We start from the raw sequence: 57671 nt of genomic DNA, 5'->3' as shown, positions 1-57671 counted from the left end.
CGGCGTCGCGACCAGCTCCCGGTCCACCAGGAGGTCCACGGTCTTTTCGCCGAGCCCCTCGATGTCCAGGGCGCCGCGGCTCCCCCAGTGGACCAGCCGCCGGCGCACCTGCGCCGGGCAGAGGAAGTTCTCGCAGCGCACCGCGGCCTGCTCGGGATCGCGCGTCAGCGGCTCCTTGCAGACGGGGCACCGGCGCGGGACCGGGAAGGGATCGGAGCGCCGCCGTCCCCCCGGCACGACGCGGACCACCTTGGGGATCACCTCGCCCCCCTTCTCGATGACGACGCGGTCCCCCTCCCGGATGTCCTTCCGCTCCAGCTCGTCGAAATTGTGCAGCGTCGCCCGCTTCACGACGGTGCCGAGGAGGGTGACCGGCGCGAGCATCGCGACCGGCGTGACCACGCCGGTCCGCCCCACCTGCAGCTCGATCGTCTCGAGCACCGTCTCCGCCTCGGTCACGCCGAACTTGTAGGCGATCCCCCACCGCGGCGCCTTCGCGGTGGCGCCCAGCCGCTCCTGCTCGCGCAGGGAGTTCACCTTGATCACGAGCCCGTCGGCGCCGTAGGGGAGCGAGGCGTGCCGGACGGTCCATGTCTCGCAGTAGCGCCGGAGCGCCGCGAAGCCGAGGGCCTTGCTGTTGTCGGGATTGGTGCGGAAGCCGAGTGAGGCGAGACGCTCCAGCGCCTCGAGATGCGTCTCACACCCCTGGGCGCGCGCGTCGGTCATCTGGTAGACGAAGACGCGGAGCGGGCGGAGCGCCACCTGCGCGGTGTCGAGCATCTTGAGGCTTCCCGTGGTGGCGTTCCGCGGATTCATGAAGGTCTTCTCGCCCGCTCCCTCGCGGCGGCGGTTCAGCCGGTCGAACTCCTTGGTCTCCATGTAGACCTCGCCGCGCGCCTCCAGCGTGGCCGGAATCCGAGCGCCGCGCAGCCGGAGCGGAATCGATCGAATCGTCCGGAGGTTCGTGGTGATGTCGTCCCCCTTCTCTCCGTCGCCGCGCGTGAGCCCGAGCACGAACCGCCCCTCCTCGTAACGCAGCGCGACGGCGACCCCGTCCACCTTGGGCTCGATGGCATACTCCACCTCGTCGACGCGAAGGAGCTTCCGCACGCGCGCGTCGAACGCCTCCAGCTCCTCGAGGGAGTAGGTGTTGTCCAGGCTGAGCATCGGGACCTTGTGGGGGACGGTGGGAAACCCGGAGAGGAGTCCGCGCGCCACGCGGCGCGTCGGCGAATCGGCAGTCTGGATCTCGGGGTGCTGCGCCTCCAGCTCCGAGAGCTCGCGCAGGAGCGCGTCGTAGACCTGATCGGAGACGACCGGCTCGCCGAGCACGTAGTAGCGGTGGTCGTGCTCTTCGATCTCCTTGCGGAGGCGTTCGGCCCGCTTCGCCGCCGCGCTCACGCCGGACGCCATCGTCCCTCCCGCGGCGTCCCGCCCCGTCCCATCGACGCCCTCCGATTCGAGATCACCAGGTGCTCGCGTAGCGGACGTGAAGCGTCGCCCTCCGGAGCGGCTCTCCCGGCGCCAGGCCCAGCTCCAGTCCCACCAGGCCCGACGCCATCCTCGTCCTGAGCCCGGCACCGTATCCGAACTCCCAGCCCGGGCTCAACACCGTTCGGGCGAGCGACGGAGCGGCACCGCCCGACGCGACCGCGGACGAGAGCGCTGCGGTGCCGGCGGCCAGCCCGCCCGAGAAATCGTGCCGCGCGGCATCGGCGAAGAGATACAGACGCCCCCCCCGCTCGTCGGTGATCCAGCGGTGCTCGAGCGAGAAGGTGGCGATCCGGTTTCCGCCGAACGCGCGGTCGGGATGGCCGCGCAGCCCCTCGGTGCCGCCGACGAACGAAAGCTCTTCGGCGGGGAAATCGCCGCCGGAAAGGAACGAGCCCTCCGCGTGGGCGGAGGCCGCGAGCACCCGCCGCGGCGCGATCGCGAGCGCCCCCTCGGCGGACGCCCTGCCGCGGAAGAGCCCGCGGCTCTCCGAAGGCAGCTCGGGAACGCGGTCGGACCGGCGCCCCGCCTCGGCGGTCAGCGCCGCGCGGAATCCGCGAACCGGATTCAGGAGCGGCCGAAGCCGATCCAGGCTGCCGCCGGCTTTCAGCGACCAGGTGGCGCTGGACCCGCGCGCGAGCCCCGAGTACGTGCTCCCGCTTCTCTGGAGCGCGAGCGCGGCCCGCGCGGCGCCCGCGGGCGCGATACCGATCTCGGCCGACCAGCGCGTCTGGGTGAAGAGGGAGTCGGCGACCTGGGCCTCGAGCGCGAGCGAGGCATCGGCGCGGGTCCCGAAGAGCGCGGGCTCCCGATAGTGCGCGGCGTATTCGGAGCGGCCGTTGCCCGGCCCGAACCATCGGAGACCCGCCGACCTTCCGCTCCCCGCGATGTTGCCGAGGGCGAGATCGAGCAGCCCCGTCACGCCTCCCTCGCGCGCGACCCCGAGCGCGCCCTCGAAACGGCTCGAGCGCTCCTCCACGACGGGGATCACGACCCGGGCGCCCCCCGGCAGCGCTCCGGTCACCAGGCGCGGCGTCCCCACCTGCTGGAAGAGGCCCGAGGCGGCCAGGCGCTCGCGCGCGAGGCCGAGAACGGCCGGCGTGAGACGCGCGCCGTGGTCCAGCCCCGCGACGCGCGCCGCCGCCGCGGGACGCGTGGCCGTGGCGCCGGGCAGCTCCATCCCTTCGTACGTCGCGGGCGGTCCCGGCGCCAGCAGGAGATGGGCGAGCGGCGCGCCCAAGCCCAGCTCCAGCGAGTCGAGCGACACCTGAGCGGCGTAGAAGCCCGCTTCGATCAGCACGTCGCGCGCGGCCGAGAGGCCAGCGGCCACGCCGTCGACCGAAGCGGCCCCGCGGCTGGCGGCACGGTAGGCGGCCGCCGCCGAGTCGGCGAGCGCGGGAGCCAACGGGCCGTCGACGCGGATCCTGGGTCCCGCGCCGGCCCCGAGCGCGGCGGGGTTGGCCGCCGCTTCCGGCGCCGCGGCATCCTTGGCGCTCGCGCCGGGACGCGTGATCTCGAGGCGCGCCGCTCCCGGCGCGCTCCCCTCGCCCCGCGTGAGCGCGAGCCGCACCGTGGCCGCGACGTCCCCCTTCCCCGCCAGGAAATCGCGCAGGCGGAGCGCGGCCGATTCCAGATCGGGTCCGCTCCAGCGCCTCGTGGAATCGGAGCCGCCCGCCTCGATCACCGAGCGGAGCGAGTCGGGAAGCCCTTCCGCGCGCAGCCGGTACTCGGCCGAAGGATGCGCGGGCCCCGCGTCCGAGGAGGCTCGCGCCGCCGCCGGGAGCGCCGCGAGCAGCGCGATGCACGCGGCCATATTCCTCGCCCGCCGCATCAGAAGCTGCTCCTCAGCTCGAACCGGCCCGTGTAGGTCGTGGGGCGCCCCTCGACCTGCGAGCCGTTCCATCCGAGCGACAGGGAGATCCGGTCCCCCGCGCGATACTCGCCCAGGAGGTCCACGTCCACGCGCGGCCCGAGCGGCGCGATCAGGTAGCGGCCGGCCGGGGCGTAGGTCCCGTGCTGGTCCAGGCGGCCGTACGAGGCGCTCCCGTCCAACCGGAGACGCGCGCCGGCGCAGCGCGCCGAGGGCCCCACCGACCAGGCATCCTGGTAGCCGCCCCGCGTCATGTCGACGTCGCGGCGGTGGCGGGACACGAGTGACGCGGTCCAGACCGCGCCGATCGCCCGCGCCAGCTCCAGCTCGTATCCGCGGCCGCGCACCAGCGACGCATAGACCCCGGCCCCGTCGTCGCGCGCGACCGCCTGCTCGTTGCGCGAGAGATCGGCGGTGGCCGTGGCGCGGAGCCCCAGGGGGAGGACGCGCTTCACCCGCAACCGGCCGTCCATGCCGCGCCCCCGGCTCTCCAATCCCGTCAGCTCGCCGCTCACGTCGCGGCTCGTCCCCACCTCCAGGCGCGCCTCGAAGCGCGAGCCCTGCGGCACGACCTCGAAGCTCTGGCGCGCGGCGAGGGTTCCGCGCAGCGTGGAGCCGGACGCGAGGTAGTCGGAGGGGCGCGCGATCGTTTCCAGCCGGCCCAGCGGCAGCGAGGAGAGGGTCTCCAGGCGGAAGAAGGTGCTCGCGCCGAAGGGACGGAGCGCGCTCTTCGCGGAGCGCGCGCTCCGCCCGGGATAGGCGTCCAGCCGGAGCTGCACGGTGGCCCGCGAGCGCGTCGCCGGCTCGCCCGCGCCCGACACCAGCTCGTAGCCCCCGCCCTGCTGCGCGTTCCCATAGGCGTCGTACGAGCCCGCTCCCGTACCCACCGCGGTCAGCGACCGCGTCACCGCGGGCTCGCGGAGCTGGGTCACGTCGTAGCGCAGCTCGGAGCTCACGGGCCCGCCGGCGCGGCCGCCGGTCAGGACCAGCTGGGCCAGATCGGCCGCGCTCGGCCCCTTCGATCCCGCCACGCGCCGCCGCGAGAAAGACGCGTCGGCCAGGAACGCGTCTCCCGCGCGCGCCGCCACGCCCCCCTCCCAGGTGCGCGCCTCGGTTCCGTTCGACACGCCGAGAATCCGTGCCTCGTCGCGCCTCCAACCGACCGAGGAGCGAAGGCGGAGTGCGGCGCCCGGGCTCCATCCGAGGCCGGCGCTCCAGAGCCTGCTCGACCTCGCGTCGGCGCTGTCCCCCTCCTGGCCCGCGATCCGCTCGAGGGCCACGGAGAGCCGGGGCTGGAGCGGCCCCGTGACCCGGGCGAAATCGAGCGACCACTTCGACCGCCGGCCGTCGCCCAGCGGCCCGCGATTCCTCGCCTCGTCCCACCGCACCGCGCCCGGAAGGAAGGAGCGCACCTCGAGCACCGCCGCCCGCCGCGTCGCCCGCGACCCTCCGCTCAGCGAGCGGAGCCCCGCCTCGCCGCGAAGGCCGAGGACCGCGACCGGGTCGTACGCGAGCGAGAACTCCTGGCGACGCTCGCCTGCCGTGGAGGGCGCCTGGTTCCAGCGCTCGTTCTCGAACGCGCCCTCGGTGCGGTCGAGCGAGGAGAAGCGCGCGTCGCGCGCGCGCAGGGATGCCGCCGCGCTCACCGATCCGAGTCGGGCGCCGAAGATCCGGATCGCGCGCGGGTCGAGGCGGGCGGCCAGCCTGCCCGCGCCCCCGGTGTTGTCGCCGTCGTCGCGCGAGGAGAGGGAGTTCCGGTCGAAGCCCGAGCGCGCGGCCTCTCCCTCGAGGGCGAGCGCTCCGATCCGCGTGGCGCCCCCCAGGTCCATGAGCGCGTTCTCGCGCGGGACGGCGAGGGCGCGGCCGGGCTCGAAGGTGCCGAGCGTGGGTCCCATGAAGCGGTAGAAGCGCGTCCCGTCGGCGGCCAGCGTGTCGGCGTAGCTTCCGCGCCCGGCGCCGACCGGCGTGAACTCCACGTCGTAGTCCCCTCGGGCCGGGCCCAGCCAGAGCCAGTGCGCGCGGCTGGGATCGGACCCGTCCCACACGTACGTGCCGGCGCCGGCGCCGACGTAGCGCACCCCGCTCGGAAGGGTGGTCGTGGCCGAGTCGCCCATCGCGCCCAGGGCGGTCCGATCCTCCGGCGTGAGCGCCGCGCCCAGCGGGCTCTTCGCGTCGTCCCCCTCGCGCAGGTAGGAGGCGTACCATCCCCCGCGGCCCCATTCCCGGCGCGTCGTCGCGGCGTAGAAGGTGCGGCGATAGCGGCCGTTCGCCCCTTCGAAGTCGACCGCGATCCGGCTCTCGGCGGTGACCGGATGGCGGACGGTGAACGTGAGCGAGGCCGCTCCGTAGTCCATCACGTAGTCGAGGTCGGCGCCGCGGCGCAGCTTCACGCCGTCCAGCCATACCGTTTCCGATCCCGCGACGATTCCGCCCAGGTCGGCGTCCGCGCCCCGCCCGAGGAGGGCGTAGGGGCCCTGCTTCCCGTCCTCGCCGCGGAACTCCAGCGAGCGCCGCTCGCCTTTCGGGCTGGCGGCGGCGACGTCCCAGCGAAGTCCCCCGACCCTGGCCTCCCCCTGCACCCCCTGGAGCGCGCGCGTGACGCTCGCGAACTCGCCCGGAATCCCCTCCAGGCGGAAGTCGCCCAGCGTGGCGCCTCCCTGCGGCGCGCGCAGCGAGATGGAGACGCGATCGAGATCCTCCAGCTCGCGCGTCGAGCCGTCGGGCTCGAACGGGAGCCGCTGGTCGCTCAGCGTCGCGGCCACCTCGAGGTCGCCGGCCACCTTGCCGCGAAGGGTGAGGTCCAGCGTCTGGTGGAGGGACGCGTCGCGATTCCGCCCCATCTCGACGGCGAACGACTTGGCGCCGCTCACGACGAGCGCGTCGGCCTGCCGGTCGGCCGCGTCCTGCGCCCCGGCGCCCGCTCCGCCCGCTCCCCCCGATCCGGAGACGAGCGGGTCGGCGTCCCGCCGCAGCAGGGTGGCGGGCTCGGCGCTCGCAGCCATGGTGGCGAGCGGCGCCACGGCGCGGAGCGAGAGGAGACTCGGCGCCCGGCGCACCGGGAATTCGAGGACGATGCTGTCCTCGGGAGCGCCGTCCCCGCCGGGATGGATGGTGGCGACCGGGTAGGCGAGAACGCGCGGCGCCCACGCGCACGTGACGGCGACGGCGATGGCCAGAGTGGCGCGCGCGCGCGCGATCGCGCACGCGACGACGGACCGGGCGCCCTGTCGCCGTCGCGCGCGCACCTAGGGGGCCCTCGCTCCGGAGGGCCGGCCGGCGCCGCGCTCGAGCGCGAAGATCTGCACCTCGCCCCGCGCCGCGTCGGCGGCGGCGAGACGGTCGCGCCCACCCCAGGTGATGGCCGACGGCCGCCACGCATGCTCCCCGCCCCCCAGCACGCGCTCCATCACGCGCGATCCGTCCTGGTCGAAGACCACGATCCGCTGCCTCGAGGCGTCGGCCGCGTAGACGTAGCCCGAGCCGTCCACGGCGAGCGCCGCGTAGCGCCCCGTCCCCGCCGAGTCGCCCGCCGCGCCGCCCGCGAGGGCGCCGCTCGCGCGGAAACGGCGGAGCGCGCCCGAGGCGGCGTCGGCCATCCACAGGTCTCCGTTCGGGGTCGCGGCCACGGCGCCCGGAGTGCCGACGGAATCGTCGGGCGTCAGGAAGCGTCCCGCGCGTTCGCGCGCGAGCGAAGCGTCCAGCCGGATCAGGTCGCGCTCGCGCGGGGCGAGAAGCCACAGCCTTCCGAAGGAGTCCTGGACGAGGGCCGCACGCGGATCGCGCGCTTCGTCCGCGAGGTCGGAGGCCAGCGGTCGCGCCGCGAGAAGCGCGCCGTTCTTGTCGTACGCGAGGACCGACGCCGAGGCGCGGTCCAGCACCAGCGCCGAGCCGCGCGCGTCCACCACGACGTCGGCGGGCTCCGTCGTGGACGCGGGGTCGTCGCCGCTCAGCGCGACGTCGTGGATCAGGGCGCCGTCCTCCCCCACCTTGACCAGCCGTCTCCTTCCGGCGTCGAGAATGTAGAGCGCTCCGTCGCCGTCGAAGGCGAGCCGCGTGGGGCGCGGAACGCCCCACGATTCGAGCGTGGCGCGGTCGAAGATCCGCTCCGTGCGGAGGACTTCGGGAGGACCGGCGGGGGCCTGGCGGATCGCGGGCGCCGCGGCGGCACGCGCGGGAAGCGACGCCGGTCCCGCCGCGATCAGCGTCGCGGCGGCGATCGCCGCGGCGGTGCCGCGCACGGCGCCGAACGTCAGAACGATCGGGTGAGGTAGAGTCGCCCGCTCCCGTCGGGAGCGGTGTCGGCCAGGAGGAGGAGCGGAATGCCGGGGACCTCGCGCGCCGAATGCCTCTCGCCGGAGCGCCCCCGGACGATCTGGGTGTCGATGGCGCTCAGGAGACGGTTCGCGATGGCGGCCGCGATCGAATACTTCGAGCGGTCGAAGGCGCGGCGGGAGCTCTCGCGCGTCGCCCGGTAGCTCGTCTGCGCGTCCGCGGAGCTCCACGACCACGCGCGATCGCCGCTGGGGAGCCGCTCCGCGACGTACGCGTCCTGAGCCGCCGGATCGGACGGGAAGTTGTCCCGCGCCTCGCGGCGCAGCGCCTCTTCGTAGGCGGTGGGCCCGGTTCCCTGCGAGGTCTGATACTGGCCGAGGAGCTTCCAATAGGTGTCGTCCGCGCTGCTCACGCCGACGCCGGCGTGAAGCTGCGCCTGCTCGATGTAATTGTCCTTTCGAAGATGACCCGCGACCTGAAACCAGACGAAATGGGTCCAGATCGCCCCCTCCGCGATGAAGAACCCCGTCGCGCGGCCCCGTGCGCCGAGCGACATCTCTCCCGCGCCGGGAAGGAGCAGGGAGAGGAGCACCGCCTTCTTGCCCCCCCTCCGCGGCTGCTCGTCGGCGCGGCGGAGCCGCTCCGAGGCCGCGGCCGCTCCCGTCGAGACGGCGGCCGATCCGCCCGCCGCCATCGTGGCGTCGGCGGGGCCGATCGCGGCCTGGGCGAGCACCGGGGAGCCGCTGACAAGCGCGAGCGGAGGCCACGAGGCTCGAGCCACCGACATCCCGCCCGTGAGCAGGAGCGCTGCGGCGGCGAGCGGAATGGCGCGCGCGGCGCTACAGCTGTTTCCGGATCTCAAATCCGACCGCGGTCTGGTCCGAGAAGGGTCTCGTGCGCACCTTGATGCGGATTCGGGTGTTCTCGCCGAGAAGCGCGCTGCTCCGGTGCTTGAGCATCCGGAGCACGTCGACGGCGGAGACGATCCGATTGAGGAAGCTCCCCATCACGGCGTAGCGGGCGTCCTTCAGGAGATTGTTGCTGTCCCCGCGCATCCCCCGGTAGAAGTTCCGGTTTCCGGAGATGTAGGTCGAGCCGTTCAACGCGGCGTCGTCCCATCCGCCCGAATAGGTGCTGAGCTTCCCGATGTCCTCGTAGTAGTGCTGCTTGTTGTTGGCTCGGAAGTACAGGATGAGGCTGTCCTCCGGAGATCCCTGGCAGTTGCAGCTGGAAACCCACTTGCTGTAGCTCCAGTGGTCGTCCGCATAGGCCAGGTACTGGTCCTCTTTCGCCGCGCCGCGACCGTGGTAATAGAAATAGGTTACCCACGCCACGCCTTCCAGCCCCAGGTGGGCATACCCGCGCTTACTGCCGGCGTACAGGTGCCCCGCCCCGGGCAGGAGGAGATTGTAAATGAAGGCCTTCCCGGGGGACTTGTGGACGTCGGGAACGGGAGGGGGAGCCAGTCCCACCGCCTCGGCCCCGCTTGGGGTGACGATCGGGGTGGCCACCGTTTCGGTGTCCGCAATCGCTCGCTGTGCCAGCAGGATCTCTCCGGTGGGAAGCGGGCTGAAGTCGAGCATCGAAGCGCGGCCTACCCCTGTCGTCAAAAGTAGACAGAGCGTGCTGGCAAGGACCGCAAGGGGAGCGCGAGAAGTCAGAAGACGGGTTCCTTGAACCGGCCGAAATGGATGCGAACGCAATGGTTTATTCTACCTCCGGGCCGCATCACCGGACAACTGCGAACTTCTTGAAGGCGATCTCGCTGGCGCCCGCGCGCTTCACCTCCAGGCGCACCAGATATACCCCGCTGGCGAGATCCCGCACCGGGATCCGGGCCACATTCTGGGACGGCAGGACCGGCCCTTCGATCTTCCGGACCTCGTTCCCCAGGGGGTCGAGCACCCGGATTTCGACGGAGCCGACTCCGTCACCCAGCGTATAGGCGATACCCACGTCGGCCCCCCGTGCCGGGTTCGGAAAACAGTACAGCGAACCCCGTGCCAAAGCCGTGGCCGCGGCCGAGATAGGCAAGAGCAGGGCGTCCCCCAGCATCGAGCTGTGGCGCCTGTCCCCCGCATACCCGATCCAGGGGAAGCGCGGCGACACGCCGTCCCGCGTGGCGTAGGCGCTGTCGGCCCGCACGCCGATCTGATAGCCGTTCCAGAGGCCGTCGCCGCCGGGGGCGATCAGGTGCTCCCAGGGGCCGCCGGGGGGATCCGGCGGGGTCAGCGCGTCGTTGAGCGACAGGAGAAGGGGCGAGATCTCGGGACCCGGCTGGCTCGCGACGGGCCATCCCGGGACCGACGTGCCGTTCCCCTCCAGCGCGATCAGAAGGCCGCTCTGGGTCGCGACCAGGAGCTCGGGAGTGCCGTCCCCGTCGACGTCGCCGAGCACCGGCGACCCGGTCCCTCCCACCGCCGAAGCGCCGTAGCGCGCGCCGAGCGAGACCGGCCAGCCCTGGGGCTCGACCCCGTTTCGATTCCAGCGATGCGCGTATCCCTGGTCGTCCACCGCGAAGACCTCGGGGTAGCCGTCCCGGTCCAGGTCCCCGGCGGCGAGAGCGCCCTCGATGCGCCCGACCACGGACACCGGCCAGCCCGGAAGCTCGCCGCCGGCCAGATCGAGCGCGTGCACCTCTCCCTGCGCGCGGTCGAGCACGATCACTTCCGTCTCGCCGTCGCGGTCCAGGTCGGCGCCCATCACGTAGGGACGGAAGTTCGCGCCGCCCACGTTCCAGTGGAGGTCGGTGACGTTCGGATCCTTTCCGACGGGGCTGACGAGGCGCACGACGCCGTTCGCCAGGCCGTAGGCCACCATCCAGCTGCCCGGGGGCCCGCGGAAGCGGCCCACGGCGAGGTTCCCCACGACCGAGGCGGTGACGGGCGTCGGTCCGATCCGGAGCGTGTCGGCGATGGCGTCGACGAACGGCGCGAAGGAGACGCTGTCGGTGCCGGCGATCGAGAAAACGGTGCCGTCGCTCGCGCCCACGAGCACGTCGCCCGCGGGGCCGAGCGAGGGCGCGGTGGTGGCGGCGATCCCGGCCCCAAGGAGGGGCGGCCATCCTGCGAGCGGGATCGCCTGGGTCGAATCGCGATCGTTCGCGCGGAAGGCGTAGACCCGGCCGTCTTCGGCCGTCGCGACGACGGCGGCCCCGTGCGCCGCGAGCGGATTCGAGCGGAAGAGGCTGTCGGCCACCAGCACCGGCGGCACGATCGGCGCGGGAAGCGCCGCGAACTGGCCGTCGGTGTTCGCCGTGGTGTATGGCTCGCCGTTGGACATCCAGGCGTAGATCAGGCTGTCGGAGGACGCCACGACCTGCCGGGTGGCGTCGCGCCGCAGGCTGCCGAAGGTGGGAGGATCGCCGCTTCGCCCGAATTCGGAAACGACCGGCCACCCCTCGGCGCGCCACTCGGAGTTCACGTCCAGGCTCATTTCGTCACCGGCCGGAGACTTCACCGTGATCGCGACGTGGCTCTGCGCTCCGTCGTTGGTCGCGGTCGAAGGGCTCGTGTCGGGAGCGAGGCGCGTGTGATTCCCCACGAAGTACGGATCGAAGGGCCCGCCGAAGAAGTAGCGCGAGTTGGGATCGCCGATGTCGTCGATCCCGTCCGCTTCCATCACCTTCACGCCGCGGCGCTCGGGGTTCGAGTTGATCCCGCCGTCGGGGGGCATGTTCACCCCGAAGATCACCGTGTCGTCGATGTGCCAGACCAGGATCCCCTGCCCCGGCAGCAGGAAGTCGTACTCCTTGTCGCCCAGCGAGTCGGTCGGATCGGCGCTCGACAGCCCCGGCCCCAGGATCACGTTCGTCGTGGAGTCGCGGTCGAGGTAGACCGTGTTGTCCCCGTTCAGGTCGGTCTCGCGGTTTTCGATCAGGTAGTACTCGTCGCCCCCCAGCGGGACGTAGAGCAGGCTGTCTTGAAGCTCGGTCGCGCGGAGCGAGGCCGAGTAGCCGCGCCCCGGATCCACCAGGTCGAGCTTCCCGGGCCAGAGGACGTTCTTGCACCACGGATCGAGGCTGGTCGGAATGACCCCCGTCGCGTCGGAGATCGCTCCCGTCTTCTGGTCCTGGACCGACGTGGTGAGGAGATACCCCGAGTCCATGTTGCTCCAGACGCCGACCGCCGGGAAAAAGGTGTTGATGTCGTAGAGGTCGGGCAGCCCCTGCGTGTGGCCGAACTCGTGCGCCAGGGTTCCGTTCAGCGCGCTGTAGTAGCCGTCCTGGTTCTCCGTCTCGGGCATGACGAGGCCGCCGAAGACCGCGACCGCGCCGCCGTTGACGGCGACCGAGTCCTCCAGCGAGATCTCGAACGTCGGAAAATCCCGCGGGGTGTCGCCGCGAAGGTCGGTCTGGAAGTCGGATCCCGAATGGAAGAGGGCGATCACGTCGAAGTCGCCAAAGGGGATGGAGTCGGTCTGGTCGGCCTTGGTCACCGCGTCCTTGAAGAAGCGCTGCGCCGACGCGAACGACGCCTGGCCCAGCGTCCAGGGTCCGTAGTCTCCGGTGTCCCCCAGGCGGTAGGTCAGCGTGTCGTTCTTCGGGTAGACGTCGTACTCCAGGACGAGATTGCCGTAGGAGGCGAACCGCCAGTAGCGCTGGAGCGCCTGGAAGTGGGAGAGGAAATAGGCGCGATTGTGCGGCGGCGGATCGATCGGGATCCCGAGCGACTTGCCGTCGCGAAGGTCGAACTTCCCGTCGGGGGTCGTGGTCTGCGCTCCCAGCCGGTCGGTCGCGAAGTCGACGCGCAGGCCGAGGACGCGGAGCGTCTCCGGAGCGCCCGCGAAGGCGACCGTCCGCTCCAGCTGCCCCGTCCGCAACGACGGCGCCAAAAGCGGCGGACGTCCCCCGCTCACCCACGGCGCGCGCCGCGCGCCGCCCAGGCGGTGGGGAAAGGCATGCGCCCGCTCGATGCGACGGGCGAGGAGCGCGCCCCTGCCGGGCGCGGCGCCGGCGGGAGGCCTCGACGCCACGAGCCGCGACGAAGGAACGCCGGCCGCAAAGGACAAGGGAGCCAGGCCCGAGGTCAGGGCCTGGCTCCCCACCAGGATTGCGATTCCGAACAGCGCGCCGCGGGCGGTCCGCCGCCCCGTCCGCAGGGTCACGTGGGAAGGGTTCTTAGAAGTGGTATCCGAGCGAGAACCGGTTGACGCGATCCAGGAAGCTCGACTGCGGGATCGAGGCGTAGTCGAAGCGCACGCCCTTATAGTTCAATCCCAGGCCGAACGTGAAGTCCGTGATGTCGCCGATCGGGTCGCTGATGTAGCCCGCGCGGAGCGCGATGAGCCGGTTGAACTCGTACTCGGCGCCGGCGTTCCAGACGTCCACGGCGAGCACGCGGCCGGGGATGAGGAAGCGCGAGGCGTCGGCCGCGATCAGGACGCGGTGCACGTCGTTCTCGATCGGCGTGTAGGCGACCCCGAACCGGATGTTCCGGCCCAGCGGGTCCGACTGATCCTGGTCGATGTAGGCGATATCCGGCCCCAGGTTGGCGAGCGTGGCGCCGATGGCGACCTTGGCCGCCGGCATCTTGATCATGCCGCCGATGTCGGCGGCGAACGTCGTTCCGCGCCCGTTCTTCTGGTCGAGCGTGACCGCCTGCGGGGCCAGGTCGACGCGGATCAGCTTCAAGGCGACGCCGAAGCCGACGTTGTCCGCCAGCTCGGTGCCGTAGGCGATGGAGGGCACCAGCTCGTACGAGGTGAACTCGCCGGTCACGTTGCCGTCCACGTCGGTCGCTTCGCTCTTTCCGTAGCTCAGGTAGCCGACGCTGGCGCCCAGGCCGCCCCACCCCTCGACATGCTGGGCGTAGACGGGATAGGACCAGTTCACGTCGGAGGCGAGATCGGGGACCAGCTGGGAGTAGGTCAGGCTGATGTCGTGGCCGCGGAGGAACGCCAGGCCGCCCGGATTCCACCAGATCGCGTTCGCGTCGTTGGCGACGGCGGTGAAGGCGCGACCCATGCCGTCGGCGCGCGCCCCCGGCGCGAAGAGCGTGGAGATGCCTCCGGCCTCGGACTGGGCCTGGGCGGACGCGGCGAAGCCGGCCAGGAGGACGAGTGCTACGGCAGCCCTCGAGGCGACGGTGAGAATGCGACTCATGTGGAAGACCTCCTTACGGAATGCAGGAAGGGACGCCGAACGCGCCCCCGACGAGACCCTAAGTCTAGAACACGATGGGACATCGTAACAAGCGGTTCCGCCGGGGGATGCTCATTCGGCTCGGAGCGCACGCGCGATGGCCGTCGCGCGATTCCCTCCCGGTACCTCTGCCGTCAGCTTCACGATATAAACCCCGAGGGCCACTTTTTCTCCCTCCGAATCGCGCCCGTCCCAGGGGATGTAGTTCTCCCCCGCCTTGCCGTCGAGCGCGAAATCGCGCACCCGGCGCCCCGACACGGTGAGGATCTGCACCCGAAGCCGCGCCGCCTGGTTCAGCCGCGCGTGCAGGTAGGTCTCGCGCGGAAAAGGATTCGGGTAGTTGAACACCTCCGTCATGACCAGGGCCGACCCGCCGGGGACGGCCGCGGCCACGTCGATCGTGAAGGTGGCGATCCCCACGTTCCGGTACGTATCGGAGGCGTGCACTTCGAGCAGATGGGCGCCGCCGGCCAGCTGCGGCAGCGTCAGCGTCGCCGTGCCGCGCGTGAAGCTGGAGGGCTCGTAGCGGAAGGTCGGCGTCATGTCGATCGGCGTGCCGCGGTCGTCCACGATCGTGAAGATGCTGTGGGCGTCGTCCAGTCGCGTGAGATCGATCCCGCTCGAGTCCTCGATGGCGAACGTCAGGACCGTTCCCGGCGCCACGGTGGAGTCGTTCGCCGCCGGGCCGAGCAGGCGGATGGTCGGGGGCGTCGCGTCGGCGCGCGGGGCGAGCGAGGCCGCGATGCGGAGCGAGTCGGCCGCGAGGCCCACGCCCCGGCCGCCCGCCTGGGAGAGGAGCGCCCGGATCTGGGCGCCCGGGCCGATGATCCGGCCGTCGGTCGGCACGACGAAGCGAAGCGTGAAGGCCCCCCGGCTCAAGGGGGTTTCGCCGCGGTAGAGCACCGGCCCCGGGAGCGCGTAGGGCACCGCGGTCGGCGCCCCGTTCCGGTCGGCGATCTCGATCCGGCGGGATGGCGGGCCGAGCGCCTCGAGCAGGACCGTGCCCGACGAGAGCGTGTCGGGGGATCCGTCCGCGTTCAGCGCGTGCCCCCGGATCGCGGCGACCTCGCCGCGCGGAATGGAGTCGAGCGCGCCCTTTTCGAACACGCCGCGCCCGCGCGGGAGCGGCGGGAGGGCCGCGGGATCGCCCAGGTAGCCGTACTTCCGCACGATCTCGTTCTGATTTCCCGGCGCGTTCTTCGCCATGGCCCACGCGAGCCCCGCCGTGCGCAGGGTGTCCACGCGCGGGGAAGCCGGGAAGAGGGCGTCCACGAACGCGTCGTTCAGCCTCCCGCTCTCGAGCCCGAACACCTCCTGGCTCGCCGCCAGCGAGACGACCGACCCGCCGCCGGGGTAGCGCAGCAGGAGCTCGGCCAGCCCGTCCTGCTGCACGTTGTCGTCGAACTTCCCCACCGTGCAGGAGAAGAAACCGAAGATCGAAGGCCGCGTGGCATTCGTGAGGCGGTTCAGGTCGAGGGAGCGGAACATTTGCTCGTCGGCGAGGAAGTTCTCGTTGCCGTGCCCGGCGAACTCAGCGAGCCAGTTCCCCGCGTTCACCGCGGCCAGGAACGCCTCACGGGCCTTCGGCTTCGACTGCTTCGTGGAATCCGCGAAGGGATAGTCGTTCAGGTAGACCTTCTCCCGGCGCACGGGAAACGGGAGATGGAATCCGTCCTTCCGCTCCATCTGCGTCACGTGGTCGGCGCCGACGGGGTCGCGCTTGGTGTTCGGGACCGACCATTTCCAGGCGTCGTCCGCCGTGAGCAGCGCTCGCACGCGCCACCAATCGAAGTCCTGCGTCCGCTCGTAGACCGCGTTCTTGCCGCGCACGAGGGTGCGCGCCTCTTCGGTCGTGCGCGCGGGCAGCCGACCGATCGCGAGATCGAAGAGCCGGTCGCCCGGCCCGTCGAGGAAGGCATAGAAGTCGTCCGAGATGTACTGGAGCAGGAGGCTCACGTCCCAGTACTCGTTGTAGGTCGGCACGAGATCGGGCGCCGAGATGATCTGATAGTTCTTCGGATCGTCGGAGGCGTCCCCCAAGAGACAGACATAGAGCGGTCCGGCGGCCCAATGGCGCTCGGCAAAGGCGAAGAGGTTCCGGATGGCGACCGGGTCCGACCGTCCGCCGCCCAGCTGGGCGGCGATCGCCTCGGTGGTGGCGATGGCCGCGCGCGGAGCGGCGACTCCGGGGAGCCGCGCCTCGCGGTCGAACGCGAGCGACTCCGCCTGCGCGAGGAAGGCGGCCGGCGCGACGATCAGGTAATCGGCCGCGTTCCCGGAATCGAGGAGGTCCGCCAGCGCGTGCGGACCCGCGGCGGGCGCGTAGCGCAGGAGCGACGGGCTGGGGGCGCCCGACGTGGAGACGAGCGTATAGCGCGGCCGGTAGCCGGCGCCCGCGCTGTCCTCCACGGTGAGCGTGAACGCGGGCGCGGCTCCGGACCAGGTCCCGCCGGCGAGCCGCACAGGCGTTTCGGGATCGGTGCGGTCCAGGAGCCAGGCGGCTGTGGTGTCGCTCACTCCCGCGATCGCATAGCGGTAGCGTCCGGGGGGGACCGAATCGGGCGCGGCGAAGGCGATCGTGTCCGACGAGGCGGTGAGCGCGCGCGGGTAGGAGACCTCGAACCAGGCGAGGTATTCGGGGTCGGTCCGTCCCGCAACCGCGGGCACCTCGGCCTGCACCGTATCGCGCGCGCCGTTGGTGCGCAGTCCCGACGCGGTCAGGTCGCGCGCCGCGAGGAAATTCCAGCTCACGGTGTCCACGATCGCGCCGTCCCACCAGAGCCGCGCGGCGTGCCCGGTCGACGTGCCCTGGCCCCACATCCGGAGCCGCGCCGAGACCTCGCCCCCCGGCACGGCTCCCGGCAGCGTGATCGGGAACGCGAGCCTCGCGCCCTGCGGGAGCACGCTCATGAACCAGCGCTCCCATCGGAGCCCGGGCTGGAAGAGGTCGAAGTTGGGAAAGCGATTGGTCTCGAAGTGGACCCGATGGGTCACCTGTGTCAGGAGCGGCGCTCCGGTGGAGACGGGCGCGGCGTCGCGGGTCGCGATCCGGCGCGGCGGCGTCGGCACCGGGCCCGGTCCCCACGTGAGCCAGAGCGGCTCCAGATCGGTTCGCTGCGTCTCCTGGTACTCGGGCCCGCCCCCGGCGGCCAGGTCGTAACCGAAGCCGCTCTCCCCGGTGCCGTAGAAGTAGATGGCGTCGGCCGCGTCGAACGTGCCGTCCCCTTCGCCCGTGACCGTGATGGCGCATTCGCGGAGCGAATCGGGGCCCGCGTCCACGTCGGTGCTCTCGGGAAGATCGCCCGGCGGGGAGCGGAAGAGCCGGAACGTGGCCGGATCGATGCCGGCCGTGTTGACGCCCGCGCTGAGGAGGGCGGCCGGGGTGATCCGGTAGAGTCCCGGCCGGACCACCCCGACGCGAACCCAGGGTCGCGAGGGGTCGACGCGGAGCGGTCCCGTCACGGCGGCCGCGCGCCCGGCGGTCGCGGCCCGCGCGAAGCGCTGTGCGAACCGGGGTCCGACCGCTCCGTCGACGCCGAGCGGCAGGGCGCCCTCGGACGGCGCCGCGCCGGCAGCGCCCGCGGGCCCCTCGGAGGGCAGGACGCGCGCGGGCGTCTCCCAGGAGACGTCGACGACGATCGCGTCGGCCACCCGCGCCTCGCGCGTCGCGGGGTCCCAGGTCACCGGGCGGAGGGTCACCGCGAGATAGCGCTCGCCGCGGGCGGCCATGAGAGCCGTCCCCGCGATCGCCGCGGCTTCCCCGCCGCCCCCGAGGGCGCGGTAGGGCGCGCCCCGCATCGCCGCGGCGACGGCCTCGGGAGCGGTCCGGTCCCGGACACTTGGCTCGGTCACGAGGTGCGGCACCGGAACGGGCTCGAGCGAGCCCAGCGAGCGGAAGGAAGACCACGCTCCTCGCGCGACCGGCTCGGCGCCCCAGGGAATTCGCAGGAGCACCGTCCGCGTGGGAAGCGAGGGCTGGGCCCACGCCCCGCCGGCCACGCCGCCCGGAATGCGGATCTCGGCCAGGTCGTACCCCGCGATCCGCGCCCGAACGGTCTGGGCGTCTCCGATCGGCACGCGCACGCGGTATCCGGTCGGGGAGGCGTTTTCGACGGTGGGAACCGGCGCCGGGGACGACGCCTCGGAGAACCCGGACGGGACCTGCGCGCCGACCCTGGAAGCGGGCGGCAGGAGAACCAGAAGGGACGCCACGGCCAGGAGCGCCGGGCCGGAGCGCAAGGGTGCGAAGAAGGACGCCGTGCGGCGGTCGGGACGCCTCAAGACTCGGGTATCCGCTCGGCTTCCTCGATCAGCATGACCGGAATGTCGTCCACGATCGGGTACCGGAGACGGCAGCGCGCGCAGACCAGCCGCTCGGCGGCGCGATCGTACACGAGGTCTCCGCGGCATTGGGGACAGACCAGGATCTCCAGCAGCTCGTCGCTCAACGGCATGGCTCAGGCTCCCGAGGCGGCCGCGGTGGCCGCGCTCTCCTCCAGATACACCCCCATCCGCATGTACTTCTCCAGCCGGCGGTCGAGAAGCTCCTGCGCCGGAAGGTCGATCAGCGCCCGGATGTGGCGCAGGACCACGCTCTGGACGCGGCGGGCCGTCTCCTCCGGGTCGCGGTGCGCGCCGCCGACCGGCTCGGGGATCACCTCGTCGATGACCTTGAGCTCGAGCAGATCCTGCGCGGTCAGCTTCAGCGCCTCGGCCGCCTGCTCCGCCTTGGTCGCGTCCTTCCATAGAATGGCCGCGCACCCCTCCGGCGTGATCACCGAGTAGATCGAGTTCTCGAGCATCATCACGACGTCCCCCACCGCGATCGCGAGCGCGCCGCCCGAGCCCCCCTCGCCGATGACCACCGTGACGATCGGCACCGCGAGGTGGGCCATCTCGAGGATGTTCCGGGCCAGCGCCTCGGACTGGCCGCGCTCCTCGGCCCCCAGGCCCGGATAGGCGCCGGGCGTGTCCACGAAGGTCACGATCGGGATCCCGAAGTTCGCGGCGAGGCGCATCAGGCGGAGCGCCTTCCGGTATCCCTCCGGGTGCGCCATGCCGAAGTTGCGGTAGATGTTCTCCTTGGTGTCCCGCCCCTTCTGGTGCCCGATCAGCATGAGCGGCAGGCCGTCCACCACGGCGACGCCGCCCACCATCGCGGGATCGTCGGCGAAGCGGCGGTCGCCGTGCAGCTCCATGAACTCGGGAGCCATGACGGCCAGGTAGTCGAGGGTGTAGGGACGACGCGGGTGGCGGGCCAGCTTCACGCGCTGCCACCGGGTCAGCTTGGAGTAGATCTCCTGCCGGAGGCGGTCCGCCTTCCGCTCCAGCCGCGAGACCTCCTCCTGCGCCGCGGCATCTCCGTCCTGCGCCAGGCCGCGGGCATCCTCGATCCGCCGCTCCAGATCGAGGAGCGGCTTCTCGAAGTCGAGCCAGGTTCCGTTCATGGGTCCCTCCGGATCAGAGAGGAACGGCCTCCGCTCGCCCGCCCGCGCTCGGCGAATCGAGCGCGGGTCCCGTGACGCGCACGGCGTCGGCGCCGAGGCGCTCCCGGAGCTCCTGGAGCAGCTCTGCGCTGGGCGAGACCAGGAGCCGGCGCGCGCGGATCGTGACCGCCTCCGCGCCCTCCGCTCCCGGAACCTTGAAGTATACGGGGCTTTCGCCGGGGTGGCGAACCAGCACCGAGCGGATCTCCTCGGGGGTGATCGAGGGCGGAGCCTTGACGAGATCGATCCGGAGCTCGGTCGGGCCCCCCTCCCCCGGGTGCGGGACGGGGCGGACCGCCGTGAGGACCATCTTGGGATCGGCCTCCTCGCGCACGTTCACCTTCCCGCGGGCCTCGATCACGGTGCCCGGGGTGAGCGCCGCGCGGCTCCGCTCGAAGAGATCGGCGAACAGGGTGGTCTCGACGGTGCCGCGCAGGTCCTCGATCGTGACGAACGCCATCGGCCGCTTGTTCCGGTCCACGTGCGGCTTCATCGCGGCGACCAGTCCGATCAGCACGACCTCCTGCCCCTCGCGGCACTCGCGGAGCCGCGCGGTCGTGTGGGTCGCGCGCGCCTCGATGATGTGCCGGTAGGCGCCGAGCGGATGGTCTGAGAAATAGAAGCCGAGCACCTCCTTCTCCCGCCGGAGCCGCTCTTCCAGGCCCCAGGGCGCGATCAGGGGGAGCGGCGGGTCGGACGGCGCCGCCATCGGATCGGAGCCGAAGAGGCTCTCCTGGTGCTTCGCGACCGAGCGCGCTCGCTCCTGGATCTGCGCGAGCAGATCTCCGACCGCTTCGAGGAGCTGCGCGCGGTCCCCTTCGAGACCGTCGCAGGCGCCCGCCTGGATCAGGGACTCGACGACGCGCCGGTTCAGGGCGGCGGTGTCGACGCGGCGCAGGAAGTCGGAGAGCGTCCGGAAGGGCCCTCCCTCGTCGCGCGCCTTCACGATCGCCTCGACCGAGCCGACGCCGACGTTCTTCACGGCGGAGAGGCCGAAGCGGATGGCGTTCCCCTCCAGCGTGAACGCCGCCTTGCTCCGGTTCACGTCGGGCGCCAGCACCTGGAGCCCGGTGCGGCGCGCCTCGTCCACGAGCGCCACGATGCGGTCGGTGTCGCCGACTTCGCTGGTGAGCGACGCCGCGAGATAGGCGGCGGGGTGATGCGCCTTCAGATAGGCGCACTGGTAGGAGAGGATCGCGTAGGCCGCGCTGTGGGCGCGCACGAAGCCGTACCCCGCGAACTTCTCCATGAGATCGAAGATCTCCTCGGCCGTCTTCTTCGGGACCTCCCGCTCGGCGCAGCCCTCGAGGAACGACTTCTTCATGCGGGCCATCTCCTCCGGCTTCTTCTTCCCCATCGCGCGCCGGAGCAGGTCCGCCTGCGCGAGGGTGAACCCCGCGAGCCGGTTCGCGATCTGCATGACCTGGTCCTGGTAGGCGATGACGCCGTAGGTGTTCTTCAAGATCGGCTCGAGCGCCGGGTGCATGTAGGTGACCTTCTGCTTCCCGTGCTTGCGCTTGACGAAATCGTCGATCATGCCGCTCTGGATGGGGCCGGGACGGAAGAGCGCGTTGATCGCGATGATGTCCTCGAACGTGTCGGGCATGAGCTTCCGGAGCAGGTCGCGCATGCCGGAGGACTCCAGCTGGAACACCCCGACCGACTGCGCCTTCCCCAGCAGGTCGAACGTGGTCTTGTCGTCGAGCGGGATCTCCTTGAGATCGATCGTCCCGCCGGTCGACTCCCTCACGTGCGCCACCGCGTCCTCGAGCACCGTCAGCGTGCGGAGCCCGAGGAAGTCCATCTTCAGGAGGCCGACCTTCTCCAGCGAGTTCATGTCGAACTGGGTCGTGAAGTCCCCCTTCGGGGACTTGTAGACCGGCACGTAGTCCATGAGTGGCCCCGGCGCGATGAGCACGCCCGCCGCGTGGGTCGAGGCGTGACGCGCCAGTCCCTCCAGGGCGAGCGAGCAGCGGATCAGGCGCGCGTAGGTCTCTCCCTGCTGTGGGAGCGCCTTGAGCTCGGGGACGATCTCCAGCGCCTTGGGGAGCGTCATCCCCAGGTCGCCCGGCACCATCTTGGCCACGCGGTCCACCTCGGCGTAGGTCATCCCGATCGCGCGACCGACGTCGCGCACGACGGCGCGCGCGGCCATGGTCCCGAACGTGATGATCTGGCTCACGCTCTCGCGACCGTAGCGGCCGACCACGTAGTCGATCACCTTCTGGCGCGTCTCGTACGAGAAGTCGATGTCGATGTCGGGCATGCTCACGCGCTCCGGATTCAGGAAGCGCTCGAAGAGGAGGTCGAACCGGATCGGATCGAGATCGGTGATCCCGAGACAGTAGGAGACGATGCTCCCCGCGGCCGACCCGCGCCCCGGCCCCACGGCCACGCCGTTGTTGCGGGCGTAGTCGGTGAAGTCGCGCACGATCAGGAAGTAGCGCGCGTAGCCGACCTTGCAGATGACGTCCAGCTCGTACTCCAGGCGCGTGCGATGGACCTCCTGGACGCCTTCGCCGTAGCGGCGCGCCAGGCCCTCTTCGGCGAGGCGCCGGAGATACCCCTCCTCGCTCTCGATGTCGGGCGGGAGCGGGAAGGAAGGAAGCTGAACGCGCTCGGTGTCCAGCGCCAGCTCGCAGCGCTCGGCCGCGACCAGCGTGTTCCGGATCGCCTCCGGCGCGTGCGCGAACAGCGCTTCCATCTCCTCGGGGGTCTTCACGTACAGCTGATCGGTCGCGAAGCGGAAGCGGTCCGGATCGAGCATCGTCTTGCCGGTCTGGATGCAGAGGAGCACCTCGTGCGCCTCGGCGTCCTCGCGCTGCAGATAGTGGCAATCGTTCGTCGCCACGACCGGAATCCCCATCCGCCGGCCCAGCTCGAGCAGCCCCTCCGCCGAGACCCGCTCCTCGGGGATGCCGTGGTCCTGGATCTCGAAGAAGTAGGAATCGGCCCCGTACAGGTCCCGGTACCACCCCGCCGCGGTCCTCGCCCTCTCGAGATCGCCGGCCACGACGCGCTGCGGCACCTCGCCGCGCAGGCAGGCGCTCAGGCAGAGGAGCCCGCCGGCGTGGGCGGCGAGCAGCTCCTTGTCGACGCGCGGCTTGTAGTGGAAGCCTTCGGTGAAGCCGAGGGAGGAGAGCTTCATGAGGTTCCGGTAGCCCTCGCGGTTCTTCGCGAGGAGCACCAGGTGGTCGTAGGCGCCCTTGCCATCGGGGCCGCGCGACTTCTCGCCGCGCGCGCCGTGCGCCACGTAGACCTCGCAGCCGATGATCGGCTTCACGCCGGCGGCCTTGGCCATCCCGTAGAACTCGACCGCGCCGAAGAGATTGCCGTGATCCGTGAGCGCGAGCGCCGGCATGCCGAGCTTCTTCGCGCGATCGATCAGGCGGTCGAGGCGACACGCTCCGTCGAGGAGCGAGTAGTCGCTGTGGTTATGGAGATGGACGAAGGGCGCGCTCATGCGCGCACCGGGGGCGTCGCGGGGAATCCGTCGGGGGAACGTTCCACGACCGCAGTATACGCGACGGCGGACGCGGGCGCGTCATTTTCACGCGCGGCGCGGGACACCGTGGCGCACGCGCGTGCGCGGCGCGGCGCTACGAGGCTTCGGCGCTCAGCGTCCCTGCTGGTCGCCCTCGTCGGAAGGCGGCGGCGGCTGCTGGTCGTCGTCGCCGGGCGGCCCTTCGTCGCCCGGATCGAACGGCTGGTCGCCGTGATCGCGCGGCTCCAGCTCGGTGCCGTGATCGAACGCGCTCGTGGAATCGCTCTCGTCGAAGAGCGCGGGCGCGTGGAACGCGGGACAAACGGTGCGCGGCTCGGTTCCCGCCGCGAACGCCACGCGCATCACGCGCGGACAGTCGGGGCCCGCGCGATAGCCGGTCTGCGCGTCGATCCACACCTCGACGACGCCCGGCGGTGCTACGAAGTCGCGCACCGGAAGATGGCGGTGCGCCTCGTCCATGAAGCGGACCCAGATCGGCACCGCCGCCTGCGTCCCGGTGAGCCCCAGCTTCCGGTTGTGGTCGCAGCCCACCCACACGCCGGTCACCAGCTGCGGCGTGTAGCCCATGAACCAGGCGTCGTTCTCGTCGTCGGTGGTCCCGGTCTTCCCCGCCGCGGGGCGCGTGAAGCCGTACTGCGAGCGGATCCCCGCCGCCGTGCCGTAGATCACCGGGCCCTCGAGCATGATGGTCGCCATGTAGGCCGTCTCGGGCCGGAGCACGCGGCGCATCTCCTTCTTCGGCGACCAGACCTCATCGCCCGCACGGTCCAGCACGGCGCGCACCGCGACGGGGCGGATCCAGACCCCGCCGTTGGCGAGCGCCGCGTAGGCCGTCGTCAGCTCCAGCGGGGTCACCTCGCTCGTGCCCAGGGAGAGCGACGCCACCTCGCGCAACCGGCTCTGGATGCCCAGCACGTGCGCCGTGCGGGCCACGTTGGGGATCCCCACCATCTCCGCCAGGTGGACGGTGGCCGCGTTCAGCGAGCGCGCGAGCGCGCGCGCCGCCGTCACGTGCCCCTCGTAGGAGTTCTCGTAGTTGCGCGGAGCCCAGGGTCCCTGCGGGGTCGCGAAGGTGTCCGGCATGTCCTCCAGCATCGTGGCCGCCGTCAGCGGCGGCCGCCGTCCCTGGTAGGGAGAATCGAGCGCGGCCACGTAGACGAACGGCTTGAACGCGGAGCCGGGCTGCCGGCGGGAGTCCACCGCGCGGTTGTAGGGCGATTCGGCATAGCTCCGCCCCCCGACCATCGCGCGCATGTACCCGTCGGAGGGATCGATCGCCACCAGCGCGGCCTGGGCGGGGTCCTTGTCGGAGCCGCCGCGCCCCGACCGCCAGTCGGCCTCGCGCGCGCCGTCCTTCACGGCGCGCTCGGCGCTCTCCTGCATCTCGGGATCGATCGTCGTGAAGATGGAGTAGCCGCGCGCGCTCAGGTCGAGGGGTGCTATGTCCTTGGAGAGGACCTCGCGCACGTAGTCGACGAAGTAGGGCGCCTTGGTGGTGGGCGGCGGGTTCGCGCCGAAGCGCATCGGCATGCGGCGGTAGCGGCGCATGTCCTCCTTGGAGATCCAGCCGCAATCGACCATGTCGGCGAGCACCTGGTCGCGCCGCGCCAGCGCGGCGCCGCGGTCGCGGTAGGGGGAGAGTCGGTTCGGCGCCGGAATGATCCCGGCGAGCATCGCTCCCTCGGGAAGGGTCAGCTCCTTGGCGTGCTTGTTGAAGTAGAAGAGCGACGCCTCCTCGACCCCGCAGACGCTCCAGCTTCCCCGCTGCCCCAGGTAGATCTGGTTCAGGTAGAGCTCGAGGATCTTCTCCTTCGGATAGCGGATCTCGATCAGGAGCGCGAGCAGCGCCTCGTGGAACTTCCGGAAGATGTTCCGCTCCTGGGAGAGGAAGAGGTTCTTCGCGAGCTGCTGGTTGATCGTGCTTCCCCCCTCCACGACCGATCCGGCCCTCATGTTGCGGAGCGTGGCGCGGAAGACGCCGATCAGATCGAGGCCCCAGTGGCGGAAGAAGCGCCGGTCCTCGCTGGCGACCACGGCCAGCACGACGTGGCGGGGAATGTCTCCGATCGGGACGTAGCTCCGCCGCTCGCGCGAGGCGTTCGAGAATTCGCCGAGGAGCTCGGGGTCGATGCGGAGGATGCCGCGGCCGCGGGGCTCCTGAAATCCCTGGGAGAGCGAAACGAGCCGCCCATTCCGCACGTCCGCCAGGACCTCGGTCCCCGTCTCGGCGAAATCGGGATAGCGGAAGGGGCGCAGCCGGATCTCGAAGAAGGTGCCGCGAATGCGGTACTGCCCATAGTCGGCCGGGCGCGCCCAGACGCGGCGGTAGCGCGCGCGATCGAGCGACGATTGGAGCGTCGGCGTGTCGAGCGGATCGCCGACCCGGTACTCCCTCCAATCGGCGTAGACGCGGGTCGGGAAAGTCCACCCCTTCCCCGAATACTGGGACGAGCCGATCGCCGAGAGCCGGAACCAGTCGTAGGCGACGAAGCCGAAAGCGACGATGAGCAGGAAGATCAGCCAGCGGGCGTGGCCCTTGGGAAGCCAGGACGGGCGCGGAAGCTTGAGCCACGGCGGGCGCGGCGTGGTCCCGCTCGGGACTTTGAGCCAGGCCGGCCGGGACCACTCAGGACGTTTGCGCCACCACGGTTCCACGACCTACGAGCCTACGGGGCGGGCCCGACGGCCGTCAATCGAAGGGGCCGAAGCCGAAGCGGGGACGCTCAGTGCGACTCGGCGACGGCGTCTTCCAGCTGGCGCATGCGGGCGACGGTGCGCGCGTCCGCCCCGCCGGCGGGGGCGTTCAGCACGAAGTCGCGGTAGGCGGCGAGCGCTTCCTTCTGGTCGGAGAACTTCGAGGTGAGCGTCTGGATGGCCCAGAGACAGTCGGCCAGCTCCCGCTTGGCGCGCGAGCGGTCGGGGCCGATGCTGCCCTTCAGGAACGCGCGCCAGGTTTCGCGCAGCTTCCGGAGCGCGACGAGGTCGGCGTTCTGCTCCGCGTTCAGCGTCGCGAGATGCAGCCGGTCGATCGGGCGCTCGACCGCGTCGGGAGCGGAAGGAGCCGGGGACGAAGCCGGCTCCGAGGACGGCGCGGACGCGGAGCCGGACGGCGCGGACGTGGAGCCGCCCGGAGGGGCCGGGCTCGTGTTCGAGGCGGTCGACGGCGAGGTCGGAGTCCCCGAATGCGGCACGACGCGCGGCGGCGTGACGGCCTCTTCCTCGTCTTCCGAATCGAGAACGGGCGCCGCGGGCCAGGGCTTCGAGGGCACGGGCTTAAGCGCCGCCGGCTTCGTCGTCGCCGGAGTCTTGGGAGCGGTCCGCGCCACCGTCTCGCCGGCGTGGGCCGGCTTGCGCGCCGGAGCGGGCGCGGCCGCGTGCGCCTTCTCCGACGAAGGTGCGACCGCGACCGTCTTGGGCGCCGGCGGCACGGGGGCCTCGGCCTGTGGCGGCGCGCTCGCGACGGGGTTCGAATCGGGAACGCTCGTCGAGGGCGTCTTCGTCGCGGGCGTCTCGGTTGGCGCGCCGGACCCTGCCGGGGCTTCGGGATTCGCCACCGCGACGGGATTGGCGCCCGTGGCCGGATCCGCCGGCACGACCGGCGCCGGAGTGGCCGCCGCGTCGTTCCCCGGCGCGGCCGGACCGGTGCCGGCGCGCATCGGATGGCGGCCCTCGGGCAGCGGCTGGCGAACCGTCATCGCGATCCAGATCGAGAGCGCCAGCAGCCCCACACCGACCAGGCCGCCGGCTCCCCACAGGACGATTTTCGGAACGCCCGGTTTCTTCCGGGCTCCGGAGCGGGATAGCGCCTCCTCGGCGAAGAAGAGACTCCCCTGGGGAGGCTTGGCGCCGCCCTTGAGGTCGGCGGGCTCAAAGTCCCACGTGGGCGCGTCCGAAGCGGGGGCCTCGTCGGAGAAGTCGGGGGGGACGTCCCCGGACAGGACCGACAGATCGGGCTCGGGAAGAGGCGCGGCCGCGGCGGCGGCGCGCTCGGCCAGCGCCGACCTCGGATCGTCGTCGTCCGCGAAGACCGATTCGGGCGAGGGGTCAGGCTGCGGCGAAGGCGGGGGCAGGGCCGGGCCCTCACTCGCGGTGCTATCCGCGGCTCCGCCGCCCGCCTGGGCCGCTTCGGCTGCTCCGGCGCCGCGTGCTGCCGCTGCTCCCCCGGGTCCGCCGGCTCCGCCCGCTCCCCCTGCTCCCCCCGCTCCCCCTGCTCCAAAGATCGACTCGAGGGTCCAGCTCCCGTCCGCAGCCTGCGTCGCCCCGGCCGGGCGATCGTCCGCCCCGGAGCCGGATTGCGAGTCCCCGGCGTCGGGCTGGATCGATTCCACGAACGCGCCGGGAGCGACGTTGGGGTCGGGGTCGGCTGGCTGATTGCGGGACGCGCGGGTCAGCTCGCTGTCCAGACGGCACTCGGCGCATGAGGCGAGGTGCTCTTCGAGCGGTCCTTTCCGGTCGTCGGCGATCTCGCCGGCGACGTAGGACTCGATCTGTAACTTGGCCTCGGCGCAATCCATGCGGACGGACTCCAGGTTGGAATACGGCGGTCATCCCGCGGCGCTGGGGCTGCGGGGGCGCGCGGTCCTAGATATCGGTCCGGCGAGGCTGAATCTTGAGACGAATGGAGATGCGGGGATCGAGCGCGGGGCGGCGGATCAGTCGGGAAGAATGGCGCCTTCGACGGGGCAGGCCTCGAGACAGGCGTTGCAGCTCACGCAGTCCTCCGCCACGACGAAGAACCAGGTCGTGCCCTTGCCATTCTCCCCGTCGCCCTTCTTGATGCAGTCCACGGGGCAGACGTCGACGCAGGAGCTTTCGCCTTCGCAGATATCCTTCACGATCACGTATGCCATCGTTCTCCTCCGGGCGGCTCAGGTGACCTGGAGCATGCGGTCGAGAGCGGCCTTCGCCCAGGTGCGCGTGGGCTCGGGTACGCGGATCGGATTCACGACCTCCCCCGCCACCAGGCGCTCCAGCGCCCACAACAGATTCTGCGGAGAAATCCGATACATGGTAGCGCAGATACAGAAGTCTTGGGACAGAATGACGATCTTCTTGTCGGGCATCGCCTGCGCCAGACGGCGGACCAGGTTGTACTCGGTCCCGACCGCCCAGCGGCTGCCCGCGGGAGCCTCGCGCAGCGTGCGAATGATCGTCTCGGTGGACCCGACGACGTCCGCCGCCCCGGCGACCTCGTGCGGCACCTCGGGGTGAACCAGGATCCGGACGCCTGGATCCTCGGCGCGGCGCTCGTCCACGTGCCGGCGCTGGAACTTGGTGTGCACCGAGCAGCATCCCTTCCAGAGGATCGCCTTGGCGCCCTCGATCTGCGCCGCCGTCAGTCCCCCCTGCTCCTTCATCGGATCCCAGACGACGATCGCCGAGGCGGGAATGTCCATCGCCAGGGCGGTGTTCCGTCCCAGGTGCTCATCGGGAAGGAAGAAGATCTTCTCGCGGCGGCGGAACGCCCACTCGAACACGGCGCGCGCGTTGGACGACGTGCAGACCGCGCCTCCGCGCTCCCCGCAGAACGCCTTGATCTCGGCCGTCGAGTTCATGTACGTCACCGGTGTCACGTCGGTCACGCCCAGCCGCTCCAGCGAGGCGCCCGCTTCGAGCACGTCCTCGGTCGGGGCCATGTCCGCCATCGAGCAGCCGGCGTTCAGGTCGGGCAGGATCACCGTCTGGTGGGGCGCGCGCAGGATGTCCGCGCTCTCGGCCATGAAGTGGACTCCGCAGAACACGACGTACTCGGCATCGGTGCGCTCGGCCCCCAGCCGGGCGAGCTTGAACGAGTCCCCCGTGACGTCGGCGTGGCGGATCACGTCGTCGCGCTGGTAGTGGTGCCCCAGGATCACGAGACGGGAACCGAGCGCTCGCTTGGCGTCCGCGATCCGCCCGGCGATCGCGTCGTCGTCCAGGGTCAGGTAGGGCTCGGGAAGCGTCTGTCGGCTCATAGGCTCCATTCTTGACGGCGCTGCGGCGGGGGTCAAGGGAGGCCTTTTCCCGGCCCGCGGGCGACGAATCGCGGCCGCGGTCCTCCGCGTCCAAAAGGTATCAGCGTCGCGAGTTCAGGGCGCCGCGGCGGACACCCCGGAGCCCCGCGCGCCCCCTCAAGCGCCTTGACCGGCCGTCCGAAGCATCCGAGAATGAGATGCTCCGAGCGGCCCGCCCGACGCGAACAATCGAATCGAAAGGAACGGCAGTGCCCAACGCCTTGTCCCACGGGGTCAACGACTTCAACGTTCACGTGGCCACCGTGAACGGCTCCGGGAGCCAGACCGCCAACACCACGCTCCTCCGGGCCATCTTCCAGATGGGAATCCCGGTCTCCGGAAAGAATCTCTTTCCGTCCAACATCGCCGGCCTCCCCACCTGGTTCACCATCCGCGTGAACGAGTGGGGGCATCTCGCGCGCGAGACCCGGAACGACGTGCTCGTGGCCATGAACCCCGAGACCTCGGTCGCCGACATCGCCGCCATGGGCCCCGGCAGCGTCATCGTCATGAACCAGGGGCTCCCCGCGCCCAAGAAGCCCGAGGGGGTCACGGTCCACGCGATCCCCTTCGACGCCATGGCCCAGCCGCTCGTGCCCGACCCCAAGCTGCGCCGGTTGGTCGTGAACATGGTCTACGTGGGCGTGCTCGCGCAGATCCTGGGCATCGACCGCGCCGAGGTCGAGCGCGCGCTGGAGGCGCAGCTCGGCCGGAAGCCGAAGGCGCTCGCGATGAACCGCGCCGCCGTGGATGCCGGATTCGACTTCGCGGCGGCCAACCTTCCGCCGGCGCCCTTCCGCGTGGAGCGCCGCGACAAGACCGCGGGCAAGATCCTCATCGAGGGGAACCAGGCCGCCGCCCTCGGCGCGATGTTCGGAGGCGTGACGTTCGTCTCCTGGTATCCCATCACGCCGTCGTCCAGCCTCGCCGACGCGCTCTCCGGATACCTCGGCCGCTACCGGCGCGACCCGAAGACGGGACAGGCCACCTACGCCATCGTCCAGGCCGAAGACGAGATCTCCGCGATCGGCATGGTGCTCGGCGCCTCCTGGGCCGGCGCCCGCGCGATGACCGCGACCTCCGGCCCCGGCCTCTCACTCATGACCGAGTTCACCGGCTACGCCTACTATGCCGAGATCCCGGCCGTGATCTGGGACATCCAGCGGATCGGCCCCAGCACCGGGTTGCCGACGCGCACCTCGCAGGGCGACCTCTTGAGCGTGGCGTTCCTGTCGCACGGCGACACGAGACAGGTGATGCTCTTCCCCTCGTCCGTGGACGAATGCTTCGACTACGGCATGCGCGCCTTCGACCTGGCCGAACGGCTCCAGACCCCGGTCTTCGTCCTCTCCGATCTCGACCTCGGCATGAACGTCTGGATGGCCGACCCCTTCCCCTATCCCGACAAGCCCTGGGACCGCGGCAAGGTGCTCTCGGCCGAGGACCTCGAGCGGATCGGGAAGTTCGAGCGCTACCGCGACGTGGACGGCGACGGCATTCCCTACCGGACGATCCCGGGAACGAAGCACGGGCTGGCCGCCTATTTCACGCGCGGCTCGGGGCACGACGAGACGGCGCGCTACACCGAATCGAGCGAGGCCTACCCGCGCGTGATGGACCGGCTGGCCGCGAAGTGGGAGACGGCGCGAACGTGGGTGCCGAAGCCGGCCGTGGACCAGGTCGCGGGAGCGGAAATCGCGATCGTCGCCTACGGCTCCTCCCGCTGGGCCGTGGAGGAGGCTCGCGAGCGGCTCCTCGCGGACGGGCTGAAGACCTCCTCGCTCCGCATCCAGGCCTATCCCTTCACGCCGGAGGTGGAGGCATTCCTCGGGCGCCACGAGCGGATCTACGTCGTGGAGCAGAACCGCGACGGGCAGATGGCCGCGCTCCTCCGCATGGAGTACCCCGAGCGTGCGGCGCGGCTCCGATCGGTGCTGCACTACGACGGGCTCCCGCTCGCGGCGAGCACCGTGGCGGAGAAGATCCGGAGCGCCGAGCGGGAGGAGGTGGGGGTCCGATGAGCGGCGGCGCGAACATCCCGAAGGGGAACGGCAACGCCGCGGGGCCGGCGGGCGCGGGATCGGCGGGCGCCGCCGGAGCGGGGAGCGCGGCGGTACCGAAGAACCGGATCGGCCTCACCGTGGCGGACTACAAGGGCGCCAAGTCCACGCTCTGCCCCGGCTGCGGTCACGACGCGATCACCGGAAGCATCGTCCAGGCCGCCTTCGAGCTGGGGTTGGAGCCGCACCGCGTGGCCAAGATGTCGGGGATCGGCTGCTCCAGCAAGACGCCGGCCTACTTCATCGGCCGCTCGCATTCGTTCAACGCGGTGCATGGCCGCATGCCCTCCGTGGCGACCGGCGCGTTCCTCGCCAACCGCGAGCTCACGCTCCTGGGCGTCTCGGGCGACGGCGACACCGCCTCGATCGGACTCGGTCAGTTCTGCCACCTGGTGCGGCGGAACGTGCCGGTCGCCTATATCATCGAGAACAACGGCGTCTACGGGCTGACCAAGGGGCAGTTCTCGGCGACCGCCGACGTGGGGAGCCGCGCCAAGTCGGGCGCCGTGAACGAGCTGATGCCGATCGACCTGTGCGCCATCGCGATCCAGCTCGGATGCGGCTTCGTGGCGCGCTCCTTCTCGGGCGATCCCAAGCAGCTCCGGCCGATCCTGAAAGCGGCACTGAGCCATCGCGGCACCGCCGTCGTGGACGTGATCTCCCCCTGCGTGACGTTCAACGCGCACGAGGGCTCGACGCGCTCCTACACCGCGGTCAAGGAGCACGACGCCCCGCTCCACGACGTGACCTACGTCCCCCACTTCGAGAACATCGAGGTGGACTACGCGCCGGGCGAGTCGCGGGAGGTGAAGCTGCACGACGGCTCGCGCGTCGTGCTGAAGAAGCTGGGCGAGGACTACGACCCCTACGATCCGGGCCAGGCGCTGGCCACGCTGAACCGCGGGCGCGAGGAGGGCAAATTCGTGACGGGCCTGCTCTACGTGAACGCGAACGAGGCCGCGCTGGACAAGGATCTGGCGCTGGTGGACGCGCCGCTCTCGTCGCTCACGCTGGAGCAGGTGCGTCCGCCGCGGGAGGTACTCGACGAGGTGATGGCGGGGCTGCGGTCGGGACGCTCGTAGACTCGATGCGTCAGGCGGCGCGCGAGCGCGCGGCCGAGCGACGAAGGGTTACTCCTCGTCGTCCTCCCCCCGGGTGTCCTTGTAGTAGACCTTGAACTTCTTCTTCAGCTTCTCCTGGCGCCGCCGCTCGCGCCATCCGCGCAGGTCGGGCATCTTGAAGCCGACGCGCACCCGCCGCTCTCCCCAGCCGTAGCGCAGATAGAGCCAGCCGAAGAGCATCCCGCCCAGATGGGCGATGTGCGCCACGCCGCTCCCGCTCGCGGTCACGCTCGACCAGAAGGCGAGCAGCCCCATGAGAATGACGAAGTACTTCGCCTTGATCGGGATGACGAAGTAGAGAAGGATCGTCCGGTCCGGGAAGAGGATGCCGTACGCGGCGAGCAGCCCGTAGATCGCCCCCGAGGCGCCGATCGTCGGGATGAACGAATTCCACTGCGCCAGGGTCGAACAGATCGCGGCGCCGATCCCGGTGATGAAGTAGAAGCGCGTGAAGCGGCTGGTCCCCCAGTACGACTCCAGCTCCGTGCCGAACATCCAGAGCGCGAGCATGTTAAAGCCGATGTGCCAGATCCCGCCGTGGAGGAACATGTACGTGACGAGCTGCCAGAGGAACAGGTGGTGCGTCACGTCGTAGGGAACGAGGCCGAAGATCCGGTCGATCCGCACCTGCGCCAGCCCCTGCGCGAGGTACTGGAAGAGGAACACGACCACGTTCGTGATCAGGAGGGTCTTGACCGCGGGGGTCAGCGGCCCGCCCAGGACGAAGGGGCGCGGCTCCTGCCAGCGTCCGCTCACGGCCTGGCGCTCCCCGCCGGCTCGCGGTGCTGCGCTTCGAGGAAGCGGGCGCGGTCCTCCCGCGTGTCGTCGAACGCCTGGCGGATGCGGGAATCGAGCGGCACCGAGAGCTCCACCTGGCGGCGCCCCATCGCGCGGGCCGCGGTCTCGATCATGGCGTCGATGCCGTGCTCGACCAGCCGTCCCGGCTCGCCCCAGGCGAACGACGGGACGTAGGTCGGCATGAGCGCGGTGCCGTAGATGTTGCACCCGACGCCCACCACCGCGCCGGTCGGGAACGTGGCGCCGATGCCCGTCTTCGTATAGTCCCCCACCGTGAGTCCCAGGAGCCGCTGCCCCGAATCCTCGCCGCGGCGCTCGATCCAGTCGGCGGCGGTCCGGAAGGTGCGCACCGTGGAGTAGTTGTTCTTGAGATCGCTGGTGATCGTGCCCGCGCCCAGGTTCACCCATTCCCCCACGAAGGAATGCCCGACGAAGCCGTCGTGCTGCTTGTTCGCGTACCCCTGGAACACCGACGCCTCGACCTCGCCCCCGATCTTGCAGACCGGACCGATCGACGTGCCGCCTCGAATCTGCGCGCCCGCCTTGATCCGCGAGCGCTCGCCGATGACGGCCGGGCCCTCCACGTAGGCGAGCGGCTCGATCACGGCGTTCTCCTGGATCAGGATCGGGCCCTCCTCCGCGTTCAGCACGGCCCCCGCCATCACGCGCGCGCCGCGCGCCACATGGATCGCACGCGGCTCCAGAAGGTGCGCGCCCTCGTCGATCTTCCCCCGGACGGTCTCCGGCTGGAAGGCGTACCGGAAGTCCTGCACGATCTGACGCGGGCTCCATCGGATGAGATCCGCCGCCGAGCGCGCGAGGAACGCGTTCACCTCGGCCGGCATCCGGATCTCTTCGAAGGCGCGCTCCGGCTCGCCGGCGCGAAGGTGCCCGGCGGCGTGGGCCACGCGGGGCGCGGACACCTTCGCGGCGAAGAGCGTGCCGCCCGACATGTAGGACGCTTCGGTCGGAGAGGCGGCGAGAAAATGGAGCACCTCGTCGTCGGTCATGCAGAGCCGCGCATTCACGAAGAGCGTCTCTTCGGCGGGCGGCTCTCCGACCGACGCGGTCGGATAGAGCGCGCGCGTCACCTCCTCGACCTCGGAGCGGACCATGAGATGGAGCGGGGCTTCGGGAAAGGCGCGCACGAGCTTCTCGATCAGGGTGAAGGCGCCGCATCGGAGCGCGAACACGGGACGGAGGAGCGCGTGGGGACCGAACGCCGAGGCATCCGGGTCTTCGTAGAGGCAGAGATTCACCCGGGCAGAGTACGGACGGGCCGTGATGCCGTCAAGGAATGGCGGCCGGCCGAGGACGCAGCGAGCCTCCGCGAATGGCGGCTGGCCCGAAGCGCGTCCAGCGCCTACAATTCGCGAACATGAGCGCCATGAAGAAGGAGCGGGGCGGAGCGACCGGAGCTCCCGCGCCGCCCGCGACGTCTCGTCCCGCCGAGGCGCCTGACGCGACCCCCGCGGGCGTCGCTCCCGCCGGATCGCTGCCCGAGATCGAGGCGCCGCCTGGTGTCCCGGCGGAGCCGTCGGCGCCGTTCGCCCCGGCCGCGCCCTTCGCCCCGGCCACGCCGCTCAAGCCGCACGGACCGCAGCCGGCCCACCACGCGCACCCCGGCGCCCCGCACGAGCCGTCCGCGCGCGCGCTCCGCTATCGCGAGCACCGGATTCCCCGGCGGCATCGCGTCTTCGTGAACCGGAACCTCCGCATGACGCAGATCCGCGCCATCGGCTTCGACCTGGACCACACGCTCGCCCACTACGACCCGACGAGCGTCGAGGAGCTGGCGTTCGATCTCACGAAGGAAAAATTGGTCGCGAACAAGGGCTATCCCACGGAGATCCTCGACCTCAAGTACGACCCCTCCTTCGTGATCCGGGGCCTCGTGGTGGATCGGAAGCGCGGCAATCTGCTGAAGATGGACTACTTCAACCTGGTCACCCGCGGGTCCCACGGCCTGATGCCGCTCCGTTCGGAGGAGCGCCGCCGAGCCTACCGCACGTCGCGCATCCGGCTCGGGCACGAGAACTACGTTTCCGTGGACACGCTCTTCCATCTGCCCGAGGTGTACCTGTACCTGTGCCTGATCGACCTCCTGGAGCGGCGGCGCCCGGGAACGACGCTGGACTACGAAGCGCTCTATCGCGACGTGCGCGAGATGATCGACGAGGCGCACCGCGACGGCAGCTTGAAGAACGTGATCACGAACGACCTCGATCGCTACATCCGCCTCGACCCCGAGCTGCGCACCGTGCTCGAAGAGTTCCGCCGCACCGGAAAGAAGCTCTTCCTGGTCACGAACAGCGAATGGGCCTACACCGACACGCTGCTCCGCCACATCTTGATGAAGGGACGCGGCGCGCCGGAGCACTGGACCGACCTCTTCCACGCGGTCGTCGTCGAGGCGCGGAAGCCCGATTTCTTCACGGAGACCCAGGCGGCCGAGCCGGTTCCCGAAATCCAGGGCTCCCGGATCGCGTGCGCGGCCGTCCGTCGCGGCGACGCGACGTGGCTCGAGCGCACGCTCGGCGCCTCGGCCGAGCACGTGCTGTATTTCGGCGATCACACCTACGGGGACATTCTGCAGTCGAAGCGCGCGCGCGGCTGGCGCACCGCGATGCTCGTCCCCGAGCTGGACCGCGAGATCACCGTGACCGCCGAGCATGCGAAGGAATTCGATCGGCTCGCGCGCCTCTCGGCCGAGCGGCACCAGAGCGAGATCGAAAAGGCCGTGCTGGGCCGGGAACTCCGGCGGCTGACGCTGGTGCTGAGCGAGAACGGCAACGATCCGAGCCGGCGGCACGAGCTGGGCGGGCGCATCGCCGAGATCCCCGAGCAGGTCGGCGCCCTCGAGAAGCACAGCGTCGAGCTGCAGGGGGAGATCGACGCGATCCGGCTGAAGATCGACCGCGCCTACAATTCGCGGTGGGGATCGCTGTTTCGCGAGGGCAACGAGTCCAGCCGCTTCGGCCACCAGCTCAAGGATTTCGCCTGCCTGTACATGAGCCGCGTGTCCAACTTCCTGCACTACCCGTCGGATTACTACTATCAGAGCCCCGTGGGATACATGCCGCACGATATTTAGCTGTCGGTAGCGGATCCGCGCTGCCCCTCCGCACCTCCCCGCCACGCCTTCGGATCCTGGACCGAAACTTGTTACTTCATCCGTCGGTCCCCTGCGTCGCCTTGCCTAAGCGAAGCCCCCCCAACGGCACGACACCGAGAGAGCCTGACCTCCCCGCAAACAGGTGTTTGCATGAATTCCTATTCGTTGACGCATCTCAGCGACGCCGTGCTGCTTCGGAACCTGCGAATCATTCTCGCCCGCAATGGCCAGCTGACCGCGGCTCTCCTGGCTTACCTTGGTGAGTTCGACGCACGCAGGCTGTACGCTCCGGCAGGGTTCTCCTCCATGTTCACCTACTGCCTCCGTGAGTTGCGCTTTGCGGAGGGTCCCGCCTGGAGACGCATCCAAGCGGCGCGGGCGGCGCGGCGTTTTCCGGTTCTGTTCCAGGCGGTGGCGGAGGGCAGGATCCATCTCACGGCCGTTTGCCTGATCGCTCCCCATCTCACGCCCGGGAATATCAACGAGCTGCTCCGTGCGGTCGGAGGCCGGAGCAGGGCCGAAGTTCAAGAGTGGCTCGCCTCGCGCTTCCCCCAGGCCTCGAGCGTTCCACCACTCGCGTCCATCCGACCTGTCGCCCTTCCCCTTCCGAAGACGGTTGCGCTCGATCGGCGCCATGACATGTTCGATTCACCGGCGGGCGAGCCCACTCCCGAAGCTCCGCCCAAGTTTTTACCGCCGCTAGCGGCGGTGAAATCGGAGACAACTGTCGTCGTGGACGGACAGGGTTCGGACGTCGACGCCGCGGGCCCCGCGATGCACAGTGGCTCGCGCAATCAGGCGTCAACGGCGGACGGCACTGACCGTCCATCGCCCGAGAGTGCCGGAGCGGAAGATCCATCGCCCGAGAGTGCCGGAGCTGACGATCTATCGCCGGAGGCTGCTGTCGAACGGACCCCCGGGAACAACGCCCCAACTCCGGCTCGGCCCCCTTCCTTCCTCGTTCAAGTAACGGTCTCCAAGGGCACGCACGACAAGCTGCGACTCGCTCAGGCGCTACTCAGTCACGCTGTGTCGCCGCGGGACGTGGCGCAGGTGCTCGACCGGGCCCTCGACGCGCTCATCGAGAAGCTGGAGAAGCGGAAGTTCGGGAGGATCTCCAAATAGAGCCAGATCGGAGCGGGCGCGCGTTCAGCTGAACCTAGCTGGGCGGAAGCGCGTTCACTTGAAGCTCGGCGCGGCGGGCGCGCTTTTCCAATGAACCTAGCTGGCGGACGCGCAGAAACTCGGCCGTTGCGGGCGCGCGTTCAGGGGGAGGAAAGCGGCACCCAACACGGGGTAATGACGCGTCTCCTAGGAAAGCGAAGACACGACATCCATGGCGTGCGCGAGCTGTTGGGGGGTGATCGTGAAGGCGGGGTACATGCTGACGGCCGCGGAGCTGATGCCTCCGGGGATGGCGATGACTCCGCGGTGCAGCAGGGGCAGGTATAGGCTTCTCTCGGTCCGATCTGGGTCGAGTGGCGCGGCGAGGCGCCGACCGCCCTCCGCGGAAGGAGTGGTCGAGCGCCTTGTGTCTTCCGGCTCGATCGCGGCCATGGCGCCCAGAGCCCGGATCGTGAAACCGAGGGGTGGTCGCGCATCGAGAAGCATCCCTGCGATCGCCTCCCGAGACGACGCGATCTCCTCCGACGTCAGCCGCTCCAGCGCGGCCAGCGCACCCGCGCATGCCAGGGGGTGCGCGTAAAACGTGCTCGCGTACGGTGACTCGCCCGACGAGGAGACGTGACGCGACCATACCTCCATGACCTGGGACTTGCCGAAGAGCGCGCCGATCGCCACGCCGCCGCCGATCCCCTTCCCTGCCGTCATCAGGTCGGGCTCCGCCGCCGCGCCGCTCCGCTTCCAGGCCCAGAAGGGGCCGGTGCGGCCGGCGCCGGTCAGGATCTCGTCGTAGATCACGAGCATTCCGGCCTCGCGGGCCAGGGCCGACAGACGCGCGAGAAACTCCGGCGGCGGGACGATCACGCCCGCCCGTCCCTGGACCGGCTCGACGATCACCGCGCCGGGAGGATCGCTCCCTCGAAGCTCGGGCGTTACCGAGCGCTCCCATCCGCGATCGAGACAGGAAAGGTCGCACGCCTCGCACGGCGTGCGCGCCCCGCAGTGTCGCGGATCGGGAAACGGAATGGGAATCGCGCGGGGCGGACCCGCCGGCTGCAGCAATTCCGGAGACCGAGGAAAGTGCGTGACCTCGAGCGCGGCGCCCGATTGACCGTGGTAGCCGCCCTCGAACGCGACGACGCGCCGGCGCCCGGTCGCGAGCGCAGCGGTTTTCAGCGCCAGCTCCACCGCTTCCGATCCGGTGCCGGTCACGAGCACGCGGCTCAACGCTCCGCCCAACGCCGAGAGCTTGCGCACGAGCTTCTCGCGCGCCACGTGCGGATGGAGGTCGCCCAGCCCCTGCGACAGGCGCCGGGCCTGCGCGGCGACCGCGCGCGCCACTTCCGGCGAGGCATGACCCAGCGTCGCGGCGCCGAAGCCGCTCGTCAGGTCGACGTAGCGGTTGCCGTCCAGGTCCTCGACGACCGAGCCTCGCGCGCGGGACCAGACGATGGGCGATGGGTCGGCGCCCCAGATCGCGGCGCCCTCGGCGCGCCGCAGTCTTCGCGAGGAGGCGCGCGACTTCGGCCCCGGCGGCGGGACCCGAATCTCCGGAAGCTCGTCGCCCCGGAGCGGCGGCCGGCGCGTCACGAGCGGCCCGCCCGGCCGGTCTTCGCCCACATCACCCCGCCTCCACCGGCACGACCCGCGCCATGCCCGGCCGGCGCGTCTCCACCCACGTGACGCCGGCCAGGATCAGCGCGGCCCCGACGAAGAACCCGGGCGTGAACCGCTCCCGGAAGAGCAGCCAGGATAGCGCCGCGGTCAGGATCGGCTGCGTGTTGGACGTGATCGCGACCTTCGAGGCGTCCATGTGGCGCAGCGCGTAGGACCAGAGCGGGTAGGCGATGACCGAGGTGCCGACGGCGAGGTAGGCGATGGCGCCCCACACGCCGATCGGGATCGACTCCAGGCGCGGAATGGCCCCGGGCACGAACAGCGCCGGCAGGCACATCAGCGTTCCCGAGATGATCGACCACCCGGTCACCGTCATCGGGTCGTAGCGCGCGAGCAGCCGCTTCGAGAGAACGGTGTAGGCGGCCCACGCGAAGACCGCGACCAGGATGAGGAGATCGCCGCTCAACAGTCCCACTTCGTGCCGCAGCCCGCGCTCGAGGAGGATGACCGCAACGCCGGTGAACGCGGCGACGATGCCCAGGAGCTTGGACACGAACCCTTCTTCGCGCAGCAGGCGCCTGGCGAACAGCAGCACGATCAGGGGCGTCAAGGCGTAGAGCAGCGCCGCATGACTCGCCGTCGAGCGGGCCAATCCGAACAGGAAGAACCCCTGGTTCCCCGGAATGACGAGGAAGCCGAGCAGGAGGAACGCCGGCCAGTCGCGCCGCTCCACGCGGGCGAGCCCGGTGCGGAACCGGAGATAGGCGAAGAGCACGAGGGAAGCCGAAACGAAGCGGAGCAGCGCCAGCGCGAGCGGGTTCAGCCGGAGCAGCGCGCCTTTCGCGATCACGTGGGTGCCGCTCGCAAGAAGCTGGTTCGCGCTCAGGGCCAGGATGAGTCGTGTCCGCTTCGGGATCCGGTCCCCCCTTCGTGCGCTCCGACGCGGCGACCCTTCGTGCGCCCCGACGCTGCCCCCTTCGTGCGCCCCGACGCTGCGACCGTTCGGTCCCTTCGCTCGAAGCGCGTCGCGTGAAGCCGGAGAGTCTATCCGAGGGGAGCCTCCTTGCGCTATCCTAGCGGATTCTCGAGGATCCCAACGATGATCGACGCAGAGCTGCGAGCCTATCTGAAGAGCGCCACCGGCGAGGAGCCGCCGCTTCGCCACGGCGATCCGCGCTGGGCGGACACCGAGCTTCTCGCGCACCGCCTGATCGAGCGAAGCGCGGCCGAGGCCGCGCTCAAGGCGCTCGAGCAGGAGCCGGCGCGAAAGAAGCGCTGGGATCTCCTGCTCCTGGCCGCCCTGCTCCAGCAGGGACTGGGCGAGCGGGCGCGCGCGCTCGACGCCCTCGAGGTCGTCTCGGACAAGCTGCTCGCGGCCGGCGACCGGGACGGCGTGCTGGCGCTCCTTCCCCGCTTTCTCGAGCCGGAGCCGACCCCCGCCGCGGTGCGCTTCCTCCACTTCCTCTCGCAGAATCCCGCGGCATCCGAAGAGGAGCGCGCCGACTGGCTACGCACCGCGATCGGGATCCGCCACGCCGATCCCGAGCTGCACGCCGATCTCGCCGCGTTGCTCGAGCGCTCCGCCGATCCCGATGCGCGCGAAGCCGCGCGCGAGCACCGGCTCCGGGCCGTCGAGCTCTCGCTGGACGACGGAGTCCACGAAGGGTTGAGCGAGGCGCTCTTCCGCGCGGTGGACGAGGATCTCGAAACCGCGCCAGTCCGCATCGGGAAGATCCTCCTTCGCTACGCGGCCCTGGCCCCCTGGAGCGACTCGGAATCGATCCTCGATCTCGCGATTCCGCCGCTCGAGGAGCGCGCCAGCGGGCGCTTCGACTGGGACGACGTCGCTCCGATCCTCCCGCGCCTGCCGGGCGGCACCGCCGGGCGCGCCATGTTCGCCAGGCTCTTCCGGATCGTCGTGGGCAAGGAGCCCGATCCCGAAGCGATCATCCAGGGCTCGGGGATCCTCGATCCGAGCGAGTCGTACGACGCGATCGCCGCGCGGGTGCCGAAGATCCTGGCCCTGCCGCCCGGCGCCTACGTCACGCACCAGACCTGGGGGATCGGTCGCGTCCTCGCGAGCGACGGCGATTCGCTGACCCTGGACTTCACCGGCCGCTCCGGACACAAGATGTCCTTCGCCATGGCGTCCCGTTCCCTGGACCGGCTCCCGAGCGACGGCCTTCGCGTCCTCGCGATCGAGCAGCCGGAGCGCGCCCGCGCGCTCGCGGCGGAGGGAGACCCCGAGGTGATCGCGCGGGTGCTCCGCGACATGGGCGGAGCCGCGACGCAGGCGCAGATGAAGCCGCGCCTGGAAGCGGCGCTCCCCGGCTTCGACGCGACCCTCTTCTGGAAGCGGGTCAAGGAGCGCTGGAAGACCGACGCGCGCCTCGACACGAGCGAGGCGTACCGCGGGCAGTTCCGGCTTGCGCCCGAGGGGAGCGAGGCGGCCGCGGCCACGCTGCCCACGATCGCGCCGAAGGCGCCCGGCGCGGGACTTCAGCTGATCCGCAAGTTCCTCCGCGAGCACCCCGAGGACGAGCCGCGCCTGAGCGCGCACGCGGGCCCGCTCGTCGCGCGCTGGTCCCAGGACGAGCGGCTCGAGGGGACGATGCGCGCGCAGGCGCTCTGCTACGCGCTCTCCTGGCATTCGGTGCCGAAGGAGACCGCGCAGGTCATCCTCGCCGACCTCATCGCGGCCGGACTCCGGCCCGACGACCTGGCGCTCGGCTTGAACCAGGAGCAGCTCCTCGGGCTCTCGCGCGGCGTCGCGGGCGAGGAGGAGTTCCTCTGGTTCGCCGTCGAGAGCCGGCTTCCCCGGCTCCGCGAGGAGGGCCGGGAGCGGCTCCGCGAGCTGCTCGGGCCCGAGCGCTACGCGCGCGCGATCGAGCAGCGCATGACGCGCGCGTCGGAGCACCCGGCGCTCTCGGCGCGGCTCGTCGAGCACTTCGCGGCCCACCCCGACGACGCGGGGGCCCCGACGATGGACGCGCTCCTCGTCGCCACGGTCCGCCTTCTCGAAGGGGACCTCCCCGAGGGCGTGCCGGAGCGCCTCTACGGGCTGGTCGCCGACGGCGGGCTGCTCCATCGGCGCTTCCGCGCCACGCCCCCCGAAACGGAGACCGCGGAAGCGCTGGAGCGCACGGTGCTCCACTGGAACGGCAGCGAGCGGCGCCTCGTCCCGATCCTCGAGTTCCTCCAGGAAGTCGGCCTGGGGGACCTGGGCGACGAATACGAGCGCCGCCGCAAGGCGAGGGCGCAGGATCTGCTCGAGGGGCGCAGCACCGAGGACGTGGACACGCAGTTCACCCTCATGACGCGCGCCACCTACGACCGGCTCAACGTGGAGATGGCGAAGATCGCGCGCGACCTCAAGACCTCGATCCCCGCCGCCATCGAAAAGGCGCGCGCGCTGGGCGACCTGCGCGAAAACGCCGAGTACGAGGCGGCCAAGCAGCGGCAGGCGAATGCCGCGGCCCGGCTTCAGGAAGTGATGGGGATGATCCAGCGCGCGCGCCTGATCGAGAACCTCGAAGTCGACTCCTCGCGCGTCGGCGTCGGCACCGAGGCGACGCTGCGCCCCGAGGGCAACAACGATCCCCCGGTCACCTTCTGGATTTTGGGCGAGGGGGACGGGAACATCGCCCCCGGGGTGCTCTCCTACCGGGCGCCCCTCGCGCGGAACCTGCTCGGCAAGGAAGTGGGCGCCGAGGTGGAGCTGGCGCTGGAAGAGAAGGGACCGCGCCTTTACCGCGTCGAATCGATCCGACGGCGGCTTCCCGGCCAGGAGAACTGAACCCGGCGGGCTTCCGCGGCGCCCGCGGCCCTCGGGACGCGCTCCCAACCCCGTCGCGGCGCATCTGATATAGTGGCTGCCTCATTCTCCAAGGACCCCATTCCGCCGCCTCGCGGCGGGACATAAGGAGACGCCCTCATGGCCAAGCACCCCGTTCAACCCCTCCCCTACGCGAACGACGCGTTGAAGGGGATCGGGTCGAAGACGATGGAGATCCACCACGACAAGCTGTACGCGGGCTACGTGAACAAGCGGAACGAGATCGAAGAGGCATTGCAGAAGGTCGACCGCAGCAAGGCCAATCAGATCTACAGCGAGATGCGGGGGCTGAAGGCCGAGGAGACGTTTGCCGCCAACGGCCAGATCCTCCACGAGATCTACTTCTCGATCATGGGCGGCGACGGACAGCCCAAGGGCGAGGTCGTCGACAAGATCAAGGAGGACTTCGGAACGTTCGCCGCGTGGGAGGAGGACTTCAAGGCTTCCGCGATGTGCGCGCGCGGCTGGGTCGTTCTCGCCTACGACCCCACCGACCGCATGCTCCACAACTTCATCGGCGACGCCCAGAACCAGGGCGGCGTCTGGGGCACGATTCCGGTGCTCAATTGCGACACGTACGAGCACTCCTACTTCATCGACTACGGCTCGGACCGGAAGGCCTACGTCGAGGCGTTCATGCGGAACATCAACTGGGACGAGGTGAACCGCCGTTTCACGAACGCGGCGAGCATGGCGATGGCCAAGAAGTAACCGGCTTCATCGCGTTGCAGTCCGGCGGGCGCCGATGCGTTATGCACGGCGCCCGTTTCGCTGCCATGGGACAAAGTTGAGCCACCGCCGATAAGCCTCTGTAAACGGTGTTACTTACAGCCCGGCCCTTCGGGCCTACATGTGGCATGCCCTTTGCGTTTCCGGCTGCGGGGTTTCGTATGCCGTTCCTACCCGCTTCATGCGCGATGGGGATCGCGTAGGCCAAGGAGACCGATATGAAGACGCTCAGGTTGCTCGCGCTCGCGGCGCTCGCAGGGATCGCGCTGCTCGCGATCGGAGGATGCACCGACACGTCCACCCGCTCCTTCCTCACGGTGGTCTCGGTGAACGACGGCAACGTCTTCTACAGCGACCTGGTTTCGGATTCCGGCACGGTCGTGGCGGACGAAGCGAAGATCACGCTCGGCAACGTCCCGGCCGACGGCTCGGCGCCGCTCGCTCCGGGAAGCCCGTACTCCGAGATCGTCGTGACCGGGTATTCGGTCACCTACGACAACGGCATCTATCCTCCCTACTCGGGCGGCCTCACCCTTCGCGTTCCCTCGGGCGGCACCGCCGACGGCTCGATCGCGCTGAGCGATCTGGGCGCCAAGGCCTCCGTGCCGACGAATGTCGCGACCGCCACGACGGCGCGCATCAAGGTCTACGGGTTCGTGATGGCCAACGGCTCGAACAACGGCGACAAGGTCGAGGCGCTGGCCAGCGTCCCGGTCCAGGTGGCGAACTTCAAGGACTCCCAGCTTCCCTGACGCGCCCTTCTCGCTAGCGATCCCCACGGCCCGATCCGCTCCGGCGGCTCGGGCCGATTCGTTTTGGGGGAGACCGTGGCGAAGCGAGGATCTACAGTGAGGGCTCGGGCGCCGCGCCGATCCCTGTCGGCGCCGGCTCTGGAGCGGGCTCCACGGCGAGCGGGATTTCCGAGAGCCCCGCGCGCTTCAGGGCCAGGATCCGCATCCACCGCCGCACGGAGTCGAGCAGCACGGTTGCGACGAGGAGCAGCAGCACGATGCTCAGGATTCCGTCGAGGTAGGCGACGAGCGGCCCCTTGTCGGCGACGTAGGAGGGCGCGAGATAGCGGAAGGTGTTCAGGACTCCCGCCCACATCGTGCTGACGGTCAGGAAGCACAGGGGGCCGAGCGTCACCCACGCGTAGCGCGAGGGGCGCTGCCGCAGGAGGAACGTCGTCCCCACCGCCAGCGCGATCACGGCGAGGAGCTGATTCGCCACGCCGAAGAGCGGCCAGATCGTCTCGATGCTGCCGGTGACCGTGAGAAAGCCCCACGCCCCGCAGACCAGAGCGCCGACGCCCGCCACCGCCGCGACGCTCGTCGTCGATCCCAGCGGCGCCCACACGCGGCCGAGCACGTCCTGGAAGAGATACCGCGCCACGCGGGTTCCGGTGTCGAGCGCGGTCAGGATGAACACCGCCTCGAACATGATGGCGAAGTGATACCAGTACGCCATCAGGTGTCCCATGCCCGGGATCTGGCGCAGGATGTTCGCCATCCCGACCGCGAGCGATACGGCGCCGCCCGTGCGCCCCTGCAGCGTCTCCTCGCCGACCAGGCGCGTCAGCTCCGGCAGCTGCACCGGATGGATGCCGAGCGCCGCCACCGCCTTGGGCACGCCGTTGATCAGGAAGTAATCGTTCGGCACGAGCGCGGTCGCCGCGACCAGCGCCATGATGGCCACCACCCCCTCCGTGAGCATCGCCCCGTAGCCGATGAACCGGATGCTCCCCTCGTCGGGCATCATCCGCGGCGTCGTTCCCGTGCCGATCAGCGCGTGGAAGCCGCTGATGGCGCCGCAGGCGATCACGATGAAGCAGAAGGGAAAGACCTTCATTCCCGGAAGCACCGGTCCGGTGCCGTTCACGAACGGCGTGATCGCGGGCATCTGGAGCCTGGGATGGACGACCGCCACCCCGATCACGAGCAGCGCGATGGTCCCGATCTTCATGTAGGTCGAGAGATAGTCGCGCGGACAGAGCAAAAGCCACACCGGCAGCGTCGCGGCGATGAACGCGTAGACCGGGAGGGCCACGCCCAGCGCGCGCGGGGAGAGGGTGAACCACTTCGCGTAGGGCGAGGCCACGAGCCAGGGACCCAGCAGCACCGCGGCCAGGATCAGCCCCACGCCGATCAGGCTCCCCTCCACGACGCGCCCCGGCCGGAGCCGGTACATGTAGAGGCCGAAGAGGAGCGCGGCCGGGATCGTCATCGCGACGGTGAACGTGCCCCAGGGCGAGTGCGCGAGCGCGTTCACCACGACGATGCCGAGACCCGCGAGCAGGAGGAGCGTGATGAAGAGGATCGCCGCGGTGGCCGCGCCGTGCGCGACCGGGCCGATCTCCCGGCGCGCGATCTCCGAGAGCGAGGAGGCGCGGTGCCGCACCGACGCGAAGAGGATGATGAAATCGTGCACGGCGCCGCCGAGCGCGGCCCCGATCAGGATCCAGAGCGCGCCGGGGAGGTAGCCGAACTGCGCGGCCAGCACCGGGCCGATCAGCGGGCCCGAGGCGGAGATCGCGGCGAAATGGTGACCGAAGAGGACGTACTTGTTGGTGCGGACGTAATCGCGTCCGTCGGCCATCGTGACCGCCGGCGTGGGACGCGACGGATCGACGCGCGCGACCCGGTGGGCGATGAAGGCGCCGTAGTAGCGATAGGCGAACGCGAAGACGACGATCGCCGTGAGCGGCAGGACCAGCGAGTTCACGCGGTTCCGGAGTCCTCCGGGTGACTCGAGAAGCCGATCGGCGGGGCGCTACTTCCCCGCGCCCGGGGCCGACGCCGGAGCGGCGGCGCCCTCGTGCGGCACGACCTTCGTGATCACGATCCCCCACGCGTCCGCGCGGTGGTAGACCGTGCCCGAGACGTCCACCTTCTGGTGAATGTAGCCCTTGACGGGATCGTTCGGATTCTTTCCGGGAAGCTCGCCGGCGATGAAGTAGATCCGGTCGGCCGCCCGGTCGTAGATGGCGAGCGTCTGCCCCGAGCGGGCGCAGTCGACGGCGCACTGGAAATGGCCCGGGCCGATCGACTTGGATCCGGCCTCGAGGAAGCACGCCGGGTCCATGACCTCGCCGACGATGGTCGTGAACTTCCCCTTGTCGGAGGCGCCCTTGGCGCCGTCCATCTTCGACATGTCGTGGTGGTCGTGCCCGACCATCGCGGCGGGCTGCTTGGCCGGAGCGGATTTCGCCGGCCCCTTCGGCGCGGGTACGGGCGTGGAAGCGCCCAGCGCCGCGGCGCCGAGAGCGGCCGCGGCCAGGACGGAAACGATCGTGCGCCTGCTGCGATTCATGCGATGTGGCTCCTTCCGCGCCCTGGGTTTCGGTCTTACGGCGTTTCCGCCGCGAGCTTCGCGTTGTACGGCTCGATCGATTCGACGCGGAGCCCGATGGCGCCGCCGCGGGCGTAGACGCGCCCCTTTACCAGAACCTGCTGCCCCACGTACTCGGCCACGCCCTTGTTCGGGTCCTCGCCCGGCTTGTCGCCCGCCAGGATGTAGACCTTGTTCGTCTTCTTCTCGAGAATCGCCATCGTCTGCCCCGCCTTGGCGCAGGCCGCGGCGCACTCGGCGTGACCCTTTCCGCCCGCGCCGTTGATGATCCAGCAGGCCGGATCGATCACCTCGCCGACGATGGTGCGCGGGCCGCCGGCCGGGGCCGACGCCTTCGCCGGCTTGGCGGCCGCCGCGGAGGCGGGGGTCGCGGAGACCGGTTTCACGGTGGCCGAGATCGAAGGCATCGCGGCCTTGGCCGGCGCGGCCGGCTTGGCCGCAGGAGCCGCCTTGGCCGCCGGAGCCGCCTTGGCCGGTGCCGCGGTCGTTCCCTGCGCCGAGGAGGTTCCGCAGAACACCAGCATGGACAGCGCGATAGCCGCGACAGCCGTTCTCGACGCGAGCATTCCCAGGCCTCCTCGGAAGGTGGATCCGGACCGCGTGAACCGTGGAATCGTAGTCCCGCGAGGGTAACAAACGTGCCGTACCCTCGGCAAGCCAAGCGGTTCCCGGAGCACGACATCCCCTCCCGCGCAAGGGGACCGTGGTATCCACCCCGGGAACGGTCCCGATGCCGCGCGCGGCCCGCCCTGCCGGTGCTATGCTGCGGGTCCGAACCCGACCTGGAACCGAGGAGCACGCATGCCCCAGCCATCGCGGCGCACCAGCCTGATCCCCTTCTCCCCGATCCGAACCATGTTCCGCCTGGCCGACGAGATGGAGCGCGCCGGCGGAGGGCCCGTCTTCCGCCTGCACGTCGGCGATCCCGACTTCGCGCCTCCGGAAGCCGTGATCGAAGCGACCGCGGCCGCCCTGCGCGGGGGAAAGACGCACTACGCGCCGACCGCCGGGGTGCACGAGCTCCGGGTCGCGCTCGCCGAGAAGGCGCGCCGGAAGAACGGAATCACTGCGACGCCCGACCACATCGTGATCTCCCCCGGCTCGACCCAGGGCCTCTTCGCCGCCATGGAAACCATCTTCGGCGTCGGCGAGGAGTTCCTGCTACCCGAGATCTACTGGCCCAACTACATCCAGGAGACGCTGCTCCTGGGCGGGCGTCCGGTCTTCTATCCGCTGGGCGCCGGCTACCAGCCCGATCTCGCCGCGATGCGCCGGCTGATCACGCCCCGCACGCGCGGCATCCTGGTCAACAGCCCGAGCAACCCGACCGGGGCGGTCTTTCCGGAGGCGACGCTGCGCGGCATCTGGGAAACGGCGCGCGAGCGGGATCTCTGGATCCTGAGCGACGAGGCCTACGAGGATTTCGTCTTCCGCGGAGCGCACGTTTCGGCCGCATCCTTCGAGCGCGACCTCCCCGAGGCCGAGCGGCGCGTGTTCACGCTCTTCACCTTTTCGAAGTCCTACGCGATGACCGGGCTCCGCCTCGGCTATCTCATCGCCCCCTCGCTCTACACGGCGACGCTCTTGCGAAAGTGCCAGGAGCCGCTCGTCGCGAGCGCGGCGATGCCCACCCAGTGGGGCGCGCTCCCGGCCGCGCGCGAGCCGGACCTGGGCGTGGCGGCCATGCGCGACGCCTACCGCCGCCGCCGCGACCTCGCCCTCGCGATCCTGAAGCCGGCGGGGCTTGCCGATTACGAGCCGGACGGCGCCTTCTACATCATGGCCGACGTCTCGTCGACGGGGATGAGCGGCGACGCCTTCGCCGAAGCGCTCCTGCGCGAGGAGCGCGTCGCGGTCGCGCCCGGCGTCGGTTTCGCGATCCAGCCCGACATGGATCCCGACGGGCTCCCGAACGCGTTGCCCCACCCGAGCGGCGCGCCGGCCTATCCCTCGAATCCCAAGGCGAGCCAGCGCGTTCGGATCGCGTTCTGCGTCTCGGACGAAGAGCTGCGGGAAGGGCTCACCCGCATGGTGCGGTTCGCCGACCGCGCGCGGGCGAAGCGGGGGGAAGCGAAAGCGGTCGCGCCCTGAGCGGGCCGGGCCGTCAGGCCGCGGGGAGCCTTCCGGCGGCGCGCGCGGCCTCTTCGGTCGCGCCCAGGCGGTCTTCGATCAAGCCCAGGCCTCCTTCCCAGAAGGTCGGGCTCGTCAGATCCACCCCGACGATCCGTCCCAGCTCCTCCGGCGGCGCCGAGCCGCCCCGCGCGAGCATCTCCAGGTACGCCGGAGCGAACGAGGGGCCCCGCCGCTCGTACTCCCGGTAGACCGAGAGCGCGAAGAGCTGCCCATAGGCGTAGGCGTAGACGTACCCGGGCAGCGAGTAGAAATGCGGGATGTAGGACCACCAGGAGCGGTAGCCCTCGGTGACGGCGACGGAATCGCCCATCATCCGTTCCTGCGTCTCCGCCCACAGCTCGCCGAAGCGCTCCACGCTCAGCTCCCCCCGATCGCGCCGTTCCGTGTGCGCCGCCTGCTCGAACTGGTTCATGGCGACCTGCCGGAACACCGTCGCGAGCATCCCCTCGAGACTTTCGGCCAGGAGCGCCAGCCGCGCGCCCGGGTCGGTCGTGCTCTCGAGCAGCTTCCCGAACGTGAGCGTCTCCCCGAACACCGAGGCGGTCTCCGCGATCGTGAGCGGCGTGCTCTGGTGGAAGATGCCCTGGGGCCGCGCCAGGTACGCGTGGATCCCGTGCCCCAGCTCGTGCGCCAGCGTGAGCACGTCGCGCCGGCGGCCGGTCCAGTTCAACAGGACGTAGGGATGGGCCGAGGGCACGGTGTAGGAGCAGAAGGCCCCGGTCTGCTTGCCCGGCCGCACCGGCGCGTCGATCCAGGGCTCGTCGAAGAACCGCTGCACCCCCGCCGCGAGCTCGCCGGAGAAGGAGCGATAGGCGTCGAGCACCAGCTCGCGCGACTCCCTCCAGCCGTGCTGCGTCTCGTGCTCGGCGACCGACGCGTAGCGGTCGAAGTCGGCCAGGCGGTCCAGGCCGAGCATCCGCGCCTTGAGCGCGTACCAGCGCCGCGGGATGTCGTACCGGCCGACGATCGCGGCGACCAGCGCCTCCACCGACTCGTCGCTCGCTTCGTTGTCCAGGTTCCGGCTCTGGAGCCAGTTCGCGTAGCGGCGATGCCGGTCGTCGATGGCCTTGTCGGAGAGGAGCGTGTTCAGGACGTACGCGCGGGTCCGAAGCCCCGGCTGGAGCGCCGCCGTCGTCGCCTCGGCCGCCGCGCGCCGCACGTCGCGGTCCGAGGAGTGCAGCCGCGCGAGCGCCAGCTCCAGCCCCAGGGTCTCGCCGTCGAGGGACACGGTGATCGAGGAGGTCAGCTCTTCGAAGAGGCGCGTCCAGGCGCTCCGCCCGGTCACCGCCTTGTCGGCGAGGATCCGCTCCTCCGGCTCGGTGAGGAGGTGCGGGCGATGGCGCCGCGCCACGACGAGATGATGGCGGCAGAAAGCGAGCGCCGGATCGGCCAGGAGGGCCTCGGCGCGGCGGTCCTCCAGGGCGGCCCACTCCAGGGTGACGAAGATCAGCTCGTTCGAGATCGCCGTGCCGCGCTCCTCCACCATCGCCAGGAGCGCGCCGCGGGAGGGATCTTCGGTGTTCTCCGAGAAGCGGAGCCCGGCGTAGTTCGAAGCGCGTCCCAGCCGGTCGGAGATCTCCGCGACCTCGCGCATCATGGCCGCGAACGCCGCCGCGTCGAGCGTGGCGATGCGGCCGTGGCAGGCCGCGGCGAGGGCCGTCGCGCGCCGCGCGGCCTCGTCCAGGAGGCGCGTGACGCCGGCGTCCCCGTCCCCCTGGACGAGCGGCTCCAGGTCCCAGGCGACGTCGGCGGCGGTGAGATCCAGATCGGCGGCGGTCACGGTGGTCATGGGGAGTTCCTCATGGAGCGGTGGGGACCCGAACCTCCCGATCGAGCGCCGCCTTGAGCGCCGCCTCGAGCACCTCGTCGCGCCCCGCGCGGATTCCTTCGACCGTGGGGCGGACGACGATATCGGGAACGATCCCCACCTGCTGGGTCGGTGTGTGGTCGGGATAGAAGACGCCTAATCCGCTCATGGCGGCCCCGAGCCCTCCGGGGAGCCGAATGGTCGAGACGTTGCCGTCGGCCCCGGCCGTGGTGCTGCCGACGACGATCGCGCCCGGGACCGCGCGGAACGCCATCGACGTGTACTCGGCGGAGCTCTGCGTCATCTCGTCGACCAGGATCACGATCTTCCCGTCGTAGTGGGGCGCGGCGGGCTCGATGACGACCGGCGCCATCCCGAAGAAGGCGCCGGGATTCGCCAGATCCCCCCGGGTGAAGCGAACGAACGGGGTCGGCGCCGACACCAGGTGCTGCCCCAGGGCGAAGACCATGAACTCGCTCGGATAGTTCCGGATGTCGAGGATCCAGCAGCGGGTGCCGGCGGCCCGCAGCACGTAGGAGGCGGCGTCCGCCACGCGCACGGCCGACAGCTTGAGATAGGCGACGTCGTCGGCCAGCCGGCGGAACGCCGGCCCCGGAAGGTCGTGGGTCATGCCCGCGCGGGCGTTCATCGCGCGCGACGAGTCGCGCTGCGCGAGGATCTCGTGGACGCCGTCTTCCCGCTCCACCGACACGCGGCATGCCCCGCACGGGCCCTGGGTCGCCCACCGCGCGATCTCGCGCCGCCGCGTGGTCTCGTTCGACGCGGCGTAGTGCGGCGCCCAGGCCGCCGTCGCGGAATCGACCCTGGCGCCATCGAGCGCCTGGATCACGTCGCCGATCCGAAGACCGCTCGCCGGGCCGCGCGCGGAATCGGCGAAGGCCCCGACCACGTAGCGGTCTCCGACCGGCCGGAGCGCCACGGGAAGCCGGCAGCCGCCACGCGGCGGCCGGGCGTCGATCGCGTTCCATACGTTGGCATGACCGTCCCGGATGCGGACCACCAGGTCGATCATCGTCAGACGGTAGGCGTCCCTGTCCCCGGCGCGGAGGACCTTCGGGATGAACTCGGCCAGGACGCCGTCCCACGGCTCGCGGATCAGATCGCGATCCGGAAACCAGTACTCGACGACATTCCAGAAGCGGAAGAGGGCGAGCAGGCGGTATCCGGCGTCGGGCGTGCCGGGAGTCGGGTATCCAACCTCGGTGGAGAAGTCGGGATTGGAAAGGCCGGTCATCGAGGCGTAGTAGGAATCGTCCCCCGTGGTGCGGTCGCGGTAGATCCGCTCGAGGCGCGTCGACAGATCGCGCGTGAGGCTCCGGTCGTGGATCCAGCCGACGGGGGGCGCGATCGCCGCGGAGTCGGTGAGGGTCGCGCAGGGCCGGCACGGCGGCGGCATCCCCACCCGGTCGATCCAGCGGACCATCGCGCGGGCCGCGGCGTCGCGCGTCTTCGCCTTCGCCACCGCGGGCAGGATCCGGAAGAGCTCGTAGTCCCAGTTGAGGGCCCCCGACGCGATCCGGGGATGATGCACCTTGAGGAATCCCCAGACCTTTCCCAGGAGCGCGAGGTTCTCGACCCGAGCATCGAGCAGCTCCCGCTCGGTCAGGCGCGAGCCTCCGTCGAACTCGTGATCGGTTTCGGCTCCGGGGCGCGCGCGGACGACGCGCCGCGCTTCGGCGAGCGGCGTTCCGTCCACGAGCAGCCGCACGTCGTCCATCCACGCCGTGCCGGCCCCGGCCAGGAGGCCGCCGAACACGATGCTCCGCGCACGCGGGTCCAGCGGCAGCGCGACGCGATACTCGGTCCACGGGGTCGTTCCCGCGATGGCGCGCTGTTCCATGTTGTCGAACTGAACCGCGCCGCCCCGTCCGTCCTCCCGAAGCCAGAAGCCCGCGAAGCCCCGCACGTTTTCGGTGCGGAGCCACCCGCGAAGCTCGAGCGTGTCCCCCGCGAACTCGGCGGGGACCGCGCGGGAGAACGCGGAAAACTCGTTTGCGCTGGCGGAGTCGCGATCGATCCGCGCCGCGCCGCGTCCGCCGTGCGGCGCCGTGCCGTCCCACCGCGCCGGCGGCATCCAGACCTTCCACCCCGCCGGAGCGCCCGAGGAGTCGGCGAACTCGAAGGAGAGCGTGTCGGCGACGGCGGAGGGGGGGGCGGCGGAGGAGCCCACGGAAGCGGCATCGACAAGGTCAGCCGAAGCCGCGGTCGCCAAAACGGCCAGAAGACCGAAGGCGACGGCCGTTGTCGCTTCGGCGCGCGTCACGGCTTCGTGCCGGCCGCGGGCGATTCCGGCGCCCCGGGGCGCGGCATCGCGAAGATCGACTCCCGCGTCACCCGCGTGTAGTTGGGGCCGCCGAGGCGTCCGATGGCGTCGAGCGAAGCGGAATCGACGCGCTGTCCCTTCATCAGCGACTCCTGGATGTGGAAGTAGACCACCTCGCCGATCACGTAGTTCGCGTGGTAGGGCCCCTGGCCGTGCTCGACGATCTGAAACAGGCGGCACTCCATGGCGATCGGGCACTCCGCCGCGCGCCACGGCTTCACGACCGTGCTCGCGACCTTCGTGAACCCGGCGGCCTCGAACTCGTCCACCTCGGGAGGATACTCGGCCGAGGTCTGGTTCATCCGCTCCCGCAGCCCCCACGGAGCGACGTGCACCACGTACTCGCGCGTGGCCCGGACGTTGTGCAGCGTGTCCTTGTCGCGAAGGCCGCCGCTCGTGACCGGCGAGAAGACCAAGGACGGAGGGTTCCCGCCGCCGGCGTTGAAGAAGGAGAACGGGGCGAGGTTGGCGACGCCGTCCGCGCTCAGGCTGGAGACGAACGCGATCGGGCGCGGGATGACGCAGCCCGTGAGCAGCGCATAGACGTCCGCGGGGGCGATCTCCTTCGGGTCGAGCCCCCGGAGGGCGCTCAACCGGTCGCGCCCTCGCCGGTGAATTTGCCGGACGGTTCGAGCCACGAATAGGGATAGCCCTTGTCGTCGTACGGCTCCGCGTCGGTCGTCACGTTCAGCGGGTGGAACGTGTCGAGCATGACGGCGAGCTCCTTGGTCTCCTTGGCGCCCAGCGAGGCCTCGGTGGCGCCCGGATGGGGTCCGTGCGGAATTCCCGAGGGATGCAGCGTGAACGAGCCGATCTCGATGCCGCGCCGGCTCATGAAGTTCCCGTTCACGTAGTAGAGCACCTCGTCGGAGTCCACGTTCGAGTGGTTGTACGGCACGGGCACCGCGAGCGGGTGGTAGTCGTACATGCGCGGCACGAAGGAGCAGATCACGAAGTTCCGCCCCTCGAAGCACTGGTGCGTCGGAGGCGGCATGTGGATGCGTCCGGTGATCGGCTCGAAGTCCCCGATGTTGAAGATGTAGGGATAGAGAAACCCATCCCAGCCGACGACGTCGAGCGGGTGGAACTCGAACTCGTAGGCGGTGATCTGATTCCGCGCCTTGATCCGGACCTCGTACCGCCCCCGCTCGGTGAAGGTCTCCAGCCGCTCCGGCTTCCGGATGTCGCGCTCGCTCATGGGCGCGTGCTCCAGCAGCTGGCCGTATTCGTTGCGGTAGCGGCGCGGGGTCTCGATCGACGAGGCCGACTCGATGACGAGGTAGCGCTGGGGGTCGCCGGCGGGCTCGAAGCGGTAGGTGGTCCCGCGCGGGATCACGACGTAGTCGCCGGGGCCGTAGTGCAGCTCGCCGAAGATCGTCTGGATGCGGCCGGTGCCCTCGTGGATGAAGTAGAGGTCGTCCCCCTGCCCGTTCCGGTACCAGTAGTCCATGTTCTGATCGGGCACGGCGATCGCCATCGAAACATCGGCGTTGTGCAGGAGGGTGACGCGTCCCGAAATCGGGTCGCCGCTCTTCTCCAGGCCCTTCGTCTTGAAGTGGTAGTGTCGGAGCCCCTGCTCCGCGGCATAGACGACCGAACAGTCCTGGATCTTCTGGATCTCCTTGGCCTGCGTCGGCATGTTGTGGTGGTAGATCAGCGAGGAGCGTCCGGAGAAGCCCCGCGAGCCCATGAGCTGCTCGGTGTAGAGCTTCCCGTCCGGACGCCGGAACTGGGTGTGCCGCTTGTGCGGGATCTGGCCCAGGGCGTGATACATCGGCATGGCGTTTCCTCTCGAATCGCGATCAGGCGACGCGGTTGGTGAGGGTCCCGAGACGCTCGATCTCGAGGGTCACTTCGTCGCCAGGTTCCAGCCAGGGGTGCGTTTCGGGGCCCAACTCGAGGAGGCAGCCGTTCCCGGCCGTACCCGACCCGATCACGTCGCCCGGAAAAAGATACACGTCCGCCGAGGCCCTCGCAATCATCTGGCCGAAGGTGAACTGCATGTCCGCGACATCGGCGCGGGAGAGCGTCTTCCCGTTCACCCGGGCCCCCATCGCGAGCTGGAGACGGTCCCCCGCTCCGGGGACCGGGGCCATCCGGTCCGCGAGCTCGTCCTGGGTCACGAGCGCGGGTCCCAGCGAGGTGGCAAAGTCCTTCCCCTTCGCCGGTCCGAGACCCACCGCCATCTCCTTCCGCTGCACGTCCCGCGCGCTCCAGTCGTTCAGGATCGTGAACCCCGCCACCACGGAACGCCAGTCGTCCGCGGGCACGTCGCGCGCGCGCCTCCCGATCACGCAGGCGATCTCCAGCTCGTAGTCCAGCGCCTTCGAGGACGCGGGCCGCGCCACCGGCGCCCCGTCGCCGATCAACGCCCCGGGGTTCGAGAAGTAGAACACCGGCGCCTCGTACCATTCCGCGGGAATGGTGAGCCCGCGGCGGGCGCGGGCATTCTTCACATGGGTCTCGAACGCGTAGAAGTCGCGCACGGCGGGCGGCTGCGCGACGGGGGAAAGCAGGACGACGTCCTCGGGGCGGAACCGGACGGCGCTCAGGAACGCGGCCGCGCGGTCCCCCGCGGCCCGGGCGCGCGCCGCGACCTCGCGCGCGAGCGGCTCGCCGCGCTCCCACTCGGCGAGCAGGGATTCCATCGTGGCGAGGAGGGCTCGATCTCTCTCGGGCGTTTCGAGGATCGCGGCGGCGTGCGCGAGGTGGAGGATGCCCTCTTCGTCGTGGACGCCCAGCGCGCGGCCGGGCGCGCCGGGGCGGGCGAAGGAGACGAGCCGCATCCGGTCCGGAAGCCCGGCCTTACAGATTCCCGCGGAGCGCCTGCTCGCGCTCGATCGCTTCGAACAGGGCCTTGAAGTTCCCCTTGCCGAAGCCGCGGCTTCCCTTGCGCTGGATCACCTCGTAGAAGACGGTCGGGCGGTCCTGCACCGGCTTGGAGAAGATCTGGAGCAGGTACCCCTCTTCGTCGCGGTCCACCAGGATGCCGAGCGCCGCCAGCGCGTCCAGGTTCTCGTCGATCGAGCCGACGCGGTCGGGAAGCGCGTCGTAGTAGGCGCGCGGCGCCTTGAGAAAGGCGATCCCCGAGTCGTGGAGCCGCGAGACGGTCGAGATGATGTCCTCCGTCGCGAGCGCGATGTGCTGCACGCCGGGGCCGCGGTAATAGTCGAGGTATTCCTCGATCTGCGACTTCCGCTTCCCCTCGGCCGGCTCGTTGATCGGGAATTTCACCCGCCCCCCGCCGCCCGCCATCACCTTCGACATGAGCGCGGAGTACTCGGTGGAGATGTCCTGGTCGTCGAAGTGCTGCCACTGCGAGAAGCCCATCACGTCGCGGTAGTAGTCGACGTAGCGGTTCATGTCTCCCAGCGCCACGTTGCCGACCATGTGGTCCACGTAGAGGAGCGGCCCCTGGGCCGGGCGGTTTCCGGTGGACTTGTAGCCGGGGAGGAAGGCTCCCTTGTACTTCGAGCGGTCGATGAACGAGTGGACGGTGTCGCCGTAAGTGGCGATCGTCGCCTTGCGGATCGAGCCGTTCTCGTCGGAGATCGTGGTCGGCGGGAGGATGCCGCGGGCGCCGCGCTTCGTGGTCTCGGCGTAGTCGCGGTCCACGTCCTCCACCTCGAGCGCGATGTCCCGCACGCCGTCCCCGTGCCGCTGCACGTGCTCCGCCAGCTCGCCGTCGGGGCCCAGCGGTGCGGACAGGACGAAGCGGACCTTCCCCTGCTCCATGACGTAGGAGGCCCGGTCGCGGACGCCGCTCTCCAGGCCGGCGTAGGCCGTGGTCGTGAACCCGAAGGCGTGCGTGTAGAAATAGGAAGCCTGGCGGGCATTCCCGACCCAGAACTCCACGTGGTCGATCGCCCGGATCTTCAGGTAGTCGTCTGGGGCGTTTCCGTTGTCTCGAGCCATCCGTCGTCTCCCTTCGGGTGCTGGGTTTCGTTCATTGTACCCGCCGAGCGGGCGCGCGCAACGGCGATGAGGGAGACCGCGTCCCGCGCCTGCTGGTGCCCGACCGACAGCAGGAAGTCCGGGTTCCGCCCGTAGCTCTTGGCGCCGACGACACAGAAGCCCGGCTCGGGCGTCTCCAGGGAGGCCGGTCCGTGAGCGACCTGGGCCAGGCAGTCGCCCGACCCGCCGCCCGCGGCCTGGATCGCCGCCGCCAGCTTCATCGGGCCCTCCGACTCGTAGCAGGTGTGCACGCGAAGCTCCCGCGTCATCTCCAGATCGGGCCGGTACCCGACGAGCGCCAGGACGCGATCCACTGGGAGCCTGACCTCGCTCCCGTTCTCCACGAGCAGCGCCGTCACGGCGCCATTCCGCCCGGGGAGGAAGCCGACGACCTCCGCTTCCGGATGACGCCGCAGCCAGGGGGCCGAACGGGCGACCGCGTTCGCGCGCCGCGCCAGCTCGCTCCGGGCGGGCAGCGGATCCGCGGGCACCTCGCGAAAGCAACGCTCGCGATCCCGGTGGATCCAGTGGACCTCGGCCCCGGCGCCCTGCCCGGCGAGCGCCTCGAAGTCGACGAGCGCGGTCGCGGCCGAGTGCCCCGATCCGAGGAGCAGCACGCGGCGTCCCGCATAGCGGTCGCGCGCGGAGCCGAGCAGATCGGGAATGTGCCGGTCCAGCAAGCCGCCCAGGGATTCCTGGCCGGCCGCCGGGAGACCCCCGGGGCCCAGGTCGCAGGGCGAGCCGTACACGCCGGTGGCGTCGATCACGAAATCGGCTCGCTCGTGTTCGACGCCCCCTTCGGCGCGCTCGACGCGAAGCAGGAACGGCAGCGATCGGCGCGGGACGCCGCCTCTCGTCAGCGGCGATCCTTTCGAGGCGCCGTCCCGGCCGACGTGCGTGACCTTATGGTATTCGCGCACCTCGACCGA

38 protein-coding genes (1 of these 38 running past the window's edge) are annotated in these 57671 nt (G+C 70.6%); 8 read left to right on the top strand and 30 right to left on the bottom strand.

Annotated features, from left to right (window positions below; genetic code table 11):
- The 16 genes from ligA to nadA form a co-directional block, all read right to left on the bottom strand.
- Nucleotides 1-1413, bottom strand: the 5' portion of a protein-coding gene (gene ligA / locus VE326_08435; GenBank protein HYJ33233.1) for an NAD-dependent DNA ligase LigA. The gene continues 612 nt to the left of window position 1, outside the view; 1413 of the gene's 2025 nt are visible here — the first part of the coding sequence; it begins with the start codon at nucleotides 1411-1413; its stop codon lies beyond the left edge, outside the window.
- 52 nt (nucleotides 1414-1465) lie between these two features.
- Nucleotides 1466-3322 (bottom strand): BamA/TamA family outer membrane protein, encoded by a 1857-nt coding sequence (locus VE326_08430; protein ID HYJ33232.1) that lies wholly within the window; start codon nucleotides 3320-3322, stop codon nucleotides 1466-1468.
- Nucleotides 3322-6606: a hypothetical protein gene (locus VE326_08425; protein ID HYJ33231.1), complete on the bottom strand. Its 3285-nt coding sequence runs from the start codon at nucleotides 6604-6606 to the stop codon at nucleotides 3322-3324. Before VE326_08425 ends, VE326_08430 begins: the two co-directional genes overlap by 1 nt.
- Nucleotides 6607-7599 (bottom strand): hypothetical protein, encoded by a 993-nt coding sequence (locus VE326_08420; protein ID HYJ33230.1) that lies wholly within the window; start codon nucleotides 7597-7599, stop codon nucleotides 6607-6609. It abuts the gene before it with no gap.
- Between the two features lie 11 nt (nucleotides 7600-7610).
- Complete coding sequence (locus VE326_08415; GenBank protein ID HYJ33229.1) at nucleotides 7611-8495, bottom strand: hypothetical protein; 885 nt, start codon at nucleotides 8493-8495, stop codon at nucleotides 7611-7613.
- A complete protein-coding gene (locus VE326_08410) occupies nucleotides 8473-9216 on the bottom strand; it encodes a hypothetical protein (protein HYJ33228.1) in 744 nt (247 codons plus the stop codon). The genes VE326_08415 and VE326_08410 overlap by 23 nt, the downstream gene beginning before the upstream one ends.
- A gap of 145 nt (nucleotides 9217-9361) precedes the next feature.
- Nucleotides 9362-12739: an FG-GAP-like repeat-containing protein gene (locus VE326_08405; protein HYJ33227.1), complete on the bottom strand. Its 3378-nt coding sequence runs from the start codon at nucleotides 12737-12739 to the stop codon at nucleotides 9362-9364.
- Nucleotides 12740-12752: 13 nt separating this feature from the next.
- Nucleotides 12753-13736, bottom strand: coding sequence for a PorV/PorQ family protein (locus tag VE326_08400; protein HYJ33226.1), 984 nt, complete (start codon nucleotides 13734-13736; stop codon nucleotides 12753-12755).
- A 111-nt stretch (nucleotides 13737-13847) separates the two neighbouring features.
- A complete protein-coding gene (locus VE326_08395) occupies nucleotides 13848-18056 on the bottom strand; it encodes a C25 family cysteine peptidase (GenBank protein HYJ33225.1) in 4209 nt (1402 codons plus the stop codon).
- Nucleotides 18053-18229, bottom strand: coding sequence for a Trm112 family protein (locus VE326_08390; GenBank protein HYJ33224.1), 177 nt, complete (start codon nucleotides 18227-18229; stop codon nucleotides 18053-18055). The genes VE326_08395 and VE326_08390 overlap by 4 nt, the downstream gene beginning before the upstream one ends.
- 3 nt (nucleotides 18230-18232) lie before the next feature.
- The gene (locus VE326_08385) at nucleotides 18233-19222 is read right to left on the bottom strand and encodes an acetyl-CoA carboxylase carboxyltransferase subunit alpha (GenBank protein HYJ33223.1); all 990 of its coding nucleotides are present in this window, start codon (nucleotides 19220-19222) and stop codon (nucleotides 18233-18235) included.
- Between the two features lie 13 nt (nucleotides 19223-19235).
- Nucleotides 19236-22724, bottom strand: coding sequence for a DNA polymerase III subunit alpha (locus VE326_08380; protein HYJ33222.1), 3489 nt, complete (start codon nucleotides 22722-22724; stop codon nucleotides 19236-19238).
- A gap of 153 nt (nucleotides 22725-22877) precedes the next feature.
- On the bottom strand, nucleotides 22878-25421 hold the full coding sequence (locus VE326_08375) for a PBP1A family penicillin-binding protein (protein HYJ33221.1): 2544 nt from the start codon (nucleotides 25419-25421) through the stop codon (nucleotides 22878-22880).
- Between the two features lie 68 nt (nucleotides 25422-25489).
- Nucleotides 25490-27280, bottom strand: a complete 1791-nt coding sequence (locus tag VE326_08370; protein ID HYJ33220.1) for a zf-HC2 domain-containing protein — start codon at nucleotides 27278-27280, stop codon at nucleotides 25490-25492.
- Between the two features lie 138 nt (nucleotides 27281-27418).
- Complete coding sequence (locus VE326_08365; protein HYJ33219.1) at nucleotides 27419-27616, bottom strand: 4Fe-4S dicluster domain-containing protein; 198 nt, start codon at nucleotides 27614-27616, stop codon at nucleotides 27419-27421.
- An 18-nt stretch (nucleotides 27617-27634) separates the two neighbouring features.
- On the bottom strand, nucleotides 27635-28720 hold the full coding sequence (gene nadA, locus VE326_08360) for a quinolinate synthase NadA (protein HYJ33218.1): 1086 nt from the start codon (nucleotides 28718-28720) through the stop codon (nucleotides 27635-27637).
- Nucleotides 28721-28968: 248 nt separating this feature from the next.
- Here nadA and VE326_08355 point away from each other — a divergent pair, with 248 nt between their 5' ends.
- Complete coding sequence (locus VE326_08355; GenBank protein HYJ33217.1) at nucleotides 28969-30780, top strand: 2-oxoacid:acceptor oxidoreductase subunit alpha; 1812 nt, start codon at nucleotides 28969-28971, stop codon at nucleotides 30778-30780.
- Nucleotides 30777-31901 carry a 2-oxoacid:ferredoxin oxidoreductase subunit beta gene (locus tag VE326_08350; GenBank protein ID HYJ33216.1) on the top strand — a complete coding sequence of 375 codons (1125 nt, stop codon included), beginning with the start codon at nucleotides 30777-30779 and terminating at the stop codon, nucleotides 31899-31901. The genes VE326_08355 and VE326_08350 overlap by 4 nt, the downstream gene beginning before the upstream one ends.
- Nucleotides 31902-31949: 48 nt before the next feature.
- Here the strand turns inward: VE326_08350 and VE326_08345 are convergent, their stop codons facing one another.
- Both VE326_08345 and VE326_08340 read right to left on the bottom strand, forming a co-directional pair.
- Entirely contained in the window at nucleotides 31950-32696 is a 747-nt protein-coding gene (locus VE326_08345) for a rhomboid family intramembrane serine protease (GenBank protein HYJ33215.1), read from the bottom strand.
- Nucleotides 32693-33997 (bottom strand): putative sugar nucleotidyl transferase, encoded by a 1305-nt coding sequence (locus VE326_08340; GenBank protein ID HYJ33214.1) that lies wholly within the window; start codon nucleotides 33995-33997, stop codon nucleotides 32693-32695. The genes VE326_08345 and VE326_08340 overlap by 4 nt, the downstream gene beginning before the upstream one ends.
- Before the next feature lie 119 nt (nucleotides 33998-34116).
- On the opposite strand from VE326_08340, the gene VE326_08335 reads away from it, so the two are divergent.
- Together VE326_08335 and VE326_08330 are read left to right on the top strand one after the other, a co-directional pair.
- Nucleotides 34117-35832, top strand: coding sequence for an HAD-IG family 5'-nucleotidase (locus tag VE326_08335; protein ID HYJ33213.1), 1716 nt, complete (start codon nucleotides 34117-34119; stop codon nucleotides 35830-35832).
- 171 nt (nucleotides 35833-36003) lie between these two features.
- Nucleotides 36004-36978, top strand: a complete 975-nt coding sequence (locus VE326_08330; protein ID HYJ33212.1) for a hypothetical protein — start codon at nucleotides 36004-36006, stop codon at nucleotides 36976-36978.
- Nucleotides 36979-37164: 186 nt separating this feature from the next.
- Here the strand turns inward: VE326_08330 and VE326_08325 are convergent, their stop codons facing one another.
- Together VE326_08325 and VE326_08320 are read right to left on the bottom strand one after the other, a co-directional pair.
- Nucleotides 37165-38595, bottom strand: a complete 1431-nt coding sequence (locus VE326_08325) for an aminotransferase class III-fold pyridoxal phosphate-dependent enzyme (GenBank protein HYJ33211.1) — start codon at nucleotides 38593-38595, stop codon at nucleotides 37165-37167.
- A gap of 1 nt (nucleotide 38596) precedes the next feature.
- A complete protein-coding gene (locus VE326_08320; GenBank protein HYJ33210.1) occupies nucleotides 38597-39757 on the bottom strand; it encodes an EamA family transporter in 1161 nt (386 codons plus the stop codon).
- Between VE326_08320 and VE326_08315 the strand changes: the two genes are divergently transcribed.
- From VE326_08315 to VE326_08305, 3 genes are all read left to right on the top strand, one after another.
- Nucleotides 39692-42388 (top strand): GreA/GreB family elongation factor, encoded by a 2697-nt coding sequence (locus VE326_08315; protein HYJ33209.1) that lies wholly within the window; start codon nucleotides 39692-39694, stop codon nucleotides 42386-42388. The genes VE326_08320 and VE326_08315 overlap by 66 nt on opposite strands.
- A gap of 138 nt (nucleotides 42389-42526) precedes the next feature.
- Nucleotides 42527-43138, top strand: a complete 612-nt coding sequence (locus tag VE326_08310) for a Fe-Mn family superoxide dismutase (GenBank protein ID HYJ33208.1) — start codon at nucleotides 42527-42529, stop codon at nucleotides 43136-43138.
- Between the two features lie 236 nt (nucleotides 43139-43374).
- Nucleotides 43375-43908 (top strand): hypothetical protein, encoded by a 534-nt coding sequence (locus VE326_08305; GenBank protein ID HYJ33207.1) that lies wholly within the window; start codon nucleotides 43375-43377, stop codon nucleotides 43906-43908.
- A gap of 91 nt (nucleotides 43909-43999) precedes the next feature.
- Here VE326_08305 and VE326_08300 read toward each other — a convergent pair whose 3' ends face one another.
- The 3 genes from VE326_08300 to VE326_08290 are packed head-to-tail and all read right to left on the bottom strand — an operon-like array spanning nucleotide 44000 to nucleotide 47070.
- Nucleotides 44000-45877 carry a carbon starvation protein A gene (locus tag VE326_08300; GenBank protein HYJ33206.1) on the bottom strand — a complete coding sequence of 626 codons (1878 nt, stop codon included), beginning with the start codon at nucleotides 45875-45877 and terminating at the stop codon, nucleotides 44000-44002.
- Between the two features lie 48 nt (nucleotides 45878-45925).
- A complete protein-coding gene (locus tag VE326_08295; protein ID HYJ33205.1) occupies nucleotides 45926-46465 on the bottom strand; it encodes a hypothetical protein in 540 nt (179 codons plus the stop codon).
- Between the two features lie 35 nt (nucleotides 46466-46500).
- Nucleotides 46501-47070 carry a hypothetical protein gene (locus tag VE326_08290; GenBank protein HYJ33204.1) on the bottom strand — a complete coding sequence of 190 codons (570 nt, stop codon included), beginning with the start codon at nucleotides 47068-47070 and terminating at the stop codon, nucleotides 46501-46503.
- Nucleotides 47071-47305: 235 nt separating this feature from the next.
- Here VE326_08290 and VE326_08285 point away from each other — a divergent pair, with 235 nt between their 5' ends.
- Nucleotides 47306-48595 carry an aminotransferase class I/II-fold pyridoxal phosphate-dependent enzyme gene (locus tag VE326_08285; protein ID HYJ33203.1) on the top strand — a complete coding sequence of 430 codons (1290 nt, stop codon included), beginning with the start codon at nucleotides 47306-47308 and terminating at the stop codon, nucleotides 48593-48595.
- 13 nt (nucleotides 48596-48608) lie between these two features.
- On the opposite strand, the gene VE326_08280 is transcribed toward VE326_08285, so the two are convergent.
- From VE326_08280 to VE326_08250, 7 genes are all read right to left on the bottom strand, one after another.
- Nucleotides 48609-50426 (bottom strand): M3 family oligoendopeptidase, encoded by a 1818-nt coding sequence (locus VE326_08280; GenBank protein HYJ33202.1) that lies wholly within the window; start codon nucleotides 50424-50426, stop codon nucleotides 48609-48611.
- Between the two features lie 10 nt (nucleotides 50427-50436).
- Nucleotides 50437-52635 carry a S41 family peptidase gene (locus tag VE326_08275; protein ID HYJ33201.1) on the bottom strand — a complete coding sequence of 733 codons (2199 nt, stop codon included), beginning with the start codon at nucleotides 52633-52635 and terminating at the stop codon, nucleotides 50437-50439.
- An 89-nt stretch (nucleotides 52636-52724) separates the two neighbouring features.
- Complete coding sequence (locus tag VE326_08270; protein HYJ33200.1) at nucleotides 52725-53381, bottom strand: flavin reductase family protein; 657 nt, start codon at nucleotides 53379-53381, stop codon at nucleotides 52725-52727.
- Nucleotides 53378-54568 carry a homogentisate 1,2-dioxygenase gene (locus VE326_08265; protein HYJ33199.1) on the bottom strand — a complete coding sequence of 397 codons (1191 nt, stop codon included), beginning with the start codon at nucleotides 54566-54568 and terminating at the stop codon, nucleotides 53378-53380. Before VE326_08265 ends, VE326_08270 begins: the two co-directional genes overlap by 4 nt.
- A gap of 22 nt (nucleotides 54569-54590) precedes the next feature.
- The gene (locus VE326_08260; GenBank protein ID HYJ33198.1) at nucleotides 54591-55574 is read right to left on the bottom strand and encodes a fumarylacetoacetate hydrolase family protein; all 984 of its coding nucleotides are present in this window, start codon (nucleotides 55572-55574) and stop codon (nucleotides 54591-54593) included.
- 19 nt (nucleotides 55575-55593) lie between these two features.
- On the bottom strand, nucleotides 55594-56703 hold the full coding sequence (gene hppD, locus VE326_08255) for a 4-hydroxyphenylpyruvate dioxygenase (protein ID HYJ33197.1): 1110 nt from the start codon (nucleotides 56701-56703) through the stop codon (nucleotides 55594-55596).
- Nucleotides 56664-57671 (bottom strand): hypothetical protein (locus VE326_08250; GenBank protein ID HYJ33196.1); only part of this gene is annotated, 1008 nt, incomplete at its 5' end. The genes hppD and VE326_08250, both read right to left, overlap by 40 nt.

The sequence above is a fragment of the Candidatus Binatia bacterium genome, assembly GCA_035631035.1.
Lineage (GTDB): Bacteria > Eisenbacteria > RBG-16-71-46 > SZUA-252 > SZUA-252 > DASQJL01.
The sequence above is the reverse complement of the archived record's forward strand: the minus strand, read 5'-3'. Positions and strand labels throughout refer to the sequence as shown.

Bases quoted from the DNA above. Each gene is read 5' to 3' on its own strand.
- VE326_08290 (HYJ33204.1), bottom strand. From the start codon at position 47,070: ATGCTCGCGTCGAGAACGGCTGTCGCGGCTATCGCGCTGTCCATGCTG.
- VE326_08280 (HYJ33202.1), bottom strand. From the start codon at position 50,426: ATGACCACCGTGACCGCCGCCGATCTGGATCTCACCGCCGCCGACGTC.
- VE326_08365 (HYJ33219.1), bottom strand. From the start codon at position 27,616: ATGGCATACGTGATCGTGAAGGATATCTGCGAAGGCGAAAGCTCCTGC.
- hppD (HYJ33197.1), bottom strand. From the start codon at position 56,703: ATGGCTCGAGACAACGGAAACGCCCCAGACGACTACCTGAAGATCCGG.
- VE326_08260 (HYJ33198.1), bottom strand. From the start codon at position 55,574: ATGCGGCTCGTCTCCTTCGCCCGCCCCGGCGCGCCCGGCCGCGCGCTG.
- VE326_08350 (HYJ33216.1), top strand. From the start codon at position 30,777: ATGAGCGGCGGCGCGAACATCCCGAAGGGGAACGGCAACGCCGCGGGG.
- nadA (HYJ33218.1), bottom strand. From the start codon at position 28,720: ATGAGCCGACAGACGCTTCCCGAGCCCTACCTGACCCTGGACGACGAC.
- VE326_08315 (HYJ33209.1), top strand. From the start codon at position 39,692: ATGATCGACGCAGAGCTGCGAGCCTATCTGAAGAGCGCCACCGGCGAG.
- VE326_08390 (HYJ33224.1), bottom strand. From the start codon at position 18,229: ATGCCGTTGAGCGACGAGCTGCTGGAGATCCTGGTCTGTCCCCAATGC.
- VE326_08295 (HYJ33205.1), bottom strand. From the start codon at position 46,465: ATGAATCGCAGCAGGCGCACGATCGTTTCCGTCCTGGCCGCGGCCGCT.
- VE326_08380 (HYJ33222.1), bottom strand. From the start codon at position 22,724: ATGAGCGCGCCCTTCGTCCATCTCCATAACCACAGCGACTACTCGCTC.
- VE326_08285 (HYJ33203.1), top strand. From the start codon at position 47,306: ATGCCCCAGCCATCGCGGCGCACCAGCCTGATCCCCTTCTCCCCGATC.
- VE326_08305 (HYJ33207.1), top strand. From the start codon at position 43,375: ATGAAGACGCTCAGGTTGCTCGCGCTCGCGGCGCTCGCAGGGATCGCG.
- VE326_08370 (HYJ33220.1), bottom strand. From the start codon at position 27,280: ATGGATTGCGCCGAGGCCAAGTTACAGATCGAGTCCTACGTCGCCGGC.
- VE326_08265 (HYJ33199.1), bottom strand. From the start codon at position 54,568: ATGCCGATGTATCACGCCCTGGGCCAGATCCCGCACAAGCGGCACACC.
- VE326_08400 (HYJ33226.1), bottom strand. From the start codon at position 13,736: ATGAGTCGCATTCTCACCGTCGCCTCGAGGGCTGCCGTAGCACTCGTC.
- VE326_08330 (HYJ33212.1), top strand. From the start codon at position 36,004: ATGAATTCCTATTCGTTGACGCATCTCAGCGACGCCGTGCTGCTTCGG.
- VE326_08385 (HYJ33223.1), bottom strand. From the start codon at position 19,222: ATGAACGGAACCTGGCTCGACTTCGAGAAGCCGCTCCTCGATCTGGAG.
- VE326_08430 (HYJ33232.1), bottom strand. From the start codon at position 3,322: ATGCGGCGGGCGAGGAATATGGCCGCGTGCATCGCGCTGCTCGCGGCG.
- VE326_08335 (HYJ33213.1), top strand. From the start codon at position 34,117: ATGAGCGCCATGAAGAAGGAGCGGGGCGGAGCGACCGGAGCTCCCGCG.
- VE326_08310 (HYJ33208.1), top strand. From the start codon at position 42,527: ATGGCCAAGCACCCCGTTCAACCCCTCCCCTACGCGAACGACGCGTTG.
- VE326_08410 (HYJ33228.1), bottom strand. From the start codon at position 9,216: ATGCTCGACTTCAGCCCGCTTCCCACCGGAGAGATCCTGCTGGCACAG.